The 57,530-nt window shown below is 62.1% G+C and carries 51 protein-coding genes, 2 tRNA genes and 1 pseudogene (2 of these 54 only partly in view); 40 read left to right on the top strand and 14 right to left on the bottom strand.

The genetic code is table 11. The annotated features are described in order from the left end of the window. Positions 1-494 carry the 5' portion of an AIM24 family protein gene (locus BANT918_RS02630; protein ID WP_101618799.1) on the bottom strand. The gene continues 196 nt to the left of window position 1, outside the view, so 494 of the gene's 690 nt are visible here — the first part of the coding sequence; its start codon is at positions 492-494; the stop codon falls past the left edge of the window. Between the two features lie 123 nt (positions 495-617). Next, positions 618-3,263 carry a valine--tRNA ligase gene (gene valS / locus BANT918_RS02625; RefSeq protein ID WP_101618798.1) on the bottom strand — a complete coding sequence of 882 codons (2,646 nt, stop codon included), beginning with the start codon at positions 3,261-3,263 and terminating at the stop codon, positions 618-620. A gap of 138 nt (positions 3,264-3,401) precedes the next feature. Here valS and BANT918_RS02620 point away from each other — a divergent pair, with 138 nt between their 5' ends. The 6 genes from BANT918_RS02620 (at position 3,402) to ndk (ending at position 11,323) form a co-directional block, all read left to right on the top strand. Beyond that, positions 3,402-4,586 carry an acyltransferase gene (locus tag BANT918_RS02620; RefSeq protein ID WP_233429436.1) on the top strand — a complete coding sequence of 395 codons (1,185 nt, stop codon included), beginning with the start codon at positions 3,402-3,404 and terminating at the stop codon, positions 4,584-4,586. Between the two features lie 150 nt (positions 4,587-4,736). Further along, entirely contained in the window at positions 4,737-5,492 is a 756-nt protein-coding gene (locus BANT918_RS02615; RefSeq protein ID WP_101618797.1) for an SDR family oxidoreductase, read from the top strand. Positions 5,493-5,805: 313 nt separating this feature from the next. Then, positions 5,806-9,072, top strand: coding sequence for an isoleucine--tRNA ligase (gene ileS, locus BANT918_RS02610; protein WP_101618796.1), 3,267 nt, complete (start codon positions 5,806-5,808; stop codon positions 9,070-9,072). Beyond that, positions 9,069-10,457, top strand: a complete 1,389-nt coding sequence (locus BANT918_RS02605) for a bifunctional folylpolyglutamate synthase/dihydrofolate synthase (RefSeq protein WP_101618795.1) — start codon at positions 9,069-9,071, stop codon at positions 10,455-10,457. Before ileS ends, BANT918_RS02605 begins: the two co-directional genes overlap by 4 nt. Before the next feature lie 4 nt (positions 10,458-10,461). Beyond that, positions 10,462-10,827 carry a DUF4233 domain-containing protein gene (locus BANT918_RS02600; RefSeq protein WP_101618794.1) on the top strand — a complete coding sequence of 122 codons (366 nt, stop codon included), beginning with the start codon at positions 10,462-10,464 and terminating at the stop codon, positions 10,825-10,827. 82 nt (positions 10,828-10,909) lie between these two features. After that, positions 10,910-11,323: a nucleoside-diphosphate kinase gene (ndk, locus tag BANT918_RS02595; protein WP_101618793.1), complete on the top strand. Its 414-nt coding sequence runs from the start codon at positions 10,910-10,912 to the stop codon at positions 11,321-11,323. Between the two features lie 190 nt (positions 11,324-11,513). Here ndk and BANT918_RS02590 read toward each other — a convergent pair whose 3' ends face one another. After that, positions 11,514-12,164: a vitamin K epoxide reductase family protein gene (locus BANT918_RS02590; RefSeq protein WP_101618792.1), complete on the bottom strand. Its 651-nt coding sequence runs from the start codon at positions 12,162-12,164 to the stop codon at positions 11,514-11,516. A gap of 289 nt (positions 12,165-12,453) precedes the next feature. Here BANT918_RS02590 and BANT918_RS02585 point away from each other — a divergent pair, with 289 nt between their 5' ends. Beyond that, a complete protein-coding gene (locus tag BANT918_RS02585) occupies positions 12,454-15,561 on the top strand; it encodes an Rne/Rng family ribonuclease (RefSeq protein WP_233430322.1) in 3,108 nt (1,035 codons plus the stop codon). A gap of 147 nt (positions 15,562-15,708) precedes the next feature. Here BANT918_RS02585 and BANT918_RS02580 read toward each other — a convergent pair whose 3' ends face one another. Next, on the bottom strand, positions 15,709-16,083 hold the full coding sequence (locus BANT918_RS02580; RefSeq protein WP_101618791.1) for a hypothetical protein: 375 nt from the start codon (positions 16,081-16,083) through the stop codon (positions 15,709-15,711). Between the two features lie 225 nt (positions 16,084-16,308). Between BANT918_RS02580 and BANT918_RS02575 the strand changes: the two genes are divergently transcribed. The 12 genes from BANT918_RS02575 (at position 16,309) to BANT918_RS02525 (ending at position 26,395) form a co-directional block, all read left to right on the top strand. Continuing rightward, positions 16,309-17,841: an alanine/glycine:cation symporter family protein gene (locus tag BANT918_RS02575; protein WP_101618790.1), complete on the top strand. Its 1,533-nt coding sequence runs from the start codon at positions 16,309-16,311 to the stop codon at positions 17,839-17,841. 98 nt (positions 17,842-17,939) lie between these two features. After that, positions 17,940-18,254 carry a chorismate mutase gene (locus BANT918_RS02570; RefSeq protein WP_101618789.1) on the top strand — a complete coding sequence of 105 codons (315 nt, stop codon included), beginning with the start codon at positions 17,940-17,942 and terminating at the stop codon, positions 18,252-18,254. Between the two features lie 174 nt (positions 18,255-18,428). Beyond that, positions 18,429-18,737 (top strand): 50S ribosomal protein L21, encoded by a 309-nt coding sequence (rplU, locus tag BANT918_RS02565; RefSeq protein ID WP_029417392.1) that lies wholly within the window; start codon positions 18,429-18,431, stop codon positions 18,735-18,737. Between the two features lie 13 nt (positions 18,738-18,750). Beyond that, positions 18,751-19,002: a 50S ribosomal protein L27 gene (rpmA, locus tag BANT918_RS02560; protein ID WP_009884168.1), complete on the top strand. Its 252-nt coding sequence runs from the start codon at positions 18,751-18,753 to the stop codon at positions 19,000-19,002. A gap of 82 nt (positions 19,003-19,084) precedes the next feature. Further along, complete coding sequence (gene obgE, locus BANT918_RS02555; protein ID WP_101618788.1) at positions 19,085-20,647, top strand: GTPase ObgE; 1,563 nt, start codon at positions 19,085-19,087, stop codon at positions 20,645-20,647. After that, on the top strand, positions 20,644-21,810 hold the full coding sequence (gene proB / locus BANT918_RS02550; RefSeq protein WP_101618787.1) for a glutamate 5-kinase: 1,167 nt from the start codon (positions 20,644-20,646) through the stop codon (positions 21,808-21,810). Before obgE ends, proB begins: the two co-directional genes overlap by 4 nt. A gap of 3 nt (positions 21,811-21,813) precedes the next feature. Then, on the top strand, positions 21,814-23,103 hold the full coding sequence (locus BANT918_RS02545) for a glutamate-5-semialdehyde dehydrogenase (RefSeq protein WP_101618786.1): 1,290 nt from the start codon (positions 21,814-21,816) through the stop codon (positions 23,101-23,103). 151 nt (positions 23,104-23,254) lie between these two features. Further along, positions 23,255-23,419 carry a hypothetical protein gene (locus BANT918_RS17305; RefSeq protein ID WP_167389343.1) on the top strand — a complete coding sequence of 55 codons (165 nt, stop codon included), beginning with the start codon at positions 23,255-23,257 and terminating at the stop codon, positions 23,417-23,419. A gap of 1 nt (position 23,420) precedes the next feature. Then, entirely contained in the window at positions 23,421-24,026 is a 606-nt protein-coding gene (gene nadD / locus BANT918_RS02540) for a nicotinate-nucleotide adenylyltransferase (RefSeq protein WP_101618785.1), read from the top strand. Continuing rightward, the gene (locus BANT918_RS02535) at positions 24,019-25,395 is read left to right on the top strand and encodes a hypothetical protein (RefSeq protein ID WP_101618784.1); all 1,377 of its coding nucleotides are present in this window, start codon (positions 24,019-24,021) and stop codon (positions 25,393-25,395) included. Before nadD ends, BANT918_RS02535 begins: the two co-directional genes overlap by 8 nt. A 17-nt stretch (positions 25,396-25,412) precedes the next feature. After that, a complete protein-coding gene (gene rsfS / locus BANT918_RS02530; protein ID WP_167389355.1) occupies positions 25,413-25,802 on the top strand; it encodes a ribosome silencing factor in 390 nt (129 codons plus the stop codon). Beyond that, a complete protein-coding gene (locus BANT918_RS02525) occupies positions 25,799-26,395 on the top strand; it encodes a histidine phosphatase family protein (protein WP_101618782.1) in 597 nt (198 codons plus the stop codon). The genes rsfS and BANT918_RS02525 overlap by 4 nt, the downstream gene beginning before the upstream one ends. 86 nt (positions 26,396-26,481) lie before the next feature. Here the strand turns inward: BANT918_RS02525 and BANT918_RS02520 are convergent, their stop codons facing one another. Further along, complete coding sequence (locus tag BANT918_RS02520) at positions 26,482-27,612, bottom strand: glycosyltransferase family 4 protein (protein WP_208617969.1); 1,131 nt, start codon at positions 27,610-27,612, stop codon at positions 26,482-26,484. 124 nt (positions 27,613-27,736) lie between these two features. On the opposite strand from BANT918_RS02520, the gene BANT918_RS02515 reads away from it, so the two are divergent. The 9 genes from BANT918_RS02515 (at position 27,737) to efeB (ending at position 37,184) form a co-directional block, all read left to right on the top strand. Further along, positions 27,737-30,811, top strand: coding sequence for a DUF4040 family protein (locus BANT918_RS02515; protein ID WP_101618844.1), 3,075 nt, complete (start codon positions 27,737-27,739; stop codon positions 30,809-30,811). After that, positions 30,808-31,140 (top strand): sodium:proton antiporter, encoded by a 333-nt coding sequence (locus BANT918_RS02510; protein ID WP_101618781.1) that lies wholly within the window; start codon positions 30,808-30,810, stop codon positions 31,138-31,140. Before BANT918_RS02515 ends, BANT918_RS02510 begins: the two co-directional genes overlap by 4 nt. Then, complete coding sequence (locus tag BANT918_RS02505; protein ID WP_101618780.1) at positions 31,137-32,654, top strand: monovalent cation/H+ antiporter subunit D family protein; 1,518 nt, start codon at positions 31,137-31,139, stop codon at positions 32,652-32,654. Before BANT918_RS02510 ends, BANT918_RS02505 begins: the two co-directional genes overlap by 4 nt. Further along, the gene (locus tag BANT918_RS02500) at positions 32,651-33,052 is read left to right on the top strand and encodes a Na+/H+ antiporter subunit E (RefSeq protein ID WP_233429434.1); all 402 of its coding nucleotides are present in this window, start codon (positions 32,651-32,653) and stop codon (positions 33,050-33,052) included. Before BANT918_RS02505 ends, BANT918_RS02500 begins: the two co-directional genes overlap by 4 nt. Beyond that, positions 33,049-33,309: a monovalent cation/H+ antiporter complex subunit F gene (locus tag BANT918_RS02495; RefSeq protein WP_101618779.1), complete on the top strand. Its 261-nt coding sequence runs from the start codon at positions 33,049-33,051 to the stop codon at positions 33,307-33,309. The genes BANT918_RS02500 and BANT918_RS02495 overlap by 4 nt, the downstream gene beginning before the upstream one ends. Further along, complete coding sequence (locus tag BANT918_RS02490) at positions 33,309-33,713, top strand: cation:proton antiporter (RefSeq protein WP_101618778.1); 405 nt, start codon at positions 33,309-33,311, stop codon at positions 33,711-33,713. Before BANT918_RS02495 ends, BANT918_RS02490 begins: the two co-directional genes overlap by 1 nt. 159 nt (positions 33,714-33,872) lie before the next feature. Beyond that, positions 33,873-34,724 (top strand): iron uptake transporter permease EfeU, encoded by an 852-nt coding sequence (gene efeU / locus BANT918_RS02485; protein WP_101618777.1) that lies wholly within the window; start codon positions 33,873-33,875, stop codon positions 34,722-34,724. Positions 34,725-34,776: 52 nt separating this feature from the next. After that, the gene (gene efeO / locus BANT918_RS02480; protein ID WP_101618776.1) at positions 34,777-35,934 is read left to right on the top strand and encodes an iron uptake system protein EfeO; all 1,158 of its coding nucleotides are present in this window, start codon (positions 34,777-34,779) and stop codon (positions 35,932-35,934) included. After that, the gene (efeB, locus tag BANT918_RS02475) at positions 35,934-37,184 is read left to right on the top strand and encodes an iron uptake transporter deferrochelatase/peroxidase subunit (RefSeq protein WP_101618775.1); all 1,251 of its coding nucleotides are present in this window, start codon (positions 35,934-35,936) and stop codon (positions 37,182-37,184) included. The genes efeO and efeB overlap by 1 nt, the downstream gene beginning before the upstream one ends. 53 nt (positions 37,185-37,237) lie before the next feature. Here efeB and BANT918_RS02470 read toward each other — a convergent pair whose 3' ends face one another. Together BANT918_RS02470 and BANT918_RS02465 are read right to left on the bottom strand one after the other, a co-directional pair. Next, positions 37,238-37,960 (bottom strand): alpha-ketoglutarate-dependent dioxygenase AlkB, encoded by a 723-nt coding sequence (locus BANT918_RS02470; RefSeq protein ID WP_101618774.1) that lies wholly within the window; start codon positions 37,958-37,960, stop codon positions 37,238-37,240. A gap of 18 nt (positions 37,961-37,978) precedes the next feature. Further along, on the bottom strand, positions 37,979-39,187 hold the full coding sequence (locus tag BANT918_RS02465) for an NAD(P)/FAD-dependent oxidoreductase (RefSeq protein ID WP_101618773.1): 1,209 nt from the start codon (positions 39,185-39,187) through the stop codon (positions 37,979-37,981). Between the two features lie 132 nt (positions 39,188-39,319). Between BANT918_RS02465 and BANT918_RS02460 the strand changes: the two genes are divergently transcribed. The 4 genes and pseudogenes from BANT918_RS02460 (at position 39,320) to BANT918_RS02445 (ending at position 42,493) form a co-directional block, all read left to right on the top strand. Beyond that, positions 39,320-39,392, top strand: a tRNA-Ala gene (locus BANT918_RS02460). A 50-nt stretch (positions 39,393-39,442) separates the two neighbouring features. After that, entirely contained in the window at positions 39,443-39,802 is a 360-nt protein-coding gene (locus BANT918_RS02455; RefSeq protein ID WP_101618772.1) for a hypothetical protein, read from the top strand. A gap of 61 nt (positions 39,803-39,863) precedes the next feature. After that, a pseudogene (locus tag BANT918_RS02450) lies at positions 39,864-41,228 on the top strand (glycoside hydrolase family 1 protein). After that, entirely contained in the window at positions 41,225-42,493 is a 1,269-nt protein-coding gene (locus BANT918_RS02445) for an MFS transporter (protein WP_101618771.1), read from the top strand. Before BANT918_RS02450 ends, BANT918_RS02445 begins: the two are co-directional and overlap by 4 nt. A 49-nt stretch (positions 42,494-42,542) precedes the next feature. Here the strand turns inward: BANT918_RS02445 and BANT918_RS02440 are convergent, their stop codons facing one another. From BANT918_RS02440 to BANT918_RS02425, 4 genes are all read right to left on the bottom strand, one after another. Beyond that, positions 42,543-43,094: a YdeI/OmpD-associated family protein gene (locus tag BANT918_RS02440; protein WP_101618842.1), complete on the bottom strand. Its 552-nt coding sequence runs from the start codon at positions 43,092-43,094 to the stop codon at positions 42,543-42,545. 76 nt (positions 43,095-43,170) lie between these two features. After that, positions 43,171-44,667, bottom strand: a complete 1,497-nt coding sequence (locus tag BANT918_RS02435) for a 3-hydroxyacyl-CoA dehydrogenase NAD-binding domain-containing protein (protein ID WP_101618770.1) — start codon at positions 44,665-44,667, stop codon at positions 43,171-43,173. Continuing rightward, entirely contained in the window at positions 44,664-45,575 is a 912-nt protein-coding gene (locus BANT918_RS02430; RefSeq protein ID WP_101618769.1) for a 3-keto-5-aminohexanoate cleavage protein, read from the bottom strand. The genes BANT918_RS02435 and BANT918_RS02430 overlap by 4 nt, the downstream gene beginning before the upstream one ends. Then, positions 45,572-46,477: a TetR family transcriptional regulator C-terminal domain-containing protein gene (locus tag BANT918_RS02425; protein WP_101618768.1), complete on the bottom strand. Its 906-nt coding sequence runs from the start codon at positions 46,475-46,477 to the stop codon at positions 45,572-45,574. Before BANT918_RS02425 ends, BANT918_RS02430 begins: the two co-directional genes overlap by 4 nt. A gap of 191 nt (positions 46,478-46,668) precedes the next feature. Here BANT918_RS02425 and BANT918_RS02420 point away from each other — a divergent pair, with 191 nt between their 5' ends. Continuing rightward, positions 46,669-48,042, top strand: coding sequence for a pyridoxal phosphate-dependent decarboxylase family protein (locus BANT918_RS02420; RefSeq protein WP_101618767.1), 1,374 nt, complete (start codon positions 46,669-46,671; stop codon positions 48,040-48,042). A 75-nt stretch (positions 48,043-48,117) separates the two neighbouring features. Here the strand turns inward: BANT918_RS02420 and BANT918_RS02415 are convergent, their stop codons facing one another. Next, entirely contained in the window at positions 48,118-48,795 is a 678-nt protein-coding gene (locus BANT918_RS02415) for a YczE/YyaS/YitT family protein (RefSeq protein ID WP_101618766.1), read from the bottom strand. A 136-nt stretch (positions 48,796-48,931) separates the two neighbouring features. Between BANT918_RS02415 and BANT918_RS02410 the strand changes: the two genes are divergently transcribed. The 5 genes from BANT918_RS02410 to BANT918_RS02390 are packed head-to-tail and all read left to right on the top strand — an operon-like array spanning position 48,932 to position 54,287. Continuing rightward, on the top strand, positions 48,932-50,383 hold the full coding sequence (locus tag BANT918_RS02410; protein ID WP_233430321.1) for a PLP-dependent aminotransferase family protein: 1,452 nt from the start codon (positions 48,932-48,934) through the stop codon (positions 50,381-50,383). 23 nt (positions 50,384-50,406) lie between these two features. Then, positions 50,407-51,198, top strand: coding sequence for a YggS family pyridoxal phosphate-dependent enzyme (locus BANT918_RS02405; RefSeq protein ID WP_101618765.1), 792 nt, complete (start codon positions 50,407-50,409; stop codon positions 51,196-51,198). Positions 51,199-51,208: 10 nt separating this feature from the next. Then, the gene (locus BANT918_RS02400) at positions 51,209-52,177 is read left to right on the top strand and encodes an arsenic resistance protein (protein ID WP_167389354.1); all 969 of its coding nucleotides are present in this window, start codon (positions 51,209-51,211) and stop codon (positions 52,175-52,177) included. A gap of 32 nt (positions 52,178-52,209) precedes the next feature. Beyond that, the gene (locus BANT918_RS02395; RefSeq protein ID WP_101618763.1) at positions 52,210-53,763 is read left to right on the top strand and encodes an AlkA N-terminal domain-containing protein; all 1,554 of its coding nucleotides are present in this window, start codon (positions 52,210-52,212) and stop codon (positions 53,761-53,763) included. A gap of 2 nt (positions 53,764-53,765) precedes the next feature. Beyond that, a complete protein-coding gene (locus BANT918_RS02390) occupies positions 53,766-54,287 on the top strand; it encodes a methylated-DNA--[protein]-cysteine S-methyltransferase (protein WP_208617971.1) in 522 nt (173 codons plus the stop codon). A gap of 98 nt (positions 54,288-54,385) precedes the next feature. On the opposite strand, the gene BANT918_RS02385 is transcribed toward BANT918_RS02390, so the two are convergent. Continuing rightward, positions 54,386-54,458 (bottom strand) — tRNA-Ala (locus tag BANT918_RS02385). Between the two features lie 1,202 nt (positions 54,459-55,660). Here BANT918_RS02385 and BANT918_RS02380 point away from each other — a divergent pair. Further along, positions 55,661-56,551, top strand: coding sequence for a universal stress protein (locus BANT918_RS02380; RefSeq protein ID WP_101618761.1), 891 nt, complete (start codon positions 55,661-55,663; stop codon positions 56,549-56,551). 5 nt (positions 56,552-56,556) lie between these two features. Further along, positions 56,557-57,426 (top strand): alpha/beta fold hydrolase, encoded by an 870-nt coding sequence (locus BANT918_RS02375; protein WP_101618760.1) that lies wholly within the window; start codon positions 56,557-56,559, stop codon positions 57,424-57,426. A 79-nt stretch (positions 57,427-57,505) separates the two neighbouring features. Here BANT918_RS02375 and BANT918_RS02370 read toward each other — a convergent pair whose 3' ends face one another. Next, positions 57,506-57,530: the 3' portion of a hypothetical protein gene (locus tag BANT918_RS02370; RefSeq protein WP_101618759.1), read on the bottom strand. Its footprint extends 203 nt past the window's final position; 25 of the gene's 228 nt are visible here — the last part of the coding sequence; the start codon falls outside the window, past its right edge; its stop codon occupies positions 57,506-57,508.

The following is a 57,530-nucleotide window of genomic DNA, read 5'->3' as shown; positions in this document are numbered from 1 at the left end:
GAGCAGTCGAGGACCATCGGCTCGCCCTTGCAGCAGATGGCAGCGGTGCCTACTCCGTTGAGTTCGAGGTTGAATAGTCCGGAGCCGCTGGCCATGGCACCGATTCCGCCCTTGATCCGCTTGATCTCCCAATTCAGAGCATCGTCGAAGGCCAACAGGTTCGAGGTGTTGACCGTCAGCGAGTCCTGCTGACCTTCCAAGGCCATCATGAAGATGTTCGAGGCCTCACGGGCGAAGAACACTTCGCCATGGCCCTCGACCTTCATCACATTGCCGCCCTCACCGGTGGCCGCCTTCTTCATGAACTGTCCCACCGACTTCGATCCCTGGTGAGCGAAGTGGACGTCGCCCTGATAAGCGACCATGGCACCCTTCGTGGCGATCATGGGCGCATTGGGCGTGATCACTGTGCGCAGCATCTTGTTCGATTGCAGGGTCCAGCGTTCCTGGTTCTGGATCTCTGCATTTCGCTTCGAAAAGAGTTCACTTCTCATAGTTCAAGGGCCTTTCGTCCATGAAGAAGCTCTCTACTCCTTCAGCTGTCGAGTCCATCGTATGTGTCTGAGCCCTCGGGAGGCCGGAGAGTCCTGTTCTGATCTTGGAACAAGCGTGGGCGGTCAGTCCTGATCGATGAAGTCGATCTCGGCAACCGTGATCTCCTCACCCTTTTCCTCGGTGACGAGTTTCTGGATGCGTCCAGCGGCCGTCAAATCGCCCTGAGCGCTCCTGATCGCGGCGACGACAGCTGCCGGAGCATGGATGGTGAGGCTGCGAATCTGCGTCTTCTGGGAGACCTTAGCCTCGGTCTTCGCTCTCCGGATCTCGCTGAGCACGGCGGCGACAGAGACCAACAGCTCCGGATCCACAGACGAATCAGGATGTGTCAGCTGCTCGTCTCCAGGCCACGGTGACCTGTGCACAGATCCCGTCCGCCACCATGACCACACCTCTTCGGTCACGAAGGGCATGATCGGGGCGAACAGACGCAGAAGCACGTCGAGAGCAGTTGCGAGGGTGACATGGGCGGAAAGCTGGCTGTCCTCGCCCTTGGCGCCGTACGACCTGTCCTTGACCAGCTCGACATAATCATCGGTGAACTCCCAGAAGAAACTCTCCGCAGCACGCAGAGCGTGCGCATAATCGTAGGCTGCCATATGCGTCGAAGCGGTCTCGACCACCCCGGACAGCTTCTTGAGCAGGGCACGATCGAGATCATGCGTCACGGACCCGATCTGGCCGACAAGACCGGAGTGCACACCCTGGGCAAGCGCGAACTTCGACGCGTTGAGCAGCTTCATAGCCAGTCGTCGCCCGATCTGCATCTGAGTCACGTCATAGGCTGTATCGGCACCGAATTTGGCACTGGCCGCCCAGTAACGCACCGCGTCGGGACCGAATCCCGGCTTCGCTTCGCCGAGGATGTCTGAGGGGACAACGACATTGCCCTTCGACTTCGACATCTTCTTGCGATCCGGATCTAGGATCCACCCGGAAAGGCCGGCATGCTTCCACGGCGCGGCATCATTGAGCGAGTTTCCCCGGACGACAGTGGAGAACAGCCAGGTCCTGATGATGTCATGTCCCTGAGGGCGCAAGTCGAAGGGGAAGACCTTGGAGAAGAATTCGTCGTCGCGGCTCCAACCGCCCAACAGCTGCGGGGTCAACGATGAGGTCGCCCAGGTGTCGAGGACGTCCGGGTCCGCTGTGAAGCCACCGGGCACGTCACGTTGGTCAGCGGTGAAGCCCGCGGGCACCTCGGCGATGGGATCGGTGGGCAGGGACTCAGGGATGATCGGATCCGAGTAATCAGGTTCCCCGGCCGAATCCAAGCGATACCACAGTGGGATCGGCACGCCGAAGTAGCGTTGGCGGGAGACCAGCCAGTCACCGTTGAGATTTTCTACCCAGTTCTCGTAGCGCGAGCGCATGTACGCCGGGTGCCACTCGATCTCACGACCGCGCGCGATGAGCGCATCGCGGAGTTCGGCCGAGCGTCCGCCGTTGCGGATGTACCACTGGCGGGAGGCGACGACTTCGAGGGGCTTGTCGCCCTTCTCGTAGAACGGCACAGGATGCGTGATCGCTTCGACCTCGCCGATGAGGTCACCGGATTCGGCGAGCATCTCGGCGATCTCCTTGCGGGCGGTGAAAGTAGTCTTTCCCGCCAGCCTCTCGTAGTTGGCCACAGCATCTGCCTTCGGCGACGCCGCGACCCATTCCGGGACTTCGAGGTTGAGTCGACCGCCGCGATTGACGACCGCGCGCGTGGGCAGGTCGAGTTCACGCCACCAGGTGACGTCGGTGAGGTCGCCGAAGGTGCACACCATGGCAATGCCGGTGCCCTTGTCCGACTTCGCAAGTTCATGGGCGCGGACTTCGACGCTGACACCGAAGAGGGGCGAGACGACCCTGGAACCGAAGGAGGATGCGTAACGCTCGTCCTCGGGATGAGCCACGAGCGCCACGACAGCTGGGATGAGCTCCGGACGGGAAGTGAGAATGACGATCGGATCCACTGAGGTATCGGCGAGTCCATCGGCACCCTCAGGGTAGAAGTTCACCTTATGGTAGGCGCCGTCCTTCTCCCGATCTTCGAGTTCCGCCTGCGCGACGGCAGTGCCGAAGGTGACGTCCCACATGGTGGGAGCGTCCTGAGAATAGGCGTGACCGTTCGCGAGATCCGTGAGGAAGGCCTTCTGGCTGACCGAACGGGACGTGTCATCGATGGTGCGATAGGTGTACTTCCAATCCACGGACAGGCCGGTGGAACGGAAGAGGTGTTCGAAGACCTGCTCGTCCTCAGCGGACAGGGTCTCGCAGAGTTCGATGAAGTTCTGGCGCGAGACCTTGACGAAGTCACGAGAGTTCTTCGCGGGCTTCGCCGGCGGCTCGAAGTTCGGCTCATAGCTTTGGGTGGGGTCACAGGTGACCCCGTAGTAGTTCTGGACGCGCCGTTCGGTCGGCAGGCCATTGTCGTCCCAGCCCAAGGGGTAGAACACGTTCTTGCCCTGCATGCGCTGGTACCGAGCGATGATGTCGGTCTGAGTGTAGGAGAAGACGTGCCCGACGTGCAGGGACCCCGAGGCTGTAGGTGGGGGAGTGTCGATCGAATAGACCTGCTCGCGATCCGTATCGACGTCGAAGGCATAGACCCCGTTGTCGCTCCACGCGGCGTCCCATTTGTCCCGAAGTCCCTCAAGAGCCGGCTTATCCGGCAGGTTCACTGACTCGTGCGTCGAGTCCGAAAAGGCAGGTGTGTTCATAATCGTTGATTTTCTCACCCGGGAGGCCTGGGGCCAAACCGATCATTGAACGTGAGCGAACTTCAGCGGTTCCAGGGAGTGACACATACTGAATGGAGCGTGAGATGCCTCTGCGAACGAAAATGAGAATATTGGACCATGGCGCCCTTGGACAGAATCGGAACAGAGAACCTGCCGCCCACGTCGACCGCGTGGATGAACCCGGCCCGTGCGATCGCGATCGTGGCAGTCGTCGCCATCCATTCGCTGGGGACCGTCGTCGAAGAGAACTACGCGGCCATGGGTCCCGACTGGTGGGTGGCCAACGGCTTCGACTCCGCAGCCCGTTGGTCAGTTCCCGTGTTCATCATGATCTCTGGTGCGCTGGCACTGGACCCGGCACGTGGAAACAAGCCACGCAAGTTCCTTCGCAAGCGCGTGTGGAGAATCGGGATCCCCCTCGTGTTCTGGACGGCCGTCTACGTCGCTTTCAGGCGTTTCTATCTGCTCCCGACCGACGACGGGTGGAACCCGGGGCTGGCCATCCTGACCGGTTCACCATTCGTGCAGCTCTACTTCCTCTACGTGCTCGCTGGGCTGACGCTGCTGACACCGTTCTTCCGTCTGCTCAGCATTTACGGTTCACGGCGCCTGCAATGGGGGACGGGCCTGATCTTCCTGGGCATCGGCATGCTCGACCAGTGGGCGGGCATCGTCTTCGATGTGGGCGAGGCCAATATCGCCACGCGTTTCCTGCCGATGGCCGGCTTCTACATCCTCGGGTGGGTGCTGCGCGACGTAGTGCTCTCCTCCCGCGGCGTGGCCCTGGCGTGGTTGGCGCTTGCCGGCTCGATCGCGATGACTATTGTGTGGGCCGGACTCGGCCCGGGCGAGAAGCCGTGGGTCTTCCCCTACGAATACCTCTCACCGGGGGTCGTCATCGCCTCATTGGCCGCCTACCTTCTGCTTCACCATCACATGAACAGCGGTTTCCGGGTTCTGCACTGGTTCTACCCCTTCTCCTTCGGGGTGTTTCTGCTCCACCCACTCGTGCTCTACCCCCTGCGCAATGAGATGGGGCTGCCGACCACTGTCCCCGGTGTCCTCGTCCATGCGATCGCGATGCCGATCGTCTACACGATCATCTGCGCTGTCATCACCTGGCTGGCGGTCAAGATTCCCGGCGTGCGTGCCGTCTTCGGTGAAGGCGGACCCCGCAACCCGCATTCGAAGCCGAACCCACGGCCGCCGCGAGAGAAGAAGGGCACCCCGGCACAGAGGTCGGCACAGAGGTCGGCACAGAAGTCGGCACAGAAGTCGGACCCGGACACCACCAGCACTTAGTGTGCGACTGGACCTGCCGGGCTCGGTTGGAACTCAGTAGACTGAGCAGTGACCTCGATGATCGTGTATTCGAGCAGACGCGGCACGCCCAGGGACAGTTGCACACTTGGAACCATGGACAACTACGAAGAAGTACGGAGAAATACAGCGATGGAAACACTGAGAGCAGTCGTGACAGGTGCGAGTTCGGGAATCGGCGCCGCGACGGTTCGCCAACTGCGGGAGCAGGGCTGGGACGTCGTTGCCGTGGCGCGGCGAGAGGAGAGGCTGCGGGCACTGTGTGAGGAGACCGGGGCCAGCTATGTTGTGGCTGACCTCACCGATGATGCCGCAGTCGCAGCTCTCACCGCCGAGGTGCTTGATGGGGGGCCCGTGCACTCTCTGGTCGCCAACGCGGGAGCCGCCTACGGCACCGACACTGTCGCCGAGGCCTCAGTTGACGGCTGGCGTGACATGTTCGAGGTCAATGTCCTCGGAGTCCTCCGAGTCGTCAAGGCGTTCCTTCCTGCGTTGATCGAATCCGGGCGCGGAGACATCGTCGTCATGTCCTCGACCGCCGGACACCAGGCCTACGAAGGCGGTGGCGGTTACGTCGCTGCCAAGCACGGCACGCATTCGATCGCCGCGACGCTGCGACTCGAACTCGCCGGTGAACCCGTGCGCGTGATCGAAATCGCTCCGGGCATGGTCGCTACCGAGGAATTCACGCTGAAACGAGTCGGCGGCAGTCAGGACCGAGCCGACAAAGTCTACGAAGGGGTGGAGAATCCGCTCACCGCGGCAGACGTCGCCGATGCGGTGGTCTACTCACTGACTCGACCGCACCATTTCAACGTCGATCTGATGGTGATCAGACCGATTGCTCAGGCCGCACAGCACAAAGTGGCACGCAACCAGGGCCTCTGAGCTCGGGAGCCAGGCGCTTGCGCACGGTCGAGTGGTCGACACCGCAGGCCAAGGTATACGATTGAGGGTGCGTAGATCCGGCCATCACCGGGGAGCATCCGGAAGAACAGTGCGTTCGTCACTCGCCGAGGACTTCGGCAAGTCAGAAGGCACTTAGTAGAACCGGGCGGTTGGACCCGTCATCACTCCGGCTATGAGCGATCCGTTGATCGTCTGTCTCATCTGACAGTCGTTGAGAGCGGATAAGCGAGGTGGTACCGCGGCAGGCTTGTCGTCCTCGTGACAGTGACCGCAGTGACTTAAAAGGACGCTCATGACGCAACCGTTGTATCCCAAGGTATCGACCTCGGCCTTCGGCCTCAGTGCCTCGCCAGATTTCCCCGCCATCGAAGAGGCAGTGCTCGCCTACTGGCAACAGGACGACACGTTTCAGGCGTCAATCGACCAGCGTGATGCCGGGCAGAACGGTGACAACGAGTTCGTCTTCTATGATGGCCCACCCTTTGCCAATGGACTGCCTCACTACGGGCACCTGCTGACCGGATACGTCAAGGACGTGGTCCCACGCTTCCAGACCATGCGCGGCAAGAAGGTCGATCGCCGTTTCGGCTGGGACACCCACGGCCTCCCCGCAGAGCTTGAGGCCGAGCGTCAGTTGGGCATCACCGACAAATCAGAGATCAGCGGCATGGGCCTGGCCGCATTCAATGACACCTGCCGCTCCTCCGTCCTGAAATACACGAAGGAATGGGAAGAGTACGTCACCCGCCAGGGCCGGTGGGTGGACTTCGAGAACGACTACAAGACACTCAACGTCGAATACATGGAAAGCGTGATCTGGGCGTTCAAACAGCTCTGGGACAAGGGCCTCGTCTACGAGGGCTACCGCGTCCTGCCCTACTGCTGGAAAGACCAGACTCCACTGTCGAACCACGAGCTGCGGATGGACGACGATGTCTACAAGTCGCGCCAGGATCCTGCGGTGACCATCGGCTACAAGCTCAAAGATGCCGAGGAATGGGTCCTCATCTGGACGACGACGCCGTGGACAGTTCCGTCCAACCAGGCTGTCGCGATCAACCCTGAGATCCCGCTGGTCGCCGTCGTCGCTGGTGAAGACGGAGCTCCTGAACTGCAGGGCAAGACCCTGATTCTTGCTGAGGCCCGCCTCGGCGCCTACCAGCGTGAGTTGGGGGAGAACCCCGAAGTGCTGCGCACATTCTCCGGAAGTGAACTCCTCGGGCGCGAATACGAGCCTGCTTTCCCGTACTTCGAAGGCCGGCAGGAAGAATTCGGCGAACGGATGCACACCATCCTCGAAGCGGACTTCGTCACGACGGACGAAGGCACCGGAATCGTCCACCAGTCTCCAGCCTTCGGTGAAGAGGACAAGGACCTCACCGACTCCTATGGCATCACCGCCGCCCGTCCCGTTGACGACGCCGGCTGCTTCGACTCCACAGTGGCTGACTACGCAGGGCAGCAGGTCTTCGACGCCAACAAAGCCATCATCAAGGACCTGCGCAACGCCACCGGTCCGCTGGCGGGCCGTTCGGCGCTGCTCATCCGTCACGAATCCTACGAGCACTCCTACCCTCACTGCTGGCGCTGCCGCAATCCGCTGATCTACCGCGCCGTGTCCTCCTGGTTCGTTCGGGTGACGGAGTTCAAGGACCGCATGGTCGAACTCAACGAGCAGATCAACTGGGTGCCTGACAACGTCAAGCACGGACAGTTCGGCAGATGGCTGGAGAACGCTCGGGACTGGTCGATCTCCCGCAATCGCTTCTGGGGTTCGCCGATCCCGGTCTGGACCTCCGATGACCCCGCATATCCGCGCACCGATGTGTATGGATCCCTGGCCGACATCGAGGCCGACTTCGGGCGTCTGCCGGTTAATGACCAGGGTGAAGTCGACCTCCACCGCCCCTGGGTCGACGACCTGGTCCGGCCCAACCCTGACGATCCGACGGGTACGTCGATGATGCGTCGCATCCCTGAGATCTTCGACGTCTGGTTCGACTCGGGATCCATGAGCTACGCTCAGGTCCACTATCCGTTCGAGAACTCGGAATGGTTCGACAACCATTTCCCCGCCGACTTCATCGTCGAATATGTCGGACAGACTCGCGGCTGGTTCTATCTCCTGCACGTGCTCTCGACAGCCATCTTCGACCGTCCTGCCTTCACCAACTGCATCTCCCACGGCATCGTGTTGGGCTCTGATGGACAGAAGATGTCGAAGTCTCTGCGCAACTATCCTGACGTCAACGAGGTCTTCGACCGTGACGGCTCCGATGCGATGCGCTGGTTCCTCATGGCCTCGTCCATCCTGCGCGGCGGTAACCTCGTCGTGACAGAGCAGGGTATCCGTGATGGAGTGCGACAGGTCGTTCTCCCGCTGTGGAACACCTGGCAGTTCTTCGCCACGTATTCCAACACCGCAGACGGTGCAGACGGAGAGAAGGCCGGGTACCAGGCCGAAGCCCGCTACGATTCGAGCCAGGTGCTCGATCGGTATCTGCTGGCCAAGACCCATGACCTGATCGCAGAGTACGCAGACGCCATGGAGGGCCTCGATATCTGGGCGGCCTGCGAGCTCGTGCGCAGCTACCTCGACATGCTCACCAATTGGTACGTGCGCCGTTCCCGTCGCCGCTTCTGGGACGGGACCGAGGCGGCCCACGAATCGTTCGATGTGTTCTACACCTGTCTCGAAGCGTTCTGCCGAGTCGCCGCGCCGCTGCTGCCATTCACCGTCGAGGAGATCTACCGCGGACTCACCGGGAAGCGGTCGGTCCACCTAGCCGATTACCCCGATGCGAGTCAGTTCCCCGCCGATGACGAGCTCGTGTCCGCAATGGACCTGACCCGCGACATCTGCTCAACCGCGTCCTCCGTGCGCAAGGCCAACAAGCTGCGGGTGCGCCTTCCCCTGGCCAAGCTCACCGTCGCCGATGACACTGACCTGGGCAGCGAGTTCACCGGCATCATCTCCGATGAGCTCAACGTCCGTGAGGTCGAAGTGCTCGACGTCGCCGAGGCGGAAGCTGCAGGATTCTCTTTGTCCCAGAGCCTTGTGATCAATGCCCGCGCCGCAGGACCCAGGTTGGGCAAGCAGGTGCAGCAGGTGATCAAGGCTTCGAAGACCGGAGATTGGTCAGTCGCCGACGACGGCTCGGTGACCAGCGGCGGAATCGACCTGGTCGATGGCGAGTACACCCTGGAGTCCGTGGCCGAATCCGGCACAGAGGGGATGGAGCTGGCCGCGCTCGATTCCGGTTTCCTGGCGCTCGACACGCGTGTCACCCCGGAGCTCGAGGCCGAAGGCGTCGCTCGTGACACGGTCCGTGCCATCCAGGGAATCCGTAAACAGCTGGACCTGCACATCTCCGATCGGATCACGGTCGTCATCGAAGCGGAGACCGATTTGGCAACCGCGCTGAGAGCCCATCGGGAGCTCATTGCCGGCGAGACGCTGGCCACCTCAATCGACTTCGCTGAGGTTGACGCTGACGGGCAGGTCTTCACCCCCGAAGAACTGCCGGCCGGAACACGATTCGCTGTGAGCCGAGCATGAGCACGGACGAGCGCGAGGAGAATTCGCAGTCCCAGCTGGTCCGCGTCTACGCAGCACTGCTGGCGCGAGCGGGGGAGACCCAGGTCGAGGTCCGACTCGATGCGACCCGTCGTGCCTGTGAGCTTCTCGGTGACATCCATCGGGCGGCACCAACGATCACGGTCACCGGAACGAACGGCAAAACCTCGACCGCGCGAATGATCGACTCGATCGTGAGCGCTCACGACCTGAGGGTCGGGCGGTTCACGAGTCCGCATCTGCATTCGGTGACTGAGCGGATCTCGGTCGACGGTGATCCAGTCCCGGCTGAGACCTTTGTCCGAGTTCATGACGAGATCTCACCGGTGCTCGACCTCGTCGACGCAGAACTCGTCGCTGAGGGGCGAGGGAGGCTGACATTCTTCGAGGCGCTGACCATCCTGGCTTTCGCTGTGTTCGCAGACGCACCCGTCGATGTTGTCGTGACCGAGGTGGGAATGGGCGGTGAATGGGATTCGACGAACGTTGCCGATGCAGAGGTATGTGTCTTCACGAAGATCGGGCTCGATCATCAGGCGTTCCTCGGCGACACGCTCACCGAGATCGCGACCACCAAGGCTGGAATCCTCAACCGCAGTATCGATCCTTCTCCAGCGCCGAACCCGGTTGCTGTCATCGGTGCACAGACCGAAGAGGCGCAGAGTGCTTTGGACGCCGAGGTGGAGCGTCGGCACGTTGTCGCATTGACCGAGGAACGCAGCTTCCGACTTCTCGACCGCACACGGGCAGTCGACGGACAGCTCATCACCGTGCAGGGAATCCGAGATGTCTACACGGACATCTTCTTGCCGCTGCACGGCATCCATCAGGCACACAATGCGGCTCTGGCGCTGATCGCGGCGGAGGCGTTCCTCAGTGATGAGGACAAGCCGCTGGTACTGGACACAGTGGCCGAAGGCCTGTCCCATGTGACGTCTCCTGGCCGCGCCGAGCTTGTCCGGACAGGTCCGGCAGTGGTCGTCGACGGGGCGCACAACCCCGACGCCGCCCACGTGCTGGCCGAGACCATCACCGAGGCATTCGACTTCGACTACACCGTGATGGTTCTGGCGATGTTCGCCGATAAGGATGTCCTCGGCGTGCTCGAGGAGCTTCACCGCAGCGCCGATGTGTTCGTCGTCAGTGAGGCACTGAACTCCCGTGCATTGGATGCCCACGAACTGGCCGAGGCTGTCCGCGAATGGGTGGATGAGGACTCTGTGATCGAGACACCGGATCTCAACGCGGCTCTGATGAAGGCCATCGACCTGGCGAACAATTCCGGGGCGACGAGCCCAGGGATCGTAGTCACCGGGTCTCTCCACACCGTGGCAGAAGCCCGTCTGCTGCTCGGCAAGGAGGAATGAGCTGATGAAATCGAAGTTTCCCGTCCTGTGCGGCTCGATCCTCATCTGTGAACTCTTCATCGTCTACTTCGCAGTGCTCACCGCCTACGGTTTGGCCGTCAAGACGGCTGGATCCCTGACCCTGGGACAGCTGCTCCTCGGCGCATCCGTGATTGCAGTTCTGGCAATCGCGTCGGTCCTGCTGCTGCCACGGCGGATCGGCCAGAAGCGACCAGGGGTGGCACTGGGCTGGGTCGTTCAGATCCTCCTGCTTGCCTCGGGCTTCCTCATCACCTCGATGTTCTTCGTCGCAGCGATCTTCATCATCATGTGGGCGGTGTCGGTGTACTGGTCGGCAAGGATCGACAGGGAAGTGGCGCAACGGGCCTGAACCGCCTCGGCGATTGACATCAATGAACTCAACGGCGGCTAAACTATGACCGCCGATCATCGCATAAACGAAAAGGACTGGAATGGAACGCACTCTCATCCTCATCAAGCCCGACGGTGTCGAACGAGGACTCGTGGGACAGATCCTCGCTCGGATCGAAGCCAAGGGATATGCCATCGACGCACTGTCGCTGCGTACCGCGACGGCGGAGGAACTCTCCGCGCACTACGCGGAGCATGAAGGCAAACCCTTCTACCAGCCGCTCGTCGACTTCATGTCCGAGGGACCGATCGTTTCAATCATCGCCTCCGGTCAGGGCGTGATCCCCGGGCTCCGTTCGTTGGCAGGTGCGACCGACCCCACGGCGGCGGCACCGGGCACAATTCGCGGCGATCTTGGCCGCGACTGGGGCGAGAAGGTTCAGAAGAACCTCGTACACGGATCCGATTCCGTCGAATCGGCTGAACGCGAGATCGGAATCTGGTTCCCCGCCTGAAAAGTCTCAGTGCACAGACGCGGTGCCCTGCAGCATTTCTTCCTCAGAAGAGTCTGCTGCAGGACACCCGCGTCTTCTCATCTCAGTCGTCAGTCTTTCAAGGCTGCCGGCACCCAGACCCGCAGAATCGGCCGTTCCCCGCACTCAGCAGGGCACCGGTTCAGGAGGGCGGCGGCCGAGCCGCTGCCACTCAGATCAGGGTCGAGAAGAAGTTCCAGAACTGGACGACGATACAGGCTGCGATGACGAGCATCCATAGAACGAAGATCGCCACGTTCTCCTTGGACAGGACCCTGGCGATCGGATTCTTCGCGATCCCGACGCCGAAATTGCCGGCAAGAGCATTATGGGCCGTGACAGCGACGAACATCGGGATCGTCACCGTCCACACCACCATGCACCAAGGGCAGCCGACGCCGATCTTGTAGATCGAGACGTAGAACAGGAACATGACGAGAACGGTGCCGAGGGCGAGGCCGATGTTGAGCCCGACCATGACCCACCGCGGGATCTTGGCCCCGGCGAGGAGCAACACGCCGAGAAGCAGCGGGAAAATGAAAGCGCCGATTCCCAGGAGTTGATTGGGAAATCCGAAGAGTTGACTCTCCGCATACTCCATCACAGATCCGCAGGAGAAGAACGGGTTGAGGTCGCAGGAGAGCACCGTGTTCGGGTCCTCCAACTTTTCGTACTTCTCGACGGCGAGAGCGAAGGACGCCAAGAAGCCGACGACGGATGCGACGATGAGGAAGATGCCGAGACTCGTCGGCCGCAGCACCCAGGATCGGGTCTGCGGCACCACGGTGATGTCGTCGTCAGGAAGGGTCTCTGTGGTATTCACACTCCAAGAATGCCTCCCCGGACACTGCGCAGCAAACGGGGGCAGCTGTGAATCGCCGCAATTCTAAAGTGGCGGACAGCGCAGACGGTTGAGATCGGCAGAAGCACTCGGATTGATCTGTGACATAATGATGGGACGGATACTTGTTCTCACACCGAGCAAGAGAAGTGCCTCCACCGAGTCGAGGGTACGACCTCGCAGGTCGACACCAAGAAGAGGCAGCACCGAAGGCCTACGCGCTGAGCGCGAGCTGGAGGTGCCATCCACAAGTTTCGGTCCGACTTGGACCATGCAAGGATCCGAAGATCCGTGGGGTGTGGACGGAGCCTTCGGTCTGGGAGAAATGATGAATGACGCGTCGAACGACGGCAACGAGACAACAGAGGGCATCCTCGCGGACCTCGCCAATCTGCAGCAGTCGGTGAACACTTCCGACTCCTCTCATGAGGATGTCGACGAGAGCATCAGAGCGAAGCTCGACAACATCGCCGAGGCTGCGGAGTCTCTTCGCATTACCGAGCCGAGCGATGACAACTCGGACGAGGACGTTCCCAAGCAGAGCCCGAGCGCTCCGAAGAAAGCACGTGATGCCGTGGCCAACAGAGGACTCGTATTCGAGCAGGTTGTCCGTGAGCCCGCCGAGGATCGGCAGACCGCGACGAACAGTGTCCGGGGGAGCGAGGCGAACGATCCTTCTCACACCGATGACACCGACGCCGATGACAACGAATCCGCACACACTGCTGCGGTTGAGGCTTCGTCAGCCCCGGCCCCTGCATTCGATCCCCGCAATCCGTTCGCCGCACCGAGCGTTGAGCCCGCCCCTGCTCCTGCCCCGCGCAGCTCGTCCGCCGTGCCACACGATGGTGGACTGATCTTTCAGGTGCCCAAGGCGGAACTGGCTCAGCCCGTGCGGGCCGAGAACGACACCGACGATTCTGATGACACCGATGAGGACGACCACGACTCGGATTACTCCGAATCAGCAGACGACGGCAGGAACCGCGCGAAGAGCGAGGACTCCGACGACAATGACTCGAACGATTCCGGTGGCCGTCGTCGTCGCCGCGGTGGCCGTGGCCGCCGCTCCCGCGGACGCGAGGACAATGGCAGCGATTCCGACAACGAGGATTCGGCATCGTCATCCGACGATTCTGCTGACGATGCGTCTGACAACCACTCGCACAAGCGTGATTCCGGCTCCGGCAATCGGTCGGAGAAGAAGACTCAGCAGGCAGACTCGAACAAGTCCGCAGAGGCCAAATCCTCTGACGACAAGACCTCCGGCCACCAGGCGGAGAAGTCCAATGACTCCGATGATGACGATAGCGATGATGATGATGACAACGGTTCGCGTCGCCGTCGTCGCCGTCGTTCACGGACGCGCAGCACCGACAACGATGAGGTGACGTCGCTGAAGGGCTCGACTCGTCTCGAAGCCAAGCGTCAGCGTCGCAAGGAAGGCCGGGAGGCCGGCCGTCGCCGTCCCGTCATCACCGAGGCTGAATTCCTCGCTCGCCGTGAGTCCGTTGACCGCACCATGCTGGTGCGCGAAAGCGGAGAGCAGACGCAGCTGGTCGTGGTGGAAGACGGGATCACCGTCGAGCACTACCTCAAGGAGAACCGCCAGCAGTCCTCTCTCATCGGCAACGTCTACCTGGGCAAGGTCCAGAACGTGCTTCCCAGCATGGAAGCCGCATTCATTGACATCGGCAAGGGCCGCAATGCTGTGCTCTACGCCGGCGAAGTCAACTGGGACGCTCTCGGCATGGACGGCAAGGCCCGTCGCATCGAGGTGGCGCTCAGCCCCGGCGACCCTGTTCTCGTCCAGGTCACCAAGGACCCCGTCGGCCACAAGGGTGCCCGTCTGACCAGCCAGATCTCCCTGCCAGGACGTTTCCTCGTCTACGTTCCCGGCAACTCGATGACAGGTATCTCACGCAAGCTGCCTGACGTCGAGCGCAACCGATTGAAGAAGCTGCTCAAGGAACTCGTCGGCGACTCAAACGGAGTCATCGTGCGCACCGCGGCCGAAGGCGCTACAGACAAAGAGCTGAGCACAGATGTCGAACGACTGGCGAACCGGTGGGAGACCATCGAGAAGAAGTCGAAGTCGACGAAGGTGCTGGCCCCTCAGCTCCTCTACAGCGAGCCGGACATGATCGTGCGGATCATTCGCGATGTCTTCAATGAGGACTTCTCGTCTCTGGTCATCGACGGCGACAGCGCCTGGAGCACCATCCACGAATACGTCGAGGCTGTGGCACCGGATCTGCTCGATCGCGTCCACCGCTACAGCGAAGACGATGACATCTTCGACCACTACCGGGTCGAAGAACAGGTACAGAAGGCGCTGCAGCGCACCGTGAACCTGCCATCGGGCGGTTCGCTGGTCATCGACCGGACCGAGGCCATGACGGTCATCGACGTCAACACCGGCAAGTTCACCGGTTCGGGTGGAAACCTGGAAGAGACCGTGACCCGCAACAACCTGGAAGCGGCCGAAGAAGTCATCCGCCAGGTGCGCCTGCGGGACATCGGCGGCATCATCGTCGTCGACTTCATCGATATGGTCCTCGAATCGAATCGGGACCTTGTCGTGCGCCGTCTCGTCGAGTGCCTGGGTCGTGACAGGACCAAGCATCAGGTCGCCGAGGTGACTTCTCTGGGTCTCGTGCAGATGACGCGTAAGCGCATCGGCACCGGACTCGCGGAGTCCCTGGTCAGCGCCGGGGCCGATCTTTCCGGTCGGGGGCTGCTGCTGCCGGGCTCAGACGAGGACGGCTCGAAGGCCCATCACGGCAATCGGTCCGCACAGAGCGACAACTCGAACAGCAAACGTGATCGCAAACGTCGCGGTGACAACAAGTCGTCGTCGAAGTCCAACGACTCCGATGGCCACTCCGACGCCGCGACCAACGACGCATCGCGTTCGGCCGTTGCCGCCATTGCCAAGGCCACGCTGAAGAAGGACGAGACGGAGTCGAAGGACACCGAGTCGTCGACGAACACCGACACCTCCAAGGAATCGCAGAGCCACGAGACTGCCGATTCGAACGGCAGCGGCAAGTCCGGCCGATCCCGCAACCGCAACAGCAGGAAACGGCCCAACGCAAAGGCCGTGGAAACGTCGGAGCCAACGCAGGACAAGCCTGCGCAGGACGAGTCGACGCAGGACAAGTCGACGCAGGCGAAAAAACCTGCCCGGGCGAAAAAGCCTGAGGTACCTGCAGCCGAGCTCCCACTGATGATCGGAGCCGAGACTGCGACCAAGGTGGCTGCAGCCGAACCGGTCAAATCAGCCCCGCGACAGAAGCCTGCTGCCAAGGCCCGGCCCACGAGCGAGTCGGAGCAGCAGTCGTTGCCGACCTCGTTCGTCATCATCGGCGAAGACTGAGCACCATGGCCGCTGTCGTCTAAGTGACAAGAGCAAGAAGCAGAGAGGCGCCCCACTACCGATCATGAGGATCGGTGGTGGGGCGCCTCAGCACTTTCATTCCTGATCACTCGTCGTGCTGATGGTCGGTTGCGCTGCCTGACCAGCTCAGAGGACAACCATCAGGTTCGCCACGGGATCGCTGCGCTGGAAATGCCCGAGCTTGACGATCCCGCGTAACTCGACCTGCTCGATGGCACTTTCCACCACGTCGAGAACGCCTGCGACGATGAACTGCCACGTTGCAACGACCGCCGTGACCTCAGTGGAGAGTTTCGACATGATCTCATCGGTATTGCCGGGCAAGGGCATATCGTTCGGGTCTGAGCGGCCGTGGCCACAGGAGTCCGCGATGTGGCGCACAGCGGTCTCGGACTGGAAGGCGACGAACTCGTCGACGACATCGACGTCGAACAGTGCCCGAGGGGTGTTTTGGACCTGCCAGACGGCCGCGGACGCCACCGCTGCCGAATGGATTGCCATCGAGGTCGTTGACCTTAGTGAAGTATCCAGACACGCCACCGGCCGTGCTCGTCTGTCCGCCAAGTTGGGGATGCTGCGGCCCTTCCTGCGGTCCAGGACACGGAATGAGACTTGGATCTCAAAAGCAGGTGGATGATGTGACGTAGGTAACAGTTGGATAACTGTATTCGGGTAGTGCTTCATAGTACTTGCCACATGGGTGGGGGTACGGCAAGTTATTGCTCTATGGACACATTGTTATTGGCAGCAAATGCCCCTAAATCTCCCTTCGACGACGCCATCAACGCATGGTTCGATCCCATCGCCACCTTTTTCAGCGGGATCATCTTCTTTCCCATCACTCTCGGGCCCATCTCCTTCCCTTTCGTCGTTCTCTGGCTGGTCGCTGCGGCGCTGATCTTTAGCTTCTACTTCGGTTTCATCCAATTCCGCGGGTTCAAGGTCTCTCTCGAAGTGATCCGCGGAAAATACTCATCCAAAGACGATCCCGGTGAGATCACCCACTTCCAAGCCCTGGCCTCGGCACTGTCCGGCACGGTCGGACTCGGCAACATCGCCGGTGTCGGTGTGGCCATCGCACTCGGTGGCCCCGGTGCCACCTTCTGGATGATCATCGCCGGACTGCTGGGCATGTGCACGAAGTTCGTCGAGTGCACCCTCGGTGTCAAGTATCGGGAGATCGACGAAGACGGCGTCGTCTACGGCGGTCCCTTCAAATATCTGCCCATCGCGTTCCGCAAGTTCACCAGGCCAGTGGCCACTCTGCTGACAGGAATCTTCGCGGTCTCCATCCTCGTCTTCGGCGTCGTCGGCGGCGGAATGTTCCAGGCCAACCAGACCTTCGCCCAGGTCCGCACCGCCACCGGTGGTACCGAAGGCTTCCTCGGCGGAGCCTGGGCATCATTGATGTTCGGAATCATCTTCGCCGTTCTGGTCGGCCTCGTCATCCTCGGCGGAATCCGTTCGATCGCTCACGTGACCGACAAGCTGGTCCCCGCCATGGGCATCTTCTATGTGATCTCCTGCCTGCTGGTGCTGGGCATCAACTTCCCTCAGATCCCGCAGGCCATCGGGGAGATCATCTCGGGTGCGTTCAACCCGCAGGGAATCGCCGGCGGCATCGTCGGTGTCATGATCATCGGCTTCCAGCGTTCGGCCTTCTCCAACGAGGCCGGAATCGGCTCGGCGCCCATTGCTCACTCTGCAGTCAAGACTCGTCGGCCCATCTCGGAGGGCTTCGTCGCCCTCCTCGAACCCTTCGTCGACACCGTCATCGTCTGCACCATGACCGCGCTGACCATCATCGTCGCCAACCAGCCCTCGTACACCGAAGACCTCGGTCAGGGAGAGATCGGCGGCGTGGCATTGGCCTCAGACGCCTTCTCCACCGTGGCCAGCTGGTACCCGGTGCTCTTGGCCATCGCGGTGGCTCTCTTCGCCTTCTCCACGCTCATCACTTGGGCCTACTACGGAGAGCGGGCCTGGGCCTATCTGTTCGGCAAATCGAAGGGCGCCATCACAGTCTTCCGTGTCCTCGTCTGCCTGTTCGTGGTCATCGGCTGCGTCGCCAGCTTCAGCAAGATCGTTGAGTTCGCTGATGCTGCTCTGTTCCTCTGTGCGTTCATCAACATCCTCGGCCTCTACATGCTCATGCCGGTGGTGAAGAAGGAGATGAAGAAGTACTTGGCTGATCGGAAGGCCGGTACACTCTCGGATCCCGACACCAAGGACGCAGTTCCTGTGGAGGAGCTGGTCTGACCGAATGCTGCTTCGCTGAGACCGATCCCGTGCATGGCGCGGGATCGGTCTCTGCGTGGCGGCTGAGGAGCGGCCTGAGGCTCGTTAGACTGGTGCATGTGGATCAGATCAACGATAAGACACGTGCCCAGGAGCGACTGTTGGAACTGCGCGGAAGCATTGACAACATTGACGCAGCGCTCATCCACCTCCTCGCCGAGAGGTTCAAGCTCACAGAGACAGTCGGTGAGCTGAAGGCCGACCATGGCCTGCCTCCCGCAGATCCCGCGAGGGAAGGCAGGCAAGTCGCCCACCTTCGACGGCTGGCCGAAGATGCGCACCTGGACCCGGAGTTCGCAGAGAAGTTCCTGACCTTCATCGTCGCCGAGGTGATCCGTCATCACGAACGGATCGCGGAGACCCGAGAAGCGTGAGTTCTCAAACTCGAACGGTTTGGCCAACAGCCGTCGAATCCATTAGACTAGATCGTCGGTGCTGCGAGCACCACGGCTGGTGATTCCTCTCAATGGGACACTCGGGGAAATCCTTCCTCGGGAGCCAAGGGATCAACCGCCGTTCGTTTGTGTATGAACAGAAAGGGTTCGACCATGGTCTATGCCATTGTCCGTGCCGGTGGCCATCAGGAAAAGGTCAGCGTCGGCGACATCATCACAGTTAACCGAATGAAGGCGAAGGCCGGGGAAAGTGTCGAACTCGATGCCGTCCTCCTCGTCGACGGTGAGACTGTCACGACCGACGTTGACGCCCTGTCGAAGGTTGCCGTCAGCGCTGAGGTCGTCAATGAACTTCGCGGTCCCAAGATCATCATTCAGAAATACAAGAACAAGACCGGTTACAAGAAGCGTCAGGGCCACCGCCAGGACCTCACCCGTCTGAAGATCACGAACATCAAGTAAGAGGAGACTTCACATGTCAAGCAAAAAGGGAGTCAGCTCGTCCCGTAACGGTCGCGACTCGAACCCGCAGTACCTCGGTGTGAAGCGCTTCGGTGGGCAGGTTGTCAAGGCCGGAGAGATCATCGTTCGCCAGCGCGGAACAAAGTTCCACCCGGGAGCCAACGTCGGACGCGGCGGAGACGACACACTCTTCGCACTGTCCGCAGGAGCCGTGGAATTCGGCAAACGCAACGGTCGCAAGATCGTCAATATCGTCGGCGCTTGATCGACTAGTTCTGTTTTTCCCCTGAGAGGGGTCCATGAAGGGTGAGTCTCGAGACTCACCCTTCATCTGATATAAGGACATTATGGCAACCGAGTTCATAGACCGTGTCACAGTCCATCTTTCCGCCGGAGACGGTGGCAACGGCTGCGCCTCGATCCGGCGCGAAAAGTTCAAACCTCTGGGCGGGCCTGATGGCGCCAACGGAGGTCAGGGTGGTGACGTCAAATTCGTCGTCGACGCTCAGACCACAACGCTGCTCGCACTGCATCACCGTCCGCATCTGACTGCAAACGACGGCGGCATCGGGAAGGGCGATCTGCGCCATGGTGCAGATGGAGGAGATCTCATCATCGCCGTCCCGGATGGCACGGTCGTGAAGAACCAGAACGGCGAGATCGTCGCCGACCTCGTCGACGCGGGCACCGAATACGTTGCTGCCGCGGGTGGTCGTGGCGGCCTCGGCAACGCCGCTTTGGCCTCGTCCAAACGCAAGGCCCCGGGCTTCGCCCTGCTGGGTGAGCCGGGCGACACGCTGAGCTTGGTGCTGGAGCTCAAGACGATCGCGGACATTGCGCTCGTCGGTTATCCTTCAGCTGGCAAATCCAGCCTCATCGCGGCCATGTCAGAAGCCAAGCCGAAGATCGCGGACTACCCGTTCACCACACTCGTGCCCAACCTCGGCGTGGTTCAGGCCGGCGATGTGCGTTATACCATCGCCGATGTGCCGGGCCTCATCCCAGGAGCGTCAGAAGGCAAGGGCCTTGGTCTTGAGTTCCTCCGTCACGTCGAACGCTGTGCCGCGCTGGTCCATGTCGTCGATATGGCGACCTGGGAGCCAGGCCGTGATCCCGTCTCGGATCTGACCATTATCGAATCGGAGCTCGCCGCATATGCGGTCGACCTCGACGACGGAAGCGGACTGCAGCCTCTGTCCGATCGTCCGAAGCTCGTAGCACTGAACAAGGTCGACATCCCCGACGGCCATGACTTGGCCGATATCGTCCGTCCCGATCTGGAAGCCGCCGGCTATCGGGTATTCGAGATCTCAGCAGTCAGCCACGCGGGCCTGCGGGAGCTGTCCTTCGCGATGGCGGAACTCGTCACAGCCGAACGTGAGCGTCGGGAAGAACTCGAGGCAACGCCACAACGTGTCGTCATCCGCCCCAGGGCCGTTGACGACCGTGGTTTCCAGGTTCAGGCCGAAAGCGACGACGACGGTCCTGTCTTCCGCATCCGCGGCGTCAAGCCGGAACGTTGGGTTCGGCAGACGGACTTCGCCAACGATGAGGCTGTCGGTTATCTCGCAGATCGCCTCGATCGCCTCGGAGTCGAGGAGTCTCTGTTCAAGGCCGGTGCCAAACCCGGCGATACGATCGTGATCGGCGGAGATGACGGCGTCGTCTTCGATTGGGATCCGACAAGTGTCGGAGGCGCCGAGCTGCTGGGCAGCCGCGGGACGGACCTGCGCTTGGATGAGGATGCTCGTTCCACTCGCAAGGAACGCAAAGCCGCATTCCACGATCGGATGGATGCGAAGGCCGCTGTCCGTGCTGAGTTCGAAGAGGAGCGGCTTGCAGACCGTGCCGGTCGCAGTCGAGAAGAGTCCGCTCGCGTGCCTTCCGATCCCGAGTCCGGCCAGGAATGAGCGAGAGCCAGTTCACCGACTCTGGCAGCGTCTCGGCGCGCACCGATATCGCAGCAGCCCGACGCATCGTGATCAAGGTCGGCTCCTCATCTCTGACCACCCTTGACGGGGGGTTGGATGAGGCGAAGCTGATCGCCCTCACCGATGTCATCGGTGCCCATCGTGCCGCCGGTCACGAGGTCATCCTCGTGTCCTCCGGCGCGATCGCTGCCGGGCTTGAACCAATGGGGTTGAACAAACGGCCCCGTGACCTTGCCACTCAGCAGGCCGCTGCCGGAGTCGGGCAGGGTCTGCTCATGGCCGCCTACACCCGGGCGCTGGGGCGTTACGATCTGGTGCCCGGACAGGTGCTGCTGTCAGCCGATGATCTGATCCGACGCACTCGGTACAAGAACGCCCAACGCGCCATCGACAAGCTTCTTGCCCTCGGCACCCTGCCGATCGTCAATGAGAACGATGCTGTGGCGACCGAAGAGATCCGTTTCGGTGATAATGATCGCCTGGCCGCACTCGTCGCACACCTTGCACACGCAGACGCTCTCGTGCTGCTCTCTGATGTCGACGCCCTTTATTCCGGTCCGCCGCATCTGCCCGAGTCGGTGTGCATCGAACAGGTTTCTTCCATCGCAGACCTCGGCGACATCGCCATCGGTGGGACCGGGGCCGCCGGTACCGGCACAGGAGGCATGGCAACAAAGGTCGAAGCTGCGCTCATGGTTGCTGACTCGGGGATACCCGCGGTGCTGACCTCGGCTGAGAGGGTCTCAGCAGTGCTCGGCGGAGAACGGGTGGGCACCTGGTTCTCCGTGACGCACAAACGACGCGGAACGCGGTTGCTCTGGCTGCGCCATTTGGCTCGCACGTTCGGCTCGGTGACCATCGACAATGGCGCCGAATCCGCTGTGCTCGCACATGGAACGTCTCTGCTGGCCGCCGGCGTCACTGACGTGACCGGTGACTTCGAAGCCGGTGATCCCATCGAGATCAGAAACCTTGGTGGTGAGGTCATCGCCCGCGGCATGACCAACTTCTCCTCACACGAACTGCCCGCGATGTTTGGCATGTCCACGGACGAACTTGGCACCCGACTCGGAAATGACTACCGTAAAGAGGTCATCCATCGCAATGATCTCGTACTCACTCACGTGAGCGGGGGGAGATAGTCCATGACCGCTGTATCCGAGATACATCCGAAGACCGTTCGGGGCGTCACCAGAGTGGTCAGGAACGCCAAGAGCGCCGCCGCTCGCCTGGCGACCACATCGACTGCAGAGAAAGACGCCGGGCTGCGCGCGATCGCCGAAGCCCTGCGTGAGAATTCGGCGCGAATCGTCAAAGCCAATGAAATCGACATCGCCGCCGGCATCGACAACGGAATGAACGCAGGACTCCTCGATCGACTGAGACTCGATCATGATCGCGTCGAAGCCATGGCCGCATCGGTGGGAACGATCATCGATCTCGATGACCCAGTGGGCAACGTCGTCGTGGGGCGAGTTCTGCCCAATGGCATTCGTTTGACCCAGAGCCGTGTGCCGTTGGGGGTGATCGGTGCGATCTACGAAGCTCGCCCCAACGTCACCGTCGACATCGCGATCCTCGCACTCAAAGCCGGCAATGCCACCGTCCTGCGCGGAGGCTCAGCCGCTCAGAACTCCAATGCTGAAATCGTCTCCGTGCTGCGCAAGGCCGTGGAATCAGCCGGATTGCCCGTAGATTCGATCAACGGAATCGACCAATACGGACGCGACGGAGCCAGCGTGCTCATGAACGCACGCGACTACGTCGACCTCCTCATTCCACGCGGTGGAGCCGAACTCATCAACACAGTCGTGCAGGAGTCGCTGGTTCCAGTCATCGAGACCGGAATCGGGAACGTCCACATGTTCATCGATTCATCGGCCACCGTCAAAAATTCGGTCGACCTGGTGGTCAACTCGAAGACGCATCGGCCCAGTGTCTGCAACTCACTCGAAACCCTGCTGGTTCATGAGAAGGCAGCCAAGCGCGTCCTCCCCAAAATCCTCGAGCGACTCGACGCAGCCGGGGTTGTTCTCCACGCCGACTCCAGTGTTGCGGCACTGGCACCGGAGTCCATGAAGGTCAAGCGTGTCTCTCGACGTGACTGGGCGAAAGAATATCTTGACCTCGAACTGGCGGTGAAGGTCGTTTCGGGTATCGACGAAGCCATCGAGCATATTCGCGCCTATTCCTCAGGTCACACCGAAGTGATCGTGACCAAGGACATCGACAATGCAGAGACATTCGTCACAGCCATCGATGCCGCAGCGGTCGGGGTCAACGTGTCCACGCGATTCACCGATGGGGGAGAGCTCGGCTTCGGCGCAGAGGTGGGAATCTCGACCCAAAAGCTTCACGCCCGTGGGCCCATGGGTGTTGAACAGCTGACGACAACGAAGTGGGTCATGATGGGCAATGGTCAGATCCGGAGCTGATGCGGCCCTGGCCCGAGGGCGCCGACGGTGAACTCGTTCCGAACTCATACCCATGTCGATGCCCACATGTGTCTTTGTTCATGAGAAACTGAAGCCATACGCACTGCGACGCAGACAGACCGCGTCATCATCACTGAGAAGGAGAGAGCACGTGAACGCAGCCCTGTTGACCACCGTTGCCGAAGGCGCGGAGAAGGCAGCCCACCACACCGAATTGCCGATGGACCCGATCTTCTTCGGACTCATCACCCTCGCGATCTTCCTCTCGATGGCAGCAGTGAGCCGGTCGTGGAAGGGCATCTCGAACCGCCACTGATATGGCACAGCAAACACGCCGGGTCGGTGTCATGGGTGGCACCTTCGACCCCATTCACCACGGCCACCTGGTTGCAGCCAGTGAGGTGCAGTCGACGTTCGACCTCGATGAGGTCGTCTTCGTGCCCACTGGTCGCCCGTATCAGAAGGACGCCGGGGAGGTCACCAGTGCCGAACACCGTTACCTGATGACCGTCATCGCAACCGCGTCGAACCCACGCTTCACCGTCTCGCGTGCCGACGTTGATCGTCCTGGTCCCACGTACACCATCGACACGCTTCGGGATTTGGCTAGGAGCTACGGATCCGACACAGAGATGTTCTTCATCACCGGCGCGGACGCTTTGGCTCAGATTCTGACGTGGAAGAATGTAGATGAGCTGTTTTCTTTGGCTCACTTCGTCGGAGTGAGCCGCCCGGGACACGAACTTCGCAGTGAGGGTCTTCCGGTCGACCGGTTGAGCTTGGTGCAGATTCCTGCACTGTCAATCTCGTCCACGGATTGCAGACTACGGGTGATGGATGGGGCGCCCGTCTGGTATCTCGTACCGGATGGGGTCGTTCAGTACATCGCGAAATACGAGTTGTACAGGAGTGAAAATGGCTGAGGAGCAGTTCACATCACGCCGCGCCAGGCGAGAAGCCGAGCGGTTGGCTGCAGAACAGGCGTTCGAAGCACGAGAGACCCCTGAGCAGCCAAGCGAGCCGTCACCGAGCGAACCGGCCGAACTGCTGAACTCGTCGGCGGCCCCCGCGCAGGCACCCGAATCGCACACAGGCGTGTCCGAACCCGAGCCAAGCAGCGACGAACCCGAGCCTGTTGACACCACCTCCCACGTCGACGCGGAACCACCACCTCCTATCTCCCATGAGCACGGTGCATCGGCTGCTGACCATGGGCAGGAATCTCGGCCGCCGGGCAATGCTGAAGAGCGTCTCGATCCACAAGCGGCCCCCCTGCCCCATTTCTCGTCGCGCACCGCACGTAAGAACTACCTGCGCGAACACGGGTTGTCCCTGGAAGGCGATGTCTCCACTGGGGCGCTCCCGGTCATCGCGGGTCCTGAAGAGACATCACCCGAGGAATCAGACGAAGCCATTGCTGGCGAGTACGAATCCCTCGACACCGCAGGATTCGGCGGATCGGCCGACGAGGTCGCCGCACGGGACTTCGAATCTCCCGTCACCCCTGATTCAGCACCGCGACCGACTGCCCTCGGCGATGCCCCCCACGATGCGCTGTCCCAGCCGATCGAGGATCTGGACGCCGAGGTGGCGTTGACAGACTCTGACTCTGCAGTTGCAGAATCGCCGATGCAGGATGACGTTCTGTCGTCTGCTCCCCAGCCGTCGACTGCTGAACCAGCGAGCCCCGCACAGCCGAGAACCGAACCCACCACACCTGAGCGGCCGGCAGTTGAGTCAGCGGAAACGGATCCATCGGCTGTCGCTGATGATGCGGGAAACGACGATCCGACCGACGAGCGTGGCGTTGCGAGCCGCTCGCGGCGCATGCCGATAGTGCAGCCGCCGAGCAGCTCAGGAGTGCGAGTCGTCACGGCTGCGTCGGCCAAGACCCCCGAGGTCGAAGGTCCGGAGACCATCGGGGAGGCCGGCATCGACGAGGCTGCGACGGGTCCAGGCGGCTCTGCACTCGATCTCGACTCCGCAGATACGACAGACTCCGCTGAAGGGGCTGGAACCTCGTCAGACGACGCTGCCCGCGCTCTTGCAGCCAACCCGGAGACTCGCCCGATGGAGGCTGTGCCCGAGGCGTGGGCGCTTCCCAACTCTGACTATGAGGACGAAGAGACCGAGAACCCTCCAGGGACTCGGATTCGCGCCAGTGAGGTCACCGGTCACGATGGCCGGATCCTTGTTGGCGAAGAACCATCCAAAGTACCCTATGTAGTGCTGGGTGTTGCTGCGCTCTTCGCAGTCGCACTCATCGTCATTGCACTGGTCATGTTGCTGTAATCATCTGAAAGGCTCTTGTGAGCAAGATCGTTGAATCAACCCAAATGCTGAGGACTGCCGCACTTGCGGCGGACGAGAAGTTCGGCACCGATCAGGTGGCCCTCGACGTGAGTGCCACTCTCTACATCACTGATGCCTTCCTCATCATCTCGGCAGAGAACGATCGGCAGATCGCATCGATCGTCGACTCTGTCGAACAAGCGCTGCAGACGACATACGGGCACACCCCGCTGCGCCGTGAAGGACGGGGGAGCGGCGATTGGGTTCTTCTCGACTTCGGCGACATCGTCGTCCACGTCTTCTCGCACGAACAGCGCGAATACTACGCCCTCGAACGTCTGTGGAAGGACTGCCCGGTCATCGATCTGGAGTTGCCGGCACCCTCTGGTGCCGACGACGCTCAATGACCAGGACCGTCATCTTCTGGCGCCATGGCCAGACCGACTACAACGTCGAACGCCGGTTCCAAGGTCAGACCGACATCCCGCTCAATGAACTCGGACGGACTCAAGCCGTGCAGGCAGCGAGCTACCTCAGCGAACTGCAGCCTGACCTCATCGTCTCCTCCGATTTATCGCGGGCCGCTGACACTGCCGACGAGCTGGCGTCACTGCTGAACGTCGATGTCACACGTGACGACCGTCTGCGTGAGACCGCCTTCGGCCAGTGGGAGGGACACACCCGGGACGAGCTCAGTGCGTCCTGGCCCCACGAGCTCGACCAATGGCTCAGCGGAGCGGACATGAGCCCACCAGGTGGCGAATCGCGCTTGGAATCCGGTCGGCGCGTCGCCTCGGCGATCACCGACATCGTCGATGGTTCGAACGCCGAGGCCATTGTTATCGTCGCTCATGGAGCAGTCCTTCGCGCAGCCGCAGAACTGCTGCTTGGCATGGACGGGACTGGTCGCCTGGCGGTTCTGGGCAACTGTGGACACGGCGAATTCGGATTCACCGGAACCAACTGGGTCCTGCGCAGCTGGGGCACCGCACCCTCCTGATGCACACTGTGTTCGTGACAGACGCACACTGTGCCTCTGACCGACGCGCATCGTGTCTCTGGCCTACGTGCTCATGGCACTTGCTCTCACTGCCGTGAGGCGTGAACCGAGCGAATCATGCCGACCAGCGCCTGTGCGGATGAGTCCCAATCGAATGACTGTGCCTGCTTCTGCCCTGCCGCCGAGAGTTCGGACCACAGTCTGGCATCTGTGAGACGGCCGATCGTGGCTGCCACGTCACTGGCGTCATCGGGGTCGAAGTACACAGCAGCGTCCCCAGCGATCTCATGGAAGATCGAAATGTCCGAGATCGCCACTGGGACCCCCTGGGCCATCGCCTCGATGACAGGAAGCCCGAAGCCCTCCTCCTGAGAGGCCGTGACCAGAGCGGTCGTGCCCTCGAGCAGTTCTGCATACTCGTCATCACTGACACCCCGGTGGAAGACCACCTTCGCCCGGTCAGGGATCAGCGCACGTAATGCGGCTTCACGTCTGCCGTCGATGCGACTGGCGATGTGCAGTGTCCACCCCGGCAGATGCACGAGCGAGCGAATGAGGGTCTCGACGTTCTTGTACGGCAGGAACGCGCCCATGTAGACCAGTGAGCGTGCATCATGCCGGTTGACCGCGCGGACTCCGGCAACAGCAGCCTCGGCGGCATTGGACACGACCGTCACTGGCTTCGTTGACAGGCGGTGATCGGCGATGAGGTCCTTCGTCGTCTGACTCACGGCTGCGATCGCATCGGCGCGCCCCAGCAGCAGACGCTGCGGGGCGAAGCTGAGGTGGTAGGCCCGCCACAGCATTCGGACTGCCGAGGGCAGATCAGCAGGGGGCAGCGGATGCGAATAGTAGATGAGATCGTGGACGGTCAGGATGAGACCGTACCTGCGTCCCGTTGATCCCATCACCTGCATGGTTGAGAAGACCACATCGGCACCGAGGGCGTTGAGCTTTCTCCCCATGAAGATCTCCTGTGGCGACGTGGGGGAGTTGAGTTTGACCCACGCACATTCGGGGAGCAGGTTCAACTGAGCCTCGTCGTTGATGATCGCCGTGACCTCGATGTCGGTTCCGCGTACGGCTCTCAGAAGAGCCGCGAGCAGGCATGAGCCGTAGCGGGAGATACCGTCGTGGTGGGTCATTCGCGTGAAGCGGGCATCGAAGAAGACGCGGATCGTTTCGCTCGGCTGAGGACTGCGTGTGCTTTTGCTCATGGAACTCCGAGTCGATAGTGTAATCATTTGTAAGTCCGCGTTCATCCGAGATTGCGTGCATCGTGTCGAAGGGTCAGTGAGTGAAGGAAACATCACCTGCGTCCTGGGCCCTGAGGCCTCGGTCATGATTCTAACGGTTGTCGCTCTTGCCGCACTCATCATTCTCACACCCCTCATCACTCGCTGGCTCGGCAAATCCAGCGGTTGGCTCCTGGCCGCCGCCTATCTCGGCGTTGCCGGCCTGTTCACCCCCACTGCCGCCGAGGTGATGGCCGGGGCCACCCCGGAAGTGACCTACCAGTGGATTCCCACCCTCGGAGTCGATCTGGCCCTACGCGCCGATGGCATCGGCGTCATCTTCACCTATATCGCACTGATCATCGGTGCGATCGTCTTCGTCTATTCGACCAGTTACCTGTCCCACGGACGAAACACGAGCTTCTACTGGCTGATGGTGATCTTCACCTTCTCCATGGTGATGCTCGTCCTCAGCGATAATCTGCTGGTGCTGTTCGTCTGCTGGGAACTGACATCCCTGGCATCATTCTTCCTCATCGCGCGGTCGGGTTCACCCGCGCAGGCGCCGTCCTTGCGCACCATGCTCATCACCTTCCTCGGCGGACTCTCACTGTTGGTCGGAACCGGTGTGATCATCGCAGTGACCGGCACGACGAGCGTCCACGAGGCGCTGATCTCGCCGGTCTGGTCACAGAATCCGGCCGCGACCACCTTGGTGGCCATCCTCATCGCGGTCGCAGCGATGACGAAGTCCGCCCAGTTCCCGTTCCACTCCTGGCTGCCCGACGCTATGGCTGCGGCCACACCTGTATCGGCGTATCTGCACGCTGCTGCCGTCGTCAAAGCGGGCATCTTCCTGCTGCTGCGTTTCTCCCCGGCCTTCCACGCCACACCAGCCTGGAACGGCCTGCTCATCGTCGCGGGTCTGATCACGGCTTCCATCGGCGGATGGTTCGCTCTCAACCAGTACGACGTCAAGAAGCTGATGGCCTATTCGACGGTGTCGCAGCTGGGCCTGATCACCGCAGTCATCGGCATCGGCACCGAAACGGCGATCGCGGCGGCATGTTTGCACGTGATCGCCCATGCTCTGTTCAAATCGGGCCTGTTCATGATGGTCGGTGTCATCGATCATCTCGCCGGCACGCGTGAGCTGACCCGGATTCCACGACTGATGCGCGCCGCCCCGGCATCCTTCGCTGTGATGATCATCGGCTGCGCCTCAATGGCGGGTATTCCGCCGCTGCTCGGCTTCGTGTCCAAGGAGTCTCTGTTCACCGCCTTCGACGACACCCCCGGCTCGAACTGGACGGCTTGGGCGGCTCTGCTGGTCGCTGTTGGTGCTTCGGTTCTCACCTTCGCCTACTGCGCGAAGTCCGTGTGGGGTGCGCTCATCGACGGCAAACCCGTGGACCGGGCGCGGCTGGGGCACAACTCACCAGTTATGCTCATCTCCGCTGCTCTTCCGATCCTCGCCTCGATTCCGCTCAGCTTCGTTCTGTTCGCCTTCGACAATCCCCTCGACCAGGCTGTCGCTGCGGCCATCCCGGATGCGAGCGAAGCGGTGCACCTGGCTCTCTGGCACGGTGTGAATAAGGAACTGGTCGCCTCGCTGCTCATCATCGTGATCGGCGTGGTCATCATCGTCAACCGTTCACGCGTCTTCGTGTTCTTCCACCGTGCGACCCTGGGCTTCAATGGCGCAGATGTCATCGCCGGAATCACCTTGGTGCTGCGTCGGATCGGTCGGATGCTGGGCATCTTCGTGCACCCCATGAATTCTGGCCCGTATCTCGCGATGTCCCTGGGTGGCCTCGCGGTGCTCACATTCACCGCTGTTCCTCTGATCTACTCCGATCTGCCACCGTTGCAGGAGGGCTTGTGGAAGCCGGTCGACATCGTCCTCCTCGTCCTCATCACTGTGGCAGTCCTGGTCGTGTGCACATCCCATTCGCGTCTGACCACGGTCGTCGCACTCTCAGGGGTCGGCATTCTCGCCACCGTCCAGATTCTGGCGCTCGGTGCCCCGGATGTCACCCTCACCCAGCTGCTCGTGGAGGCAATGACGATCATCGTCGTCATGCTCGTCCTCCAGAAGCTGCCCCGTTCGTTCTGGAAATATCCGAAACGACTGCAGGGTACGCGCGCGATCTTCGCCATCATTGTCGGAGCTGCCGTGACCGTGTTGACTCTGGCGCTCAACGGGCGCCGGGAGCGATCCGACCTCGGCCTCTACTACATTGAGAATGCTCCGGACATCAGCGGCGGCCACAATATCGTCAACACCATCCTGGTCGAATTCCGTGCTTTGGACACCCTCGGCGAGCTCACTGTTCTGGGCATGGCCGGGATTGCGATCGTAGCCGTGATGTCGACGGTCAAGGACAAGTTCATCGACCCTCCGGCGGAGAACATTCCGGAACCCCCGCGGCGGGCATGGGTGTCGGTGCGACCACGGGGGACCTCTGCCTACCGGGCCGTTCACGAAGCCTGGCCCAACGTGATTCCACTGCAGCTGACGATCAAGGTGCTCGGACCTCTGCTGGCGATCACTTCTCTGGTGATCTTCTGGCGCGGGCACAACGAGCCCGGGGGCGGATTCATCGCCGCGCTCATCGGATCCGCTGTCATCGGTCTTCTCTACATGTCCACGGCCAAGGACCGGGCGATCGGGCCGCCCAAGGCTCCTCTGTACCTGATCGGGTTCGGGGTGGCCACGGCGGTGGCGACGGGCTTCATCGGCTTGGTCTTCGCTGGTTCCTTCCTCAAGCCCATGCACGGCTACCTCCTGGGCCAGCACTTCACGACCTCGATGATCTTCGACCTCGGGGTGTACCTGGCGGTACTCGGACTCATCCTGCTGTCGTTCAACCTGCTCGGCGTCTCAGATTCTGCCGCCACACCCGCCGGTGATGACGTGCTCACCAACGGCATCATCCATCGCGATGTCGAGCGCACCCGTGAGCGGGCCGACGAACTGGTCTACGGCGAGCTCAGCGGCCCGATGGACGCGATCAGGGGTGAACGACCAGACCGCGAACGACGGGCGCGAGTCAGCGACTCGGATGCCAAGGTCCGAGCCTCGTCAACGCATATCCTCCGTGGCGATGCTCCCCTCGAACGATCCACAGGGAACCCGACTGACCCGAAACCAACCGACGAGCAGGAGGGTGTGCGATGATCCTGGCCCTGACCATCGGAGTCCTCACCGCGGGTGGCGTCTACCTGATGATGCAGCGGTCGATGGTCAGAGGAGTCTTCGGACTGACTCTGATCTCCCATGCTGCGAACTTCATCCTCCTCTCCGCCGGAGTCGGCGCTTGGCGCGTCGAGCCTCTGAGCAACCGCGGTGACCAATCCATGGCGGCCGATCCACTGCCGCAAGCCTTCGTCCTGACCGCCATCGTCATCACCCTGGCGGTGACGATCTTCATGCTCGCCCTGGCCGTGCTCGGCCATGACGATGACCAGAAACGGGCCCCGGAGACAGGGGAGGGACGCGAGCTATGAATTCCGCATTCTTGCTGTTGATCATCGGGGTGCCACTGCTGTTCTCCGCGCTGAGCGTGCTCATCACCTCCCGGACCTTCGATCGGGTTCTGCTGCTTGCGGCTCCCAGCTTCGTCGGCGCCTTCGGCATCGTCCTCCTCGTCATCCACCAGAGCCAGCCCGTCCTCGCCCATTCCGTCGGCGGATATGTTCCGGGCCTGGCCATTCCCTTCGTCTCCGATACGTTCACAGCCCTCATGCTGGTCCTGACGTCTCTCACTGCGATTGTGAGCTGCATCTTCCTCATCACGACAGGTGAGGACCAGTACCGTTTCGTACCAGCTTTGATCCTGATGATGCTCACCGGTGGCTATGGTGCGCTGCTCACCGGGGACCTGTTCAACTTCTTCGTCTTCGTTGAAGTCATGGTTCTGCCGGCGTATGCACTCGTCGCAGTGACCGGAACCTGGCGTCGCCTCGGCGTGGGTCGCATGTATGTGATGGTCAACCTGCTGACCTCAACCATCCTGCTCATCGGCGTGGGATTCGTCTACGGTGCCACCGGCACTGTCAATCTTGCGATCCTGGCGCAGCTGGGCACGCCCACCGGCCAGGGCGCGCTGGCGATCGGTGTGGTCCTCTTCGCCCTCATCATCAAGGCCGGTGGAGCACCATTCCACGGCTGGCTGGTGCGCAGCTATCCGAACACCTCTGCAGGTATGATGGCGCTCTTCTCCGGGCTGCACTCCGAGGTCGCCCTCTACGCCCTGTACCGGATCTACACCACCGTCTACGGTGAACCCGCACCCTGGGTCAACGTCATCGTCATCGTTGCCGTCGCCAGCATCCTCATCGGATCGCTCTCCGGCTTCGGACAGGTCAGAGTCCGCAACGTCCTCGGATTCCAGATGACCGCAGGAGTCGGGCACATCCTGCTCGGCATCGCCCTGCTGACATCGGCGGCGCTGGGAGCCGGAGCCTTCTACATGGTCCACCACATGATCACGATGTCGGGGCTGCTGCTCATCATGGGTGCGATCGAGCAGACCTACGGCACGGGCTCATTCAAGAAGCTCTCCGGTCTGGCAAATCGCGAGAGATGGGCGACGATCCTCATGATCCTCGGCCTGTTCTCCCTCATCGGTCTGCCCCCGACCTCCGGACTGTGGGGGAAGGTCGGCCTCATCAAGGCAGCCACAGCGACTGGGAGCACCATCGGCTGGTGGCTGGTCGCTGCGATCGTCGTCGGTGCGCTCATCAGCCTGCTCGCGCTCCAGCGGACCTGGCGCAACACGTTCTGGGGCCAACCGATGCAGAGCTATCATCCCGACTCAGCAGACACGGGCAGGGCTTCGGCACAGCCGATCACGAGAAGCGTGCGCATCCCGGCTCGGCTCCTGGTTCCGGGCACGATCATGATCGCCGTGTCAGTGGCGATATTCGTCTATCCCGAGCCTCTGCTTGAGATCACGGCCCGGGCCGCGGCGGGTCTGCTGGACCACCACGCCTACATCGAGGCGGTGACCACCCCATGATGCGTCTCATCCACGGCATCTCATATGTCTGCTACATCTTCTGGGCGATCGTGACCGGATCGGCGACGATCGTGTCTCGGCTCTTCCTGGTCAATCGACAATTCGCTCGTCCGATGATCGTCGAGGTTCCTCTCAGGTGCGTCACCGATCTGGAAGTGACGCTGTTCGCATCGTCGATCACGATCACACCCGGCACATTGGTCGCAGCAATTGCAGCGGGCACCTCCACTCAACCGCCGGTGTTCTTCGTCCACGCGCTCTTCGAGGACTCGGAGGAATCGGCGTTGGAGGGGCTCTACGATATGGAGTCGCGCCTCCTCGCGATGACGCGCGGACGGGCACCGGGCGCGACCGCAGACACAGTCACAGAGGTTGAAGAGGAGGAAGGACGCCCATGAGCATCGTCGTCAGCATCTGCATCGCCATTCTCGCGGCGGCGATCATCGTCGGCCTGATTCGGGTATTCACCGCCAAGGATCTGGGTTCACGAGCAATCGTCAGCGACCTGATGTACTTCTCAGCGATCGGGATCCTCACGATGTTCGGGATCCTCGTGTCCTCGTCAATCGTCCTCGACGCGATCTTCCTGTCATCCATGGTCGGAATTCTCGCGACCGTCGCGCTCTCGCGGATTCTCACCAGGGGGATGCGCTGATGACTGACACCGTGGCCGTCACCCTGGTCGGCATTTTCGGAATCACCGGGTCCCTGCTCGTGCTCGCCTCCGCGATCGCGATGTTTCGAGTCCGGGATGCGCTCTCACGCATCAACGTGTTCTCCCCGAGCACAGGGCTCGGTCTGCCGTTGATCGTCGCTGCTGCCTACGTCTATGACTTTCATGCGGACGGCTTCAGCTGGGGCTCTCTGCTCATGGCAGCGGTCGCGGTGCTGTGCCTGATCATCGTTTCCTCCGTGGGCAGCAATACGCTCTCACGTTCGAGCGTTCTGTCCGGACAGCCCGTCTACCGCAAGACGGCACCGAATCGGCTCGCGCGGCCGCCCAGAGGGGTCATCGACAACGACCCTGAGGCCCCCGAAGGTCCCGCCCACCGAGATTGAGGGCGAGGTACATTCCGTGTGCCGTCAACCGCAAGCCTGCCGGTCCTGACTGGGATCTCGGCCGAACCGGTGCGCACGCTTCGCGACTTAAGTTAGGCTGGCCTATGCTAATATGGGCGAGGCGCCACCGCGACGCCCACCCGAATCAGAAAGTCACCCATGTTCCAGACGTTTCTCATCGGCCTGCGCGAAGGTCTCGAAGCCGCGCTGATCGTGAGTATCCTCATCGGCTACCTGTCCAAGATCGGTCGGACCAGAGAAGTCAGAGCAATGTGGCTGGGAATCGCAGCTGCCATTCTCATCGCCCTCGCGTTCGGGGCGCTGCTCACCTTCGGACCGTCGACTCTCACGTTTGAAGCTCAGGAGTTCATCGGGGGAAGCCTTTCGATCATCGCGGTCGGCTTCGTCACCTGGATGATCTTCTGGATGGCACGGACGTCGAAGAACCTCAGCGGAGAACTCCGGGCCGCCACGGACAAGGCCCTCGACGGCCCTCTGTTCGGACTCGTCGCTCTGGGCGCGATCTCCGTCGGCCGTGAAGGACTGGAGACAGCGCTGTTCCTGTGGGCGGCGACTCGCGCGAGTGCCTCGGATTCGACCTCGGCGCTGGGGCTGACCGCTGCCGCAGTCGCCGGCATCCTCATCGCCGTCGTGCTCGCGTGGCTGATCTCAAAGGGCCTGCTCCGACTCAACCTCTCCGTGTTCTTCCGTTGGACCGGTGTCTTCCTCATCATCGTTGCCGCGGGCGTTCTGGCCTATGGGTTCCACGACCTGCAGGAAGCTGGTGTCATCCCCGGGCTCCATGTCCTTGCCTTCGACATGTCCCAGGCGATTCCACCTACGAGCTGGTACGGCGTTCTGCTCAAGGGCGTGTTCAACTTCTCACCGGCAACCACCTGGGTGGAATTCACCGCCTGGTGGTCCTACGTCATCATTGTCGGCACCATATTCGTGCGCAATCTGCGTGCCTCGACCGATCAGTCATCGCAGAAGGTTTCCGTTCGCCGCTGATCGTGGCGATCCATCATATTCCGCCTACAGCGGTTATCCGAAAAGGTTCCACATGTTCACATCATCCACGTCCAGGTCGGCCCTGGCCGTCGTTGTTCTCGGCGGGGTGCTCCTGCTCACGGCCTGCGAGCCCAATCAGCAACCGGACGAAGCGATCACCGTCTCGAGCACCGATGACAAGTGCGAGGTCTCCGCTCAGGAGGCGCCGGCCGGGACTCTCAAGTTCGATGTCACGAACGAGGGAACCAAGGTCACCGAGTTCTACCTCCTCGGCGAAGACGGACTCAGGATCATCGGCGAGGTTGAGAACATCGCTCCCGGACTCAACCGCTCCCTGACCGTGACCGCACCGGAAGGCAGCTATTTCACCGCGTGCAAGCCGGGAATGATCGGTGACGGCATCCGCAACGACTTCACAGTGACGAAGTCGGAGGGAGGCACGGAAGCCGTTGCAGAGGACTCCAAGCTGGCAGAACAGGCGACGACTCAGTATGCCTCCTACGTCAAGGACCAGACGGAACAGCTGCAGTCGGGTACGAAGAAGTTCGCGCAAGCCTACAGCCACGGTGATGACGACAAAGCACGAAGGCTCTACGCAGAGGTCCGGATGCATTGGGAGCGCATCGAACCAGTGGCTGAATCCTTCGGGGATCTGGATCCCAAGCTCGATCTGCGTGAAGCCGACCTCGAGGAGGGACAGGAATGGACCGGTTGGCATCTGCTGGAAAAGGATCTGTGGCCGCCGAAGGACGACTACGACGCGCTCAGTGATGCCGATCGGCAGAAGTACTCCGACCTTCTTGTCTCAGACACCAAGATCCTCTACGACCGGACTCGCGACATGAGTTTCACTCCCGATCAGCTGTCGAACGGAGCCAAGGAACTCCTCGACGAGGTTGCCACCGGCAAGGTCACCGGCGAGGAAGAAGCCTGGTCGCACACCGACCTCTGGGACTTCCAGGCCAATGTCGACGGAGCCCGAATCGCCTATGAGGACCTGCAGCCATTGCTGGCGACCAGAGACAAGGAGCTCGACTCGACTCTGGAGACCCGCTTCGACGATCTCCAGAAGCTGCTCGATCAACATCGGGATGGGGACGGGTTCGTCCTCTACACCGAGTTGAGCAAGGACGAGATCAAAGAGCTCGCGGATTCGGTGAACGCACTGTCTGAGCCGCTGTCGACGCTGACAGACAAGGTGGTGGGCTGATGCCCGATCCTTCCGGTGTCTCTCGCAGGACGATGTTCGGCGTCGGAGCTGGGACGCTGGTCGCGGGAGCTGCCGCAGGTTTCTTCGCCCATGACGGTCTCGCCGTGGCTTCCGGCGCCGACTCTGACGTTGTTGACTTCCACGGTGACCACCAGGCAGGCATCGTCACAGAGGCGCAGGATCGCATGTGCTTCGCCGCGATCAACGTCCTCACCTCGGACCGCAACGAACTCATCGATCTGCTCCAATCGTGGACGAAGGCGTGTGCCAACCTCAGCCAGGGTCTGCCGGTGGTGCCCGACGGCGTGGGCGGCGGGTCGCGGACAGCTCCGCCGATCGACACCGGGGAGGCACAGGGCCTGAGTGCGGGCCATCTGACGGTGACGGTCGGATTCGGCCGCAGTCTCTTCCTCGACGCGGAGGGGAAGGATCGTTTCGATATCGCCGATCAGCTCCCGGACGGACTCATCGAACTGCCTCACTTCCCCGGTGACATGCTCGAAGACGGCCGAGTCGGCGGCGATTTGTGCATTCAGGCCTGCGCGGACGATCCGCAGGTGGCGGTGCACGCGGTCCGCAATCTCATACGAATGGGATTCGGGACCGTCTCGACGCGGTGGATGCAACTCGGATTCGGCCGCACTGCGTCGACATCACCGGACCAGGAGACTCCCCGGAACCTGTTCGGCTTCAAAGACGGGACTGCAAACGTGCGATCCGACGAGGCCAAGGCACTCGACAAGCACGTCTGGGTCAAGGACGGTTCCTGGATGGACAACGGGAGTTATCTGGTCGCGCGGCGGATCAGGATGCATGTCGAAACCTGGGATCGGGAAAGCCTCGACGGACAGGAGCAGATCCTGGGTCGCACGAAGGTCGACGGCGCACCCCTGTCTGGAGGCGAGGAATTTGCGGCACCCGACTTCTCGATGATGGGAGCCGGGAATCAGCCGATCATTCCGATCGATTCTCATGTGCGCCTGGCCCATCCGAACCAGAACGACGGTGTGCGGATCCTGCGGCGCGGCTACAACTACGCCGACGGAGCCGATACTCGCGGAAATCTGGACGCGGGGCTCTTCTTCATTGCCTTCGTGGCCGATCCCGCAAGCGATTTCGTACCACTGCAGAACCGACTCGCCTCGCAGGACGCATTGAGCGAATACCTTCTGCACACTGGTTCCGGACTCTTCGCCATTCCGCCCGGCACCACCGAGGGCGGCTACATCGGTCAGACCCTCTTCGGCTGAGGGCCTCGGGCACGATGGGCAAGCGAGGGGGCGAGTGGGCTGGGATCTGCGGACTAGTCCCTGCCCGTCGTGCGCATCGTGATGTTGATCCTTCCGCCACCGAGGCGGTCCAACCGTCCGTAGCCGGGCGCGGTGTCCTCGTGTATCGAGGTCACTCCGTGATAGGCGAAACGGGCGGGTCCGCCGAAGACGAAGGCATCGCCGGAGGCTAGGCGGATGTCCTCAAAGGGGCTGTTGCGGTTCACGGTGTTGCCGAACCGGAAGACACATGTGTCTCCGAGCGAGAGCGACACGACAGGAGCGGGATCGAATTCGTCCTTGTCCTGATGCATGCCCATCTTCGCGTGTTGGTCGTAGTAGTTGACCAGCGCCACATCGGGACTGTAGCTGCCTGCCACCAGACCCCACTGGCTCGGGGCATCCCCCGGGCAATGCGGGTCCTCTGCCACCGCCTCGGCAGCTGAGGCGATGACCTGGCGCCCCAGGCGGGTCATCCAGTCCGGAAACGTCAGCACTCGCTCGTTGTTGACGTCGCGCGCGTGCCGATCGTAGTGGCCTGGACGCCAATGCCAGCCCAAACCGATGGTCCTCACACTCATCGGGTGGCCGGCGATGGTCGTCGTATGGGCCGGCACAGGGCCCTGTTGCCATTCCTGGTACTGCCGGATGATCCATGTCTGTGCGGCCTCATCCAGGAACCCGGGCAGCCAGACGGCTCCGGGAGCGATCACTCGGGGGTGTCGCTCGAAGGCCTCGTCGGCGAACAGAGATTCCATGCCTGTTCCGGCTTGCGCTCAGAGTTCCTGGATGTCGATCGACTCGTCCTGGAGACGTGCAGCGGATACGCTTCTGCCGATGAGTGCACGAAGCTCATCACCGACGTCCCAGATGTTGACGTTCATGGCCGCGGTGACGGTTCCGCCGCGGGTCCAGAACACGATGAACTCACCGCTGAACTTGTCGCCGCGGATGACTACATCGTCGTCACTGGCGCCATGGCCGACGTATTCCATACCGAGATCGTACTGGTCGGTGTAGAAGTACGGCTGCCAGTCGTATTCCTTGTCGCCGCCGGTGATGGTCGCTGCTGCGACTTCGGCCTGGCGCACTGCGTTGTCCCAGTGTTCGACGCGCAGTCGCTGCTTCAGCAGTGTGTTCTGCGCTGCGGCGATGTCGCCGATGGCGAAGATGCTGGGATCGCTGGAGCGCATGTGCTCATCGACGACGACACCGTTGTCGGTATCCACACCCACGGAAGAGGCCAGTTCAATGGTGGGGTCTGCACCGATTCCCACGACGACGAGGTCGGCAGGAAGGTCACCGGCACTGGTCTGGACGAATTCGACGGCCTTCGTTCCAGAAAAGCCGGTGGTGTCCGCATCGGTGACGAACTCGATGCCCTTGGACCGGTGCAGCTCTTCGAAGTACTGACCGATTTCCGTCCCGAGGGCCGACTTCAATGGGGGATTCGACCGCAGGACTACTGTGACGTCGCAGCCAGCGTTCTGCGCTGCCGCGGCGACTTCGAGCCCGACCCAACCCCCGCCGATGATGACGACCTTGCTGCCCTGCCCGAACTGCGAACGGATGGCCACAGCATCGCCGGAATCGCGAAGGGTGTGTATGTTGCCCAGGTCGGCACCCGGCACGTCCAAGGTCCGTGGGGTGGAGCCGGTGGCCAGGATGATCTGTCCGTAGGCAAGGTTCTCGCCGTTGTCGAGAGTGATGCTCTGATTCTCAGCATCCAGTTCAGTGACAGTGGTACCGAAGAATGTCGTCACATCGTGGGCGGGATACCAGTCCGCACCGCGCAGTGCCGACTCAGCGGGGTCCGACCCTTCGAGCATGACCTTCTTGGACAGATCCGGGCGGTAATAGGGCGCGGCCGGTTCGGCACCGATGAGAGCGATCGACGCCGTGTAGCCGCCGTCGCGAAGAGCCTCGATTGCAGTTCCGCCGCCGATTCCGGCGCCGATGATGACAGTTCCGAATTCTTGAGCCATTGTCTATCCTTCCACGAGGGGATTTCTTCCACCTTGTACCGCCTGTCTCAGAGAGTCAACCGATGCAAGACCTGCACTGGTGGGACACCGTTTTGGCCGCGACGGGACCTACGGCGTAAAGTGAAGAACGAAGGGGCTTTAGCTCAGTTGGTAGAGCGTTTCGTTCGCAATGAAAAGGTCAGGGGTTCGATTCCCCTAAGCTCCACAGGTTTGTCTCACAGAGGTGGTCACGGGTTGAAGTTGCAGACATTGACCATGACCGGAATTCTCGGCCTTGGCGGTATCGCACACTTCCTCAGGCCTGAGAGCTTCGACTCGATCGTTCCGCCCAGACTGGGTGATCCACGCTTCATCACCTATGTCAGTGGTGTCGCCGAACTCGGATGTGCGACGCTGCTGGCGCTGCCGCCCACACGCCGATTGGGCGGACTGGCCTCTGCTGCACTCATGGTTGCTGTTTACCCTGCCAATATCTATACGGTGAAGAAGCACTGGCACAGTCCTCGGGGACGTGCGATCGCCCTCGCCCGTTTGCCGTTGCAGGTTCCCCTCGTGTGGATGTCCTGGAACATCGCGAATGATCGGACCCAGGACTCACGCTTCAGACCTGCTTGAGCTCAGCGTTCACCCTGAGCATGGCCTTGCGGCAGGAATCCTTCCATGACATATTCTGAGAATGGCAGGGACATCGGAGTTCGCCCCACAGACATTGCAGACGTTGAGTGGTCTGCGCTTCTCAGCGGCCACCGCCGCCTTCCAGATTGAGGGAGCACGGACTCTGGGCGGACGTGGGCGGTCCATCTGGGATGACTTCGTCGATGCTCCTGGCAACGTCATCGACGGCAGCACCGCTGATCCGGGTCCCGACAGCTATCACCGCAGCGCCGAGGATGCAGCGTTGCTGAGTGGTCTCGGCGTCGACCGATACCGGTTCTCGATCTCCTAAGTCCGAATCATCTCCGATGGGATGCCGGGTGCGAGACCCAACGCCGCGGGCCTGGACCATTACGATCGCGTCGTCGACGAACTCCTGGCCGCCGGGGTGACACCGGAACCGACCCTTTACCATTGGGACCTTCCAAGTGGTCTCGAAGCAGCGGGAGGGTGGTTGAACAGGGACACGGTCCATCGCTTCGGTGAGCACGTCGAAGCCGTGGCGAACCGCCTCGGCGATCGAGTCCACCATTGGTACACCATCAACGAACCGGCCTCGACCTCACTGCAGGGCTATGCACTCGGGGAGCTGGCACCAGGACGCACGATGCTCTTCGACGCGCTGCCGAGCGTCCATCACCAACTCCTGGCTCACGGCACCGCGGCGACGATACTGCGTGAGCACGGCGCCTGGCAGGTGGGGGCTGCGATCAACCACAGCCTCATCCTTCCCGAGACGGACGCGGAGAGCGACCACCGCGCGGCGGCAACTCTCGACCTCATCTACAACCGCCTCTTCGCTGATCCTCTGCTCCTGGGGGAGTATCCGGATCTCGAGGCGCTGGGAGTCCAGATGCCGATCCACGATGGGGACATGGAACTCATCTCGGCACCCTGCGAGGTCTATGGGCTCAACTACTACAACCCGACCACTGTGCGCGGCGTCGACGAGGGGCCGCTGCCCTTCGACATGGTTCCGACCCCCGACGCTGCGACCACCGGTTTCGGACCGCTGTGGCCGATTCGACCAGACACACTCAGAGACCTCCTCATCGATATGCGCACACGCTACGGTCCAACGCTGCCACCCATCGTGATCTCTGAAAACGGTGCGTCCTTTCCCGAACCCGACGTATGCACCGAACCGATCCGCGACGACGATCGCATCGCTTACCTGCACGATCATCTCTTGGCTGTCAGCGAGGCTGTTGAGGCCGGTGTCCCCGTCGCCGGCTACACAGTGTGGTCGCTGCTGGACAACTTCGAATGGGCACACGGTTACACCCAGCGCTTCGGGCTCGTCCACGTGAATATGGACACCGGTCAGCGGACACCGAAGTCCTCGTACGAGTGGTATCGGGACCTCATCGCCTCGGTTCGGGCATGAGCTCGATCCAACCGGGTGCAGGTCACCGGCCGAGCAAAAGAGTCGGACCCTGGTGGATGGTGTGGTTCACTCTGGCCTGGCTGGCCATCTGGACGGTCCAGCTGACTCCCATCCAGCTGCTGCTGCCGTTGCAGCTGGACACCCAAAGCGGACATTGGCTGCACGGAGTCGTCTGGTCCGGTGTCGTCCTCTCCGCAGGCGGCCTCGCAGGCATCATCGCCGCCCCGATCGCCGGGAGCCTCTCGGATCGCACACGCTCGCGGTGGGGCCTTCGGCGCCCCTGGGCGATCGGTGGATCGCTGGGGGCCGCCAGCGGCCTCCTGCTCACCGGCTGGGCACAGGGACCGCTGTTCGTCGGCGCAGCCTGGATCGTCGTCTCCGTCTCAGTGGCCATCGCCTCAGCTGCGCTGACCGCTCTCATCGCCGATCAGCTCGACTCGCAGCGGGGAACGGCATCGGCGGCTGCGAGTTCTGCTCAGGCCGTCGGCATCGTCGTCGGAGTCGGAGCAGTCGTGCTCCTGGGGCTCGGACTCGGCGCCTCCTATGTGCTTCTGGCCGGGATCATCGCCGTCGTCGGGGTAGGCACCGCGGTTCTCCTGCCCGATCCCGCACCGGCCCACCCGCGAGTCCTCGGCCTGAACGCGGGGCGGGAACCGATCACCCAGGCTCGGATCTCCTCACTGCTCGATCACAATTTCAAGTGGCTGCTCGTGTCACGGTTCGTCGTCAACGTGGGCAACGCCTTCGGCACCTCGCTGCTGCTCTTCTTCCTGATCTACGGAATCGGGGTTCCGGCTGCCAGTGCCGAAGACAAGCTGCTCGTCCTGATTGTCATCTATACGGTCTTCGTCGTCATCTCGTCGATCGTGGTGGGAACCATATCGGATCGTTCGGGCAGCCGTCGCTTCTGGACGATCACCTCGGCGCTGGTGCAAGCCTGCTCGGGAATCATCATCCTCATCAGCCCCGAATTCGTCACCACCGCGATCGCCGCTGCCATTATGGGCACCGGCTACGGTGCCTACATGGCGGTCAGCCTGGCTTTCGCCACGGACCTGCTGCTCGACCCCGATGACCATGCACGCGATCTGAGCCTGGTCAACAATTCCGCCGCCCTGGGGCAGCTGGTGGGGCCCCTGCTGGGAGCGGGACTCGTCGCTCTTGTCGGCGGATTCTGGCTTCTCTTCGCAGCTGCATCGCTGGTGTCGATCGTGGATGCGGCGATGACGCTGACGGTGCGCCCGAAGACAATCACCCTGTGCTGACCCCGCCCGCGACGAGCACGGACCTTGACGTGTCAGTCAGGGACGGGCGTCAGGAGATGCCGAGGAGCTTCCCGCTCTTCGCAAGCTCAGGATCGGTGCAGGAGGACAGATCGAAGCAGCAGGGGCGTCGCTTTCCCGACTCCAGCTTCGAGATCGCGACCTCCACACGTCGTGCGCGGGTATCAGCGTTCTTCGTCGCCCGGATCCACCGCACCCATTCCCAGCGCGCCATCGGCGTCAGCCCAGCCCACACCTCGGTCAGCTCCGGTGCGCCGTCGAGCGCCGCGCCGAAGTCATCGGGAATCGAGGTCTCCGGCCAATCCTTCGTCGGAGTCAGTGACACCTCCACAGTATCGGCATGGTCCACACCCAATTGTGCAGACAGCTCGTCGGTGACGTTGATCCAATGTCCGCGCATCCCATCGGGTTCGATCACCGTCGTGAAGTCGACCCCGCCCACCTGCCCGTGCGCGGCGACCTGACCACGGGAGGGCAGCTTCGCACTGGCATCCGACGTCAGCCGCAGGATCGACCTGTCGTTGATGACCGCCAGCTGCGTGGAGAATTCGATGGCCAGGGGAGTGCTTTTGCTCGTGCTCATGGTCACCAGGATAGTCTCCGCGCTAGGGCGTGACTTCCTGATTCCTGACAGGTCGGTGACTGGACCTGTCTCGGTCTCATCCCAGTTGCCGACCGACCCATTCAGGAGACTCACACCGGATACTTCCGTTGCGCTCCATCACGCCGGTGGGGAACGGAGCTGCCGCGCCCGACGTCTGGTCCACGTGGACAGCGATGATCTCCTCGGTCGCGACGATCTGGCCATCGACTCTCATCTCGTAGGCCAGATGCATCTTCTTCGATCCTGTGGACACGAGGGTGGGCTTGACCTCCACCTGCGCGCCGAGCGCGACCTCGTCGAGGTAGCGGATGTGCGATTCGACGGTGTAGAGCGATGTGGAGTGTGCCTCGCGATGTGCCTGGCTGAGACCGATCTGGTCCATCACCTGATCTGTGGCGAAACCGAAGATCAGAACGTAGAAGGCTTCGGACATGTGGCCGTTGTAGTCAATCCAATCAGGACTGACCTCGGTCCGATAGGCCTCGAGTTCGATCGGTTCCGGCTGACCGGCCGGAACGGATTCAGCGGACACCGCTTCTGCTGTGGCGTCGTCCGCCGAGGTTGTCCGCCGCCGCGATCCTTGTGCGGCTTCGAGGTCGGTCGTGAGCCTGCGCAAGGCGATGATGCCTGCGTCCCGCGTGGCAATGAGATCAGGAATGGTCCTGTTTCCGGCTTCGAGATCGCACCCGGCCACGACGTCATCGCGTAGCTTCTGTGTGAGCTCCGGGGCGTCCAAACGGGTCCAGGGGGATTTCAGCGAGGGGCCGAAGTGGTCGAGCATATGTGCCATTCCACCCTGACCGCCGGCCAGATGGAAGGTGAGCATTGGTCCTTGGAACGGCCAGCGCAGAGCGGGGCCGTCGGTGATCGACCGGTCGATCTGTTCCACAGTGGCCTCACCATGGTCGATCATGTGCAGTGCTTCTCGCCATTGCGCTTCTTGGAGCCGATTGGCGATGAACCCGGGGACCTCGTGGTCCATTCTGATGACGGACTTCCCGATGCGGGCGTAGAAGTCGGCCGCCCAGTCGACAGCCTCGACAGCAGTGGATTCTCCGCCGACGACCTCGACGAGCGGGATGAGATAGGGCGGGTTGAACGGATGCCCGACGACGAGGCGTTCGGGATGGCTGGCGTTCACCGCCATCTCGGTCATGCTGTATCCCGAGGTAGAAGAGCCGATGACCACATGCTCGTCACAGACGGCATCGATGCTGGCGAGGAGGCTGCGTTTGAGTTCGAGGTCCTCCGGAGCGGACTCCTGGACGAAGCCGGTCCCGGCAACCGCCTCGGCGAGGTCCGTGTGCACGGTCCAGGCGTGTTTGTCTGCGCCTGCGACCATGTCGAGCTCGGCTAATGCGGGCCAGGCCGCGTCGATGAGACCGCTGAGCTTCTCGGCCGCATCCGGTGCCGGATCCCAGACTCTGACCGTGTAGCCCTGGGCCAGGAAGTAGGCGGCCCAGCCGCCGCCGATGGTTCCGGCTCCGATGCAGGTGACCGTGGTGATCGATTCGATGTTGGGATAGGCCTGAGCAGTGGCAGCCGCGCTCACAGGTCGAGTCCCGTCACGATCGGTGCCTGCACCCGCAGATCGAGGATTTCACGGGCTTCGTCAGGTGTGGCCACCTCGGCGCCGAGGTCCTCGATGATGTCGACAGCGCGTTCGGTCAACGAGGCGTTGGTGGCCTTGACACCTTTGGCCAGATACAGATTGTCCTCAAGCCCGACTCGGGCATGGCCACCGGCGAGTACGGACTGGGCCACCCAGGGCAGCTGATTGCGACCGATGGCGAAGGAGGTGAACTGCGCACCGGCCGGCAGCATGTTCACCATCGCGCTCAGGAGCCCGGCATCGACCGGTGCTCCGTAAGGGACTCCCATGCACAGCTGGTACAGCGGTGGGGGATCGATGAGTCCCTCTTCGACGAGCACATTGGCAAACCACAGGTTTCCGGTGTCGAAGATCTCGAGCTCGGGTCGCACGCCCAGGGTCTGAATCTTCTTCGAGCCCTCACGCAGCATGTCAGGGGTGGACACATAGATGTTCGATCCGTCGCCGAAGTTCAGGGAACCGCAGTCGAGGGTGCAGATCTCGGGCAGCAGCTCCTCGACGTGGGGGAGCCGTTCGAGGGCATTGACGAGGTCCGTGCCCGGCATGTGGGTGGTCGGATCCTGGGGATCGACGACGAGATCTCCGCCCATGCCTGCGGTGAGGTTGATGACGGGGTCGACGTCGGAGGCGCGGATGAGGCGCACGACCTCTCGGTAGTGGGCGACCTCGCGGGAGCCCTGCTTGGTGTCGAGGTCTCGAACGTGGATGTGCACGACGGACGCACCGGCACGAGCTGCGGCGATCGCATCGTCGGCGATCTCCTGCGGAGTGACGGGGACGTGCTCGCTCTTGTTCGCCGTATCGCCGGCACCGGTGACGGCACAGGTGAGAATGACCTTGCGATTCATGATGACTCCTCATCAGGGTTGGGGTTGATGATTGTGCGTTTGAGGTAACTGGAGAGTCGGCGTCGGAAGGTCGCGACATCCATGATTCCGGTGAGGACCTTGACCCCGAGCCCGTCGAGCAGCGAGGTCAGCTCATCGGCCATGGCCTCACTGTCGCCGGGGCGGAAGAGGCCATCGGACTGACCGGCTTCGATGGTGGAGGCCACGGTGTGCGACCAGCGTTCGTAGTGCGCCGGGTAGTCGGAGGTATAGGGGTCTTCGAGGCCGAGTCTGGCCCAGGTCTGGAGCCAGATCGACCACTCGCTGCGTGCAGTCCGCCCGATGGGCGACTGGAGTTCGAGCAGACGCTCGAGTCGGCGGTGTGGGCTGGGGATCTCGTCCAGCCAGGCGATCTGCCGGTCGAAGGCGAGCTTGACCGAATAGTCGAGTGTCGCGTCGAAGAGATCGGATTTCCCGTCGAAGTAGTAGTGAATGCTCGCGTTCGAGACTCCAGCGGCCTCAGCGATGTCCGCGATGCGCACCGTTTCGTAACCGTGGCGGGCGAACAGGTCCCATGCAGTCTCGACGATGAGTCTGCGCGGCGAGGAATCCGGGACTGGGCCAAGAACTCGATCAGACCCCGGCTGGAAACGCAGGGGAGTCGCGGACACCTGCGACTCGTCGCCGAGCAGCCACCTGACCGTGACTCCGGTTGCGGTGGCCAGGGCAAGGAGTTCTTCGGTGCCGAATCTGCGCCGACCTGACAGGGACTTCGACAGTTTGGTCTCATCGATTCCCATGCTCGCGGCCACATGTCGCTGAGACAGTTCGCTGGTGCGCAGTGCCTCCTTGGCCCGTAGCGCAGTGACACCGGCTTCGCTGACACCGGCTTCGCTGACACCGGCTTCGCTAGGATTCGTCATGGCCGCCAATCTATCCCTTGTATGCGCAGATCGCAACTAATACTGGTGAACAATCAATACTTGCGAACGGTGTAGCGGGCGCTGCGCTGCCATATTCGTCGTCTAGAGGCCGCCATCACCGGTGGGGAGCGGATATTCTCGAAGGGATGAACTCATCGCCTGATGACACTGTGCCCACACCGGAGGGGCCCATGAACGACAATCTCCATTCGCGTATGCACGTCGTATCCGACGAGACCCGAAATCTCGTCAACCTTGTTCTCGACTACTCGCGCAGGCGCACCTTGGCCGTCGACACTCCACTTGACCATCCGACGACCGAGACCGAACTCAAGCGTCTGGCCGGACCGACCATCACCGAGGACGGTGTCGGGTCGTCTCGCGCCCTGGCCATCTTCGAGCACATCTTCGCGCCCGCCTGCATCACAACTGACCACCCGAAATACCTGTCCTTCATTCCGAGTGCGCCGACGAAGGCTGCCGTGGCGTTTGACCTTGTGGTCTCCGCCAGCGCACTCTACGGAGGCTCGTGGCTCGAGGGGGCAGGCGTCGTCCATGCCGAGAATGAAGTCCTGTCCTGGCTGGCCGGTGAGTTCGGGCTCCCGACCAGTGCCGGCGGCGTATTCGTCCAGGGAGGCACGATCGGCAACCTGTCCGCCCTCGTTGCCGCGCGTGACGCGCGCAAGGCCGCACTCGGCGATGAGAAGCCGGGGCGCTGGGTCATCGTGTGCAGCGCCGAAGCACACTCGTCGGTCGCCTCGGCGGCAGCCGTGATGGACGTCGATGTGGCGCCCGTACCGACCGGTGACGACGGTATCCTGCGTCCCGAGGGTGTCCGGACCGCTCTCGAAGAGCACGGTGACGCCGTCATCGCAGTCGTCGCGACTTCGGGGACGACGAACTTCGGCACCATCGACGACATCGCCGGAATCGCAGCTCTCAAGGACGACTTCGACTTCTGGCTTCATATCGACGGTGCCTATGGGCTGGCAGCGATGCTCTCACCCCTGGTTCGGCACAAGTTCGCCGGAGTCGAATCAGCCGACTCGGTCATCGTCGATCCGCACAAATGGCTGTTCGCGCCCTTTGACGCCTGCGCGCTCATCTACCGCGATCCGACTCTGGGTCGGCGAGCGCACACCCAACGCGCCGAATATCTTGACACGCTCACTGAATCGCAGGAGTGGAGCCCCTCGGACTACGCCATCCAGCTCACTCGTCGACCTCGGGGCCTGCCGCTGTGGTATTCGCTGGCCAGCTATGGTGCCGAGACCTATCGCGAAGCTATCGGCCATTCGATCGAACTGGCGATGCAGATCGGCACCGAGATCAAAAGGCGTCCGAACCTCAGGCTTGTCCGCGAACCCGAACTCTCGGTCGTCGTCTTCGAGCGCGTCGACTGGACCCGTGAGGACTATCAGCAGTGGTCGGACCGACTGCTTGAGGACCAGCGGGCCTTCGTCGTGCCGAGCTCGCACCAGGGGCGGCCCAATGCCAGGTTCGCGATCATCAACCCGCTCACGACCTTTGACGACCTCGTGGACATCATTGACACCATGGAGTGATTCGGTTCTAGGGAGTTGCTGAGGCCTTGGGGAGGGGGCCCAGCTGTGCTCGGCCATCGCCGTCCGCCCCCAGCCTCACCCCTCAGCTTGAGGCTGGGGTCGGGGCTTGAGCTCGACGGTGAAGGCGGGCAGGAGGAACTGCGTGATCGGTCCGATACCCAGAGCATAGAGTGCGGTGCCGATGCCGAAGACGCCGCCGAGCAGCCAGCCGACGATGACCACGCTGACTTCGATGAGGGTGCGCACCAGTCGGATCGACTTGCCGGTGACTCGTGACATCCCTGTCATCAGACCGTCGCGGGGGCCGGGGCCGAACTGCGAGCCGATGTACATCGCCGAGGCGACCCCGTTGAGGATGATGCCGCCGACGAGGAGTGCGATGTTCCACCACAGCTCCTCGGGTTGGGGCAGGAAGAGTCGTGTGAGGTCGAGGGAGGGTCCGATCAGAAGGGCGTTGAGCACAGTTCCCAGTCCGGGCTGCTGCTTGAGCGGGATCCAGATGAGGAGGACGAGGAACGAGGTGATCGTGACGATGGTGCCGAATGTCAGCGGCAGGTGTTTGATGATGCCTGAGTGGAGAACGTCCCAGGGCATCATGCCCAGCCCGGACGTCACGATCATGGCCATCGAGGCGCCGTAGAGGTAGAGGCCGAAGAGCAGCTGCGGCAGCCGACGGGGGAGTCGGCCGCTCTTGAGCTGCTGGATGGGACCGATATTCGAAAGTTCGCGCTTCGGCACAGGTGTCGATGACATCGTAGATCTTTCCGGTTCGTTCTGGCTGATACCACCATCATGTCTCGAACTGGCCTTGTAAAAAAGAGCCAATTGGAAGAAAGTGGTCATATCGCCACCTGCCAGGTGGATGAGTCATCGACACAGCGAGGTTGCCATGAGCACGGCAGTGATGAGCGGACCCAGGTTGGCAGACATCATCGGCACAGGACCATGGCCCGGCCCAGCCTATGATTCGCTGACGGCTGGGATCTCGCGTGCCATCGGCGATGGCCGCATCCCAGTCGGGGCCAGGCTGCCCAGTGAGCGGGAGGCCGCCGCCGCGACCGGCCTGTCTCGGACGACGACCAGCCGCGCTTTTGCGAAGCTGCGCGAACAGGGGTTCGTCGTCACGCGGCGCGGCTCCGGCAGTGTGGTCCAACTACCGGAAGTGCCGGGCGGGCGCATCGATCATCTCTTGACCCCTGCGGGTGCCGACGAGGCGGAAATCGACCTCACCTGCACCGCTTCGGTGGCGCCGCCATGGTTGCTGGGAGCCTATGAACGGGCGGTTGCACAGATTCACGCCTATCTGCCTGGCACCGGCTATTACCCCTCGGGGCTGCCCGTACTCAAGGAGCTCATCGCCGAGAGCTACACCGCTCGCGGGGTCCGGACCGCTCCCGATCAGATCCTCATCACGTCGGGAGCCTTCGGCGCCGTGTCCATCGCCGTGCGCGCGCTCAACGAGGGCCGGGGCCGGGTGCTCATCGAAAGTCCGACCTACCCAAATGCGATCGCGACACTGGAAGGCGCCGGTGCCTCTCTGATTCCCTATCCCCTCGAGCTGAGCTCTGCTGGACACCACTGGGACATCGACGCCATGGACCACATCGCACGCCAGACCCGTGTGCGTTCGGCCTATCTCATCCCTGACTTCCACAACCCCACCGGAGCACTCCTGCCCGAAGAGCAGCGGCCCGAACTCGGGGCCATGCTCAAGCGCAACTCCATGGTGCCTATCTTCGACGAGTCCCTGGTCGAGCTGGGCCTCGATGGTGATCCGACGCCGACGCCGATGGCGGCCTTCGTGCCCGACTCGATCACGGCAGGAAGCACCAGCAAGATCTTCTGGGGCGGACTGCGCGTCGGGTGGATGCGAATTCCCACCCACCGCATCGAGGCGATGGCGTCCACGCGACTGAGCCTCGACCTCGGCGCTCCTGTGCTCGAGCAGCTCGTCGCCGTCGAACTCATGCGCGACCATGACACGATCGTCGGCGAATACCGCGTCAAGCTGCGCGCGGCCAGGGACAGCCTCGCAGCGCAGGTGCGCGCTCATCTTCCCTCGTGGCAGGTGATCGTGCCCAGCGGCGGCATGGCCCTGTGGTGTCGACTGCCCGAGGACCGCTCGGGTGCCCTTGCCGTCGCCGCGAGGAGGCACGGACTCGGCTTGGTCTCCGGACCCAATTTCGCACCCGCTGGAGGTCTGGACCGGTGGATTCGTCTACCGTACACAGTCTCTGAGACGCAATTGGGCGAGGTTGGCCCCCGCCTCGCCGCTGCCTGGGACGATGCCCTGAAGTTCACCGACCGGGTTCCGGCAGGACGAGCGCGAATCGTCGCCTGAGACGGTCTGGGTACCATGAGGCTATGGACGAGGATATGGATGTGAACGAGGGACTCAATCACAACGGACCGTACTCGACTGCTACGACGGCTGAGGACTTCCGGATCAATATCGCCGAGGTGAATCGGCGCATCGACTCCGCAGCTTCGCGGGCCGGCCGCGACTCCGCTGAGATCGAATTGCTGCCGGTGAGCAAGACAGTTCCTCAGGAGAGGATTCGGGAAGCAGTTGCCGCCGGCTGCCGCAAGCTGGGCGAGAACAAGGTGCAGGAGGCCTTCCGGAAGTCAGACGAGTTGGCTGACCTGGACATCAGCTGGGCGGTGATCGGTCATCTGCAGTCGAACAAGGCCCGTGACGTTGCGAAATTCGCCTCCGAGTTCCAGGCTCTGGACAGACTGAAGGTCGCAGCTGCTCTCGACCGTCGTCTCGAAGCAGCGGGCCGCAGCCTCGACGTCTACGTCCAGGTCAACACCTCGGCCGAAGAGTCGAAGTTCGGGATGCCGCCGGAAGAGCTCCTGAGCTTTCTGCGCGAACTGCCCCAGTTCCCGACCTTAAACCTGCAAGGTCTGATGACCCTCGCGGTGTTCTCCCCCGACCACGACCGTGTCCGCACCTGCTTCCAACGTCTGCGGACCCTGCGAGATCAGGCGCAGGAGACTGACCCCGAGCTGATCGGGGCAGGAAAACTCTCGATGGGCATGTCCGGGGACTATGAAGTGGCCATCGAGGAAGGAGCGAACTGCGTTCGCGTGGGTCAGGCCATCTTCGGCAGGAGGGCACTGCCTGACAGCTATTACTGGCCCGAGACCGGCTGACCATTCCGACGTGCTCGCATCACTGACCAAACATCAGGCTCTCTGGTACCTCACCGCAATACTCACGGGGGCCCTGATCGGGCTGGGTCTGCCGGTGGCAACAACGATCACCACCGGCGCGATAACGCCCTGTCTCATCGCACTCCTGTTCGTGACGTTCCTCGACATCCCGTTCGATGCAGTCCGCGACTCCTTCACAGACATGAGGTTCCTGGGCGCCGTTGCCCTCGTTAATTTCCTCCTCGTCCCGCTCGTCGTCGCCGGCCTCCATGTCATGATGCCTCTGGACGAGACGCTCGTCGCGCCCGTCCTCATCGTTCTCCTCACCCCCTGCATCGACTACGTTCTCGTCTTCACCAGATTGGCCGGCGGAGCCCACGCGAGTCTGCTCGCTCTGACACCAGTGCTGATGCTCGTCCAGATCATCCTGTTGCCGGTCTACCTGTGGATCATTCTGGGCAGCAGTGCAGTCGGTGCAATCACCCCGGGGCCCTTCATCGCCGCACTCGTCGTCTTCATCATCCTGCCGCTGGGCGCCTCCGTCGCGGTCCGTCTCCTTGCCCGCCGATCGGCGGTCGTGGATCGCTTGGTTGGGATCGGCTCGGATTCTATGGTGCCGCTGATGATGCTCACCGTGGCTGTGATTGCCGCGGCGCAGGTGCCCCTGATCGCTCCGCATCTGTTGGAATTGGGCAGTGCCATTGCGACGTTCGTCGTGTTCGCGATCGTCATGACCGGCCTGGGCTGGATCATGGCTCGGGTGCTGCCGCTGAGCCTGCGACAGGGACGAGCCCTTGTCTTCACCGCAGTGACCCGCAATTCGCTGGTCATGCTCCCAATCGTGCGGGCCATCACCGCCGACGGAGTCGGTCCGGCGGCCGTCGTCGCGCAGACGATGGTTGAGCTTGTCGTCATGCTCCTCCTTGCCCGCTTGGTGCCGCGTATCCTCCCGGGGACCGTCGTGGCCGAAAACCGCTAGTATTGTCTTGGGGTTGCGAGCAGAATAGTCATATGCTCTCCTCAGATCAGTGCTATCAGGCGGTTGCCGGGCGCGACCGACGCTTCGACGGAATGTTCTTCACTGCGGTTGGCTCAACCGGCATCTTCTGCCGTCCGTCCTGCCCGGCGAGAACTCCTCTGCGCAAGAACGTCGATTTCTACCAGACCGCAGCGGCCGCGGCGGAAGCAGGGTTTCGTGCCTGCAAACGGTGCCGACCCGATGCCAGCCCGAACTCGCCTGAGTGGGACATTCGAGCCGATGTCACGGCCCGGGCCATGAGACTCATTTACGACGGTCTCGTCGATCGGGCGGGGATCTCCGGCCTCGCATCGGCGCTGGGATACAGTTCACGACAGCTGGGGCGAGTGCTGCAATCCGAACTCGGGGTCGGGCCCCTCGCAATTGCCCGCAGCGAACGCGTCAGGACCGCTCGGACTCTGGTCGAAGCGACGAGACTGACCATGAGCGAGATCGCCTTTGCAGCCGGTTTCTCCAGCATTCGCCAATTCAATGACACCTTCCGCGCTGTCTACGCCTCCACTCCACGGGAACTGCGCAGCAACGCAGGAGAACCACATAGAGGACAGAACATCACTGTCCGTCTCGCCTACCGTCCGCCTCTCGATCACGCTCACCTGTTCAGCTATTTGGCCGTGCGTGCGATCCCCGGGGTAGAGGACGTCGGCGGGGATCACTACACGCGTTCGCTGCGTTTGGCACACGGTCCCGCGGTCCTGACACTGACGCCGGGGGCCGGGGCCTTCATTGAGTGTCACCTCCGTTTGGCTGACATGCGCGATCTCGGAAGTGCAGTGGCCAGGGCCAGGCGAATCCTCGACCTCGACGCGGACCCCTTCGCGGTGCAAGCGACACTGACTCAAGCGGGCCTTTCCAGGCTCATCGACAGGTACCCGGGGATTCGTTCTCCGGGAACCGGTGACCCTGTCGAACTTGCGATCCGAACGATCCTGGGGCAGCGGATCTCGGTCAGTGCCGCACAGACTCATCTGAAGCGCCTGGTGAGCGCCTATGGTCAGTCGCTGCCTGACGAGCTGAGGCTCGGCGGCGTCGACCGAGTATTCCCCACAGCAGCCACAATCGCGGAGATTCCGGACGAGCATTGGTCGCTGCCGGGCCGCAGGATCGGCACACTCCAGGCACTGAGCGCACGCCTGGCTGACGGCTCGATCGATCTGGGCCCGGGATGCGACCGAACAGAAGTCAACGACAGCCTGCTTGCCATACCTGGAATCGGTCCCTGGAGCCTCGGCTACATTCGGATGCGAGCGCTGGGAGACCCCGACGTGCTTCTCAGCTCGGACCTCGGCGTCAAGAAGGCCATTGCTGAGCTCAAGGGTTCAGGCACTGACATGGCTGACGGGGCCCAGAGTTTGGATGCGGCACGCCCCTGGAGGTCCTACATCACACACCTGCTGTGGGCCCATCACTCCCAGCCACAGGTTCTACCGGCCTCGACAGACCAGGCGCGATCACGCACACAAATCGACACTGACACTGACACAATCCCGAACAGCACAGCGAATCAGAAGCGGAGAACGCCATGACGATGACATTGATCCAGCCGACAGCGACCACAGTGAGGTACACGGTCATCGACGCGGCGTTGGGGAGGATCCTGCTCACCTCGGACGGTGATCACCTCACCGGGCTCTACCTGGGTGACTTCGACCAGATCCTGGAACGGCTGGCGACGGCAGGCGGTGTCGAGCTGGTCGTCGACGATGAACTCAATGTGTTCGCGGCTGCGGGGGAGCAGCTCGCCGAATACTTCGCTGGCACCCGCATCGAATTCGATGTCCCCTTGGCCCCGAAAGGCACAGAATTCCAACGCAAGGTCTGGCAGGCACTGACGACGATTCCCTATGGCGCAACCGCCGGATACGGAGAACTCGCTGCCTGGATCAACAGACCGTCGGCGGCGCGCGCAGTGGGAGCAGCCAATGGTCGGAACCCGATCAGCATCATTGTTCCCTGCCACCGTGTGATCGGAGCCAACGGGGCTTTGACAGGGTATGCCTGGGGTGAAGAGAAGAAGCGCACCCTGCTCGATCTTGAGGCCGCCCGCTGACAGAGATCAAGACTGTGAGGATGCCCGTGGCGCTCCTGCGAATATGTACATGAAGAAGGACCCGGTCTCTTTGTGATGAGACCGGGTCCTTCGTGCGGTGGAGGTAAGGGGATTCGAACCCCTGACCTTCTCCATGCCATGGAGACGCGCTACCAACTGCGCCATACCCCCGCTTGCTGGATCAATATTACTCAGGTGCACGCGGGACGACAAATCGGCGGACAGTGACGCTGACCACACACTGGTGGCGATGGCGTGGCTGCAACCGGGTCACTGGCGATGGCCGGAGCCGGGTGACCACCCAGTCCCGGCCATCGTCATCAGATCATGGGCCGCACCTGGTAGAGGTACTTCGCGATTTCTCGTTCGCGCTGCTCCTTCACCCGCTCGTCTCGAGCGAGTCTGCGAACCTGCGCATGACGGCGGTTCCGAACCACCTGCTCGCGATCCCTTGTCGTGACAGCAGGACGGCGGGCCCATTGGATCAGCTTGAGCCCGGCGCTCAATGCCACACGCCGTGGATGTGTGAATGGAAGTGCCCTAGACAAAACGATTCCTTAATGTTTTCGGGCAGGGGAGATGCCCAAATAAGAGTTAGTTGAAATGTTCGAAATCAATGAGCTGAAGAAAAGCCCGAGAGTCGAATGAAAGCGACCTCTGGAAAATGAATTCACGGATCGGCTATCGCACGATCGGCTGAGGCTCGATGAGGATCAGCCGACGTGGCAGCAGCTGCCCAAAGACAGGTTCACTCGGATGAGTGGATCAAGGCCCAAAAGGTCGGTGGTGTACGTGGATGAACGCACCTGGTGAACGACGGTGTCTCGAGCGAGTTCACCTCAGGCGTGAATGCGGTCCGTGGGCGCCGACTGTGGCGACAGAGCTGCATGGCCTGGGTGATCCCGCAGTAGGAAACGTACCGGTGTTCAATTGACCGGTGGAGAAAGACGTGAGGTGCGGCTGGAATTCAGCCGACGAGCCCTTGTCCGCCAATCAAGCAGGCAGTTTTCCCGGTCCAGCGGTGCTGGAGGTTCGGAAATGCGATGACTTTCAGCATAGTTCTGCGCTCCCTTCTTGGTCGTGGATCTCGTTTGAGTGGCGTCAGCACCCAAGATGGTTTGTTGCAATTCTGGGGTTTGTGCGAATCCGTAATCGCACTATTGAATTTATCACAGGTGAAGAACTCTGTGTGATTTTTGTTCATTTTGTCTGAACTCTATTGTGGGTCGAGAGAAACATGGCCTAATCGGGCCAGTCGTCGATCTGGGCTTCCAGGTCGATTATCTCTCCACCGACGCAGGGATGTTGGGTCGAAGAATACCGAGGTACCGACGTAGAATCTTCTCAGACTCGCGACTCTCTGGGAGAAGATAATGTCACAGCCAGCTGCCACCACTCGACGACTGGTCGTCGGATACATCGCCACGGACCGTGGACGCGACGCCATCGCTCTGGCCATCTCACTCGCACGCTCCGCTGGGATCGAACTCATCGTGACGATCGTGCGTCCGGAGTCATCAACCTTCACCGCAGGCAATTCGATTCCGCAGGACGGCACCGGGATTGTCTTGCAGCAGCTCGAGGATTGGCTTGACGAGGCGCTGTCCCTGGTGCCGGATGATGTCTGCGCCCGTGGCGTCATCCACACTTCGTCGAATGAGTCCAAGGGGCTGATGGAGGTCGCCGAGGCCGAAGGCGCACTCGGCATCGTGATTGGTGCTCGTGCCACAACACTGATGCGTTCGTTCCGCATCGGGACTGTCGCGACCTCGCTGCTTCACTCCTCAACGGTCCCAGTGGTGCTGGCTCCGTCAGGCAACTCGGACATCGGCCCCATCTCCCGAATCACCACATTCTTCGGTGCCCGCCCCGGAGCTGCAGCGCTCATCGGTGCGGCTGTGCAGTCAGCGGCCGCCCTCGATGTCGACCTGCGTCTGATCTCCCTGATCGAGAACGACGGGCTCGGCGATGACGACACCGTGGAGATTCAAGAATTTGCCGAGGAGTACGGGGGAGCGGTGCTGGCCGGCCGCGCCGCCGAGATGCTTGAGTCGGGCCGAGCCGTCGTCAGGTCACAGGCTGGAGCCGACATCGAAGACGCTGCCGTCAACGTCGACTTCCAGCCGGGCGAGATCGCATTCATCGGTTCCAGCAGGCTCGGTCGAGGCGGCTTGGTCTTCATCGGTGCACGTGCCAGACGACTGCTGCGTGTGCTGCCGGTGCCCGTCGTCGTTGTGCCCCGCCGGGCGATCAGCACCGTCTGAACACGGTGAGCCACTCTGCTCCTGCCCGCGCCGACCTCACCGTCGACGGCCACCCGACCGCTGTGTGGCTGCACACGTCGGATTCGACCCGCCGCCCTGTGCTCATGGTCCACGGATTCCGTGGCGATCACCATGGGATGGACCTCATCGCGGGAGCAATCCGGGACCGTGACGTCGTCGTCGCCGACCTGCCCGGGTTCGGCCTCACTCCTCCTTTGCGGACAGGCCTGAGTCTCGACAGCTACTGCGATCATCTCGGGGGGCTCGTCGCCGAGGTGACTTCGCGTTGGCAGGCCGCACCGATCGTCCTCGGCCACTCCTTCGGATCGATTCTGGTCGCGCATATGGCCGCCCGCCGACCGTCCACGGCTGCCGAGCTCATCCTCATCAACCCGATCACGACACCGGCGCTTCAAGGCTCCGCCAAAGTACTGACAGCCCTGACTTGTCTCTATTACAACCTCGGAGCGCGGCTGCCGGAGACGATCGGACATCAGCTGCTGGCCAACCCGGTCATCGTACGAGCGATGAGTGAGGTCATGGCCACGACCAGAGACCGCGGGCTGCGACGCTATATCCATGACCAGCATTCTCGGCACTTCTCCACGTTCAGCGATCGGGCTTCGCTGGCAGCGGCCTTCGACGTCTCAGTCGCCCACACCGTCACCGAGGTGGCCGGCAACCTGAATATGCCCACGCTCGTCATTGCCGGAGACAAGGACGCTATCGCTCCGATCGCTGCGACTCGCGAATTCGTGTCACAGCTGGCCTGCGCGCAGTTCGTAGAACTCTCCGGAGTGGGGCACTTGGTGCACTATGAGCGTCCCGACGCAGCCGCCTCGGCGATCATGGAATTCTGTCGCGATCGGGACTGAGCCTGTCACCGATCGATGACAGCACGAAGGGGGCCGATGCGAATCAACGCATCGGCCCTCTTTCTCACAATGGAAGGTGTCAGGGGCGGTCGCTGACCCAGTGG

This window comes from Brevibacterium antiquum CNRZ 918, from assembly GCF_900169145.1.
GTDB lineage: Bacteria > Actinomycetota > Actinomycetes > Actinomycetales > Brevibacteriaceae > Brevibacterium > Brevibacterium koreense.
Note: the sequence above shows the minus strand (reverse complement) of the source record. Positions and strands in the feature narration are given on the sequence as shown.

Bases quoted from the DNA above. Each gene is read 5' to 3' on its own strand.
- BANT918_RS02470 (WP_101618774.1), bottom strand. From the start codon at position 37,960: ATGGAATCTCTGTTCGCCGACGAGGCCTTCGAGCGACACCCCCGAGTG.
- BANT918_RS02380 (WP_101618761.1), top strand. From the start codon at position 55,661: ATGTCACAGCCAGCTGCCACCACTCGACGACTGGTCGTCGGATACATC.
- valS (WP_101618798.1), bottom strand. From the start codon at position 3,263: ATGAACACACCTGCCTTTTCGGACTCGACGCACGAGTCAGTGAACCTG.
- BANT918_RS02575 (WP_101618790.1), top strand. From the start codon at position 16,309: ATGGACACATTGTTATTGGCAGCAAATGCCCCTAAATCTCCCTTCGAC.
- BANT918_RS02515 (WP_101618844.1), top strand. From the start codon at position 27,737: ATGATTCTAACGGTTGTCGCTCTTGCCGCACTCATCATTCTCACACCC.
- rpmA (WP_009884168.1), top strand. From the start codon at position 18,751: ATGTCAAGCAAAAAGGGAGTCAGCTCGTCCCGTAACGGTCGCGACTCG.
- BANT918_RS02585 (WP_233430322.1), top strand. From the start codon at position 12,454: ATGCAAGGATCCGAAGATCCGTGGGGTGTGGACGGAGCCTTCGGTCTG.
- BANT918_RS02490 (WP_101618778.1), top strand. From the start codon at position 33,309: ATGACTGACACCGTGGCCGTCACCCTGGTCGGCATTTTCGGAATCACC.
- BANT918_RS02500 (WP_233429434.1), top strand. From the start codon at position 32,651: ATGATGCGTCTCATCCACGGCATCTCATATGTCTGCTACATCTTCTGG.
- BANT918_RS02455 (WP_101618772.1), top strand. From the start codon at position 39,443: ATGACCGGAATTCTCGGCCTTGGCGGTATCGCACACTTCCTCAGGCCT.
- BANT918_RS02430 (WP_101618769.1), bottom strand. From the start codon at position 45,575: ATGAATCGCAAGGTCATTCTCACCTGTGCCGTCACCGGTGCCGGCGAT.
- BANT918_RS02505 (WP_101618780.1), top strand. From the start codon at position 31,137: ATGAATTCCGCATTCTTGCTGTTGATCATCGGGGTGCCACTGCTGTTC.
- BANT918_RS02415 (WP_101618766.1), bottom strand. From the start codon at position 48,795: ATGTCATCGACACCTGTGCCGAAGCGCGAACTTTCGAATATCGGTCCC.
- BANT918_RS02545 (WP_101618786.1), top strand. From the start codon at position 21,814: ATGACCGCTGTATCCGAGATACATCCGAAGACCGTTCGGGGCGTCACC.
- efeU (WP_101618777.1), top strand. From the start codon at position 33,873: ATGTTCCAGACGTTTCTCATCGGCCTGCGCGAAGGTCTCGAAGCCGCG.
- obgE (WP_101618788.1), top strand. From the start codon at position 19,085: ATGGCAACCGAGTTCATAGACCGTGTCACAGTCCATCTTTCCGCCGGA.
- proB (WP_101618787.1), top strand. From the start codon at position 20,644: ATGAGCGAGAGCCAGTTCACCGACTCTGGCAGCGTCTCGGCGCGCACC.
- BANT918_RS02615 (WP_101618797.1), top strand. From the start codon at position 4,737: ATGGAAACACTGAGAGCAGTCGTGACAGGTGCGAGTTCGGGAATCGGC.
- BANT918_RS02495 (WP_101618779.1), top strand. From the start codon at position 33,049: ATGAGCATCGTCGTCAGCATCTGCATCGCCATTCTCGCGGCGGCGATC.
- efeB (WP_101618775.1), top strand. From the start codon at position 35,934: ATGCCCGATCCTTCCGGTGTCTCTCGCAGGACGATGTTCGGCGTCGGA.
- BANT918_RS02445 (WP_101618771.1), top strand. From the start codon at position 41,225: ATGAGCTCGATCCAACCGGGTGCAGGTCACCGGCCGAGCAAAAGAGTC.
- efeO (WP_101618776.1), top strand. From the start codon at position 34,777: ATGTTCACATCATCCACGTCCAGGTCGGCCCTGGCCGTCGTTGTTCTC.
- BANT918_RS02600 (WP_101618794.1), top strand. From the start codon at position 10,462: ATGAAATCGAAGTTTCCCGTCCTGTGCGGCTCGATCCTCATCTGTGAA.
- nadD (WP_101618785.1), top strand. From the start codon at position 23,421: ATGGCACAGCAAACACGCCGGGTCGGTGTCATGGGTGGCACCTTCGAC.
- BANT918_RS02620 (WP_233429436.1), top strand. From the start codon at position 3,402: ATGGCGCCCTTGGACAGAATCGGAACAGAGAACCTGCCGCCCACGTCG.
- BANT918_RS02425 (WP_101618768.1), bottom strand. From the start codon at position 46,477: ATGACGAATCCTAGCGAAGCCGGTGTCAGCGAAGCCGGTGTCAGCGAA.
- BANT918_RS02390 (WP_208617971.1), top strand. From the start codon at position 53,766: ATGACATTGATCCAGCCGACAGCGACCACAGTGAGGTACACGGTCATC.
- BANT918_RS02520 (WP_208617969.1), bottom strand. From the start codon at position 27,612: ATGAGCAAAAGCACACGCAGTCCTCAGCCGAGCGAAACGATCCGCGTC.
- BANT918_RS02535 (WP_101618784.1), top strand. From the start codon at position 24,019: ATGGCTGAGGAGCAGTTCACATCACGCCGCGCCAGGCGAGAAGCCGAG.
- BANT918_RS02410 (WP_233430321.1), top strand. From the start codon at position 48,932: ATGAGCACGGCAGTGATGAGCGGACCCAGGTTGGCAGACATCATCGGC.
- BANT918_RS02510 (WP_101618781.1), top strand. From the start codon at position 30,808: ATGATCCTGGCCCTGACCATCGGAGTCCTCACCGCGGGTGGCGTCTAC.
- rplU (WP_029417392.1), top strand. From the start codon at position 18,429: ATGGTCTATGCCATTGTCCGTGCCGGTGGCCATCAGGAAAAGGTCAGC.
- BANT918_RS02420 (WP_101618767.1), top strand. From the start codon at position 46,669: ATGAACGACAATCTCCATTCGCGTATGCACGTCGTATCCGACGAGACC.
- BANT918_RS02525 (WP_101618782.1), top strand. From the start codon at position 25,799: ATGACCAGGACCGTCATCTTCTGGCGCCATGGCCAGACCGACTACAAC.
- BANT918_RS02605 (WP_101618795.1), top strand. From the start codon at position 9,069: ATGAGCACGGACGAGCGCGAGGAGAATTCGCAGTCCCAGCTGGTCCGC.
- ndk (WP_101618793.1), top strand. From the start codon at position 10,910: ATGGAACGCACTCTCATCCTCATCAAGCCCGACGGTGTCGAACGAGGA.
- BANT918_RS02405 (WP_101618765.1), top strand. From the start codon at position 50,407: ATGGACGAGGATATGGATGTGAACGAGGGACTCAATCACAACGGACCG.
- ileS (WP_101618796.1), top strand. From the start codon at position 5,806: ATGACGCAACCGTTGTATCCCAAGGTATCGACCTCGGCCTTCGGCCTC.
- BANT918_RS02580 (WP_101618791.1), bottom strand. From the start codon at position 16,083: ATGGCAATCCATTCGGCAGCGGTGGCGTCCGCGGCCGTCTGGCAGGTC.
- BANT918_RS02395 (WP_101618763.1), top strand. From the start codon at position 52,210: ATGCTCTCCTCAGATCAGTGCTATCAGGCGGTTGCCGGGCGCGACCGA.
- BANT918_RS02465 (WP_101618773.1), bottom strand. From the start codon at position 39,187: ATGGCTCAAGAATTCGGAACTGTCATCATCGGCGCCGGAATCGGCGGC.
- BANT918_RS02440 (WP_101618842.1), bottom strand. From the start codon at position 43,094: ATGAGCACGAGCAAAAGCACTCCCCTGGCCATCGAATTCTCCACGCAG.